Raw genomic sequence first — 57,207 nt, 5'->3', positions numbered from 1 at the left:
GCGCCCAGTTCCTGCTCCCGCCGCGCCTTGGCGGCGTCGGCGGCCACCCGCTCGGCCTCGGCCCGCCCGAGCGACACCTCGACGTGCGCGAGCAACTGCCGGGCCCCGGAGGCGACGGCCTCGGCGACGGCGGCCTCGTGTCTGAGCCGCGACCGCCGCTGCTCGGCACGCGCGCGTGCCTCGCGTTCGGCACGAGCGGCCCGGTCGAGCGAGTCGGCCCGTCCGGCCAGCCCCTTGACCCGCTCCTCGTGCGTACGGACCTGGAGCCGGGCCTCCATCTCGGTCTGCCGCGCGTTGGCACCATCGGCGGCGAGCCGATCCCGTACCCCCGTGTCGGGCTCCTCCTCGACGGGCATCTCCTCGACGACGGCGAGCCGCTCCGCAAGCTCCTCGGCATCCTGTACGGCCTTGTCGAGCGCCTCCTGCGCCCGCGCCGCAGCCGCGGTGGACCTCTCGGCCTCTCCGGCGGCGCCCCTCGCCTGCCCGGCGAGCCGCCCGAGCTGCTGGGCGACGGCCGACTTCTCCCGGTCGACGGCCCGTCGCCGCTCCCCGATCTCCTCGACGAACGCGGCACACTCCTTGCGCCGCTCCACGGCGAGCTGCTGCGCCCCGGCCAACTCCTCGCACCGCACGGCCAGTTCGTCGAGCTGGGCGGCTGCCTCGTCGACGGAGGCCTGCACCTCCAGCAGGCTCGGCGCCCCGGCGGACCCACCGTGCGCGAAGTGGGCGCCCAGCAGATCCCCTTCGGCGGTCACGGCGGTCAACTCCGGCCGGGCGTACACCAGTTCCTCGGCGTCTTCGAGCGTCTCCACGACGACGATCCCACGCAGCAACCGCCGTACGGCGGGCATGAGTTCGAGGGGGCCTCGGACTAGATCGGCGGCAAGGTGCTCCGCGGGGGGCGCCTGGATGGGACGTCGCTCGTCTGCGGGTACGCCGTGGCTGGTCGCGCCGTTCCCCGCGCCCCTTTGGGGCTCCGGCGCCCCCGCCACGCGCGGTGCCGTCTCCGACAAACCGCCCGCAGGACCCGAGCCAGCCCCCAAGCCGTCGCCCGACCGCCCACCAACATCCCCACGACCCGCCAAGCCACGTGCACCCTCACCATCCGCAGGACTCACCGAAGGACGCGCACCCGCCCCCGACGCACCACCCGCAGAACCCGAGTCGGCACCCAGCCCCTCACCAGCCCCGCGGTCGGCGCCCGCAGCAACCACCGAGCCATGCTCGCCCGGTCCCGGCTGTCCCGCCGATCCCCCGGACCGCCGCAGTCCACCGCCCCCCAGATCTTCCGCTCGCTCCGGTGCCCCCGCCAGCAGCAGCGAAGCGCGCCCCCCGTCCTGCTTGCGCAGAAGGCGGATCGCCGCTGCCGCCGAGGCCGGGGTCGTCACCGCGATCGCATCCGCCGCCGCGCCGAAGGCGGCGGCCACGGCGACCTCGTGGCCCGGGGTGACCGTCAGGAGTTCGGCCGCCGGGCCGAGCAGGCCCGTGAGGCGGTCCTGGGCGGCCAGGAGCGCGCCCGTGCCGTCCTTGCGGCGCAGGCCGAGGGCGAGGGCCTCGTGGCGGGCCTGGGTGGCGGCGCGTCGGCGTTCCGCCGCCGTGGCCGCCTCGCGGGCCGCTGAGAGGGCCGCTTCCGCGTCGGCCAGGGTCGCCTTCGCCGTGGCGTGTCGTTCCGCCAGGTCCGCGTCGCCCGCGTCGAGGCCGTCGACCTCGGCCTTCAGGATCTCGTACTCCTCCTGGGCCGCGACCGCACGTGCCTGGGCCTCGTCACGCGCTGCGGCGAGGCGGTCGATCTCGGCCTGGGCGCTGGCCGCGCGTGAACGGGCCGCGTTGACCTGGCCGTTCAGCCGGGCCAGGCCTTCGCGGCGGTCGGCGATCGCGCGGGCCACGTCCTTCAGGCGCCGTTCCTCGACCGCGAGTTCGCGCTCCAGTTCGGCGCGGTGGGCGACCGTGTCCTCCAGCGCGTGCTCGGCGGCCTCCAGGGCCGCTTCCAGCTCGGCCTCCTGCTCACGGATGCGAGCGGCCTCGCGCTCCATGTCCTCGGGCTCGCGGCCACGCCGCTCCTCGTCGGGGGCGGAGGTGGCGCTCTTCACGCGCGCGTCGGCCAGCGAGACGGTGCCGCGTACGCGTTCGGCGAGCTGGGACAGCTCGTACCAGGTCTGCTGTGCGCGCTGGAGGCGCGGGGTGAGCTGCCGTACCTCGTCCTCCAGGAGCGCCTCGCGCTGGAGCGCCTTCTTCAGGTCGGCCTCCGCCGCCTCCTTGCGTTCCTTGAGCGCGGCCTCGTCGGCGACCTCCGTCTGGAGCGCGCCCCGCAGCCGTACGAGGTCGTCGGCGAGGAGCCGGAGCCGGGAGTCGCGCAGGTCCGCCTGGATCACCGCGGCCCGGCGCGCGACCGCCGCCTGCCGCCCCAGCGGCTTCAGCTGGCGCCGCAGTTCGTCGGTGAGGTCCTGGACGCGGGCGAGGTTCGCCTGCATCGCGTCCAGCTTGCGCAGCGCCTTCTCCTTGCGCTTGCGGTGCTTCAGTACGCCGGCCGCCTCCTCGATGAAGGCCCGGCGGCCCATCGGATCGGCGTGCAGTACGGAGTCCAGCTGGCCCTGGCCGACGATGACGTGCATCTCGCGGCCGATGCCCGAGTCGGACAGCAGCTCCTGGATGTCGAGGAGCCGGCAGGTGTCGCCGTTGATCTGGTACTCGCTGCCGCCGTTGCGGAACATGATCCGCGTGATGGTGACCTCGGCGTACTCGATGGGCAGCGCGCCGTCGGAGTTGTCGATGGTGAGGGACACCTCGGCGCGGCCGAGCGGCGGGCGCCCGGTGGTGCCGGCGAAGATGACGTCCTCCATCTTGCCGCCGCGCAGCGACTTGGCGCCCTGTTCGCCCATGACCCAGCTGAGCGCGTCCACGACGTTGGACTTGCCCGAACCGTTGGGTCCGACGACACACGTGATACCCGGCTCGAACCGGAGCGTGGTCGCCGAGGCGAACGACTTGAACCCTCGGAGGGTCAGGGCCTTGAGGTGCACGCCGCTGGACTCTACCTTCCGCCGGTATGTCACACGATGAACCCCCGGATACCCCGCGGTTTCACGGATGAACGTGCAGGGCACACCAGACGTTAAAGAGAGTGCAAGCGCTTGAGGAAGCACAGCGGCACCCATACAAGCACCCAGGTACCGAAGCACCGGGGGAAATAAAGAAGGGACGCCGAAGCGTCCCTTGCAATACTCTGGCCAAAATCTGAACTCTGACGACTTAGCGGTTGATACGGGCAGCCAACCACTGCGTGTCGTGACCGATGCAGTGATCAGGTGAGCGCGGGCTCCGCCTGGCGTGCGTCGATGCTCTCGAGAAGCGAGTCGTGAGAAGCGGCAGCCGTCAGCTCGTCGTTCTCCGCCTGGATGCGTCCGAGTTCGGATTCCAGGTCCTGTACGCGCTGCTGGAGCCGTCGCATCTCGGCGAGGAGTCGCGGGTCAGAGCCGCCGACGTAACCGAGAAGCGCCTTTGCCATGATTGATGGTCCTCCACACTGAGTGACCGACCGAAGCGGTGTGGGTCGTGAGGGAATCGCACCCGCGATGCTTGGCACTCTGGAGTTCTTGCTGCCGTTCTTACATGCCAAACAGCTAAGGTGCGCGGGGCTTTCAGCGTCTCACCAAAAAGTTTGACGGTCAACACGATCACGCCCCGTATTGGCGGGCGGCACCGTGGCGCACGGCCCCTGTGGGGCGGCGCCGCGACTCCGGCGGGGCCCGCGGGCGTGGCGACAAGCGTTTTCTGCGGAGCCTGCCACGACCTGCGCTTCTTGGCAACCACCAGGCTGTTTCTGCTGTGGACAGGTGCGCGTGGCATGTCCACGGGCTGTCGCCTGGGCCCCTTTACAGAACCCGCTCAGCGGATGGCGAAGCCGTCGTAGATCCGGCGAGGTGTGTCCCAGATCTCGGTGACGCCGTCCACGCGGCCGGGCGTGTCGCTCCCCCGCAGCCAGTCGAGCAGTCCTTCGCAGCCCGGACGCGGGCCTTCCGCGACCACTTGCACACGTCCGTCGTCCAAATTGAGAGCAAAACCACTCAGGCCGCCGATCTCCAGGGCCTTCGCCCGCGTGAACCAGCGGAAACCCACACCTTGGACACGTCCGCGCACCCAGGCAACCAGCCGTACATCCTCGTTCATGGGTGCACGCTAACGGGCCAATGTCTCTCTCAGCACTTGCTCCCCTTGCGCCATGGGGTACCGTCCCCACCCAACGAATCTCATATGAAACTCACTCGATCGAGTGAGTTACCCGGACCGCAAGGACGAGGAAGGCCAAAACATGGGACGCCACCGACGCTCCGCCGCCGGCCGCGCCACCACGGGTCGCGCCACGGGGGTCACGGAAACATACGATTCGGGCACGGGTGGTTACGGATCCGATCACGGACCGTACGACCCCCAGGTCCCGCCCACTCATCACACCCCGCACACCGCCTACAGCACGCTGTGGGAGGACGCGCCCACGACCGTGGGCATCGCCCCCTATCTGAACCCCGAGGCGCACTCCGAGGCCTACGCGAGGAGCAACGCCTACCTCTTCGCCCCGGACGACACCGGCGCCCACGGGGCACTGAACGGCGACAGCCCCTTCGACGGGCCGGGTGCCGGCGGCACGCGCCGCCGCAAGAAGCGGTCGTCCAGGCCGATCCGTACGGGCCTGCTCGGCGTCTCCGCCGCGGTGGCCCTGGGCACGGTCGCGGTCGCCACGGGCGTGCTGCCCGGCGGCGACAAGTACACGGTCGGCGGCGGCAGCGGCGGCGACAAGGTGCAGGCCGCGGACTCCCCGACGAACGCCGAGACCCAGCAGGGCGGCACGTCCGGCAGCGCCGACACGGACCGTGACAGCGATACGTCGACCAGCCGCGACGCCGACCGGGACACCTCGTCCCCGTCTCCGTCTCCGTCCCCCTCGACGTCGACAGCCTCGGCGGCCCCGACAACCGAGGCTCCGCCGAAGAAGCCCGCGGTCACGCCCAGCGAGGCCCCGAAGGCGACTCCGACGCCCACGCCGACGAAGTCGAAGGAGAAGCAGCAGTCCTCCGCTCCGATCACGGTGTCCGCGGAGGCCGCCGCCGAGGCGGAGGTGCTCAAGCTCGTCAACGAGGAGCGGGCGAAGGTCGGCTGCAGCGCGGTGGCGGCGAACAGTGCGCTGCGGGAGCTGGCGGAGGCGTTCAGCGACGACATGGCCGCCCGGGACTTCTTCGACCACACCGACCCCGACGGCCTCTCGCCCTGGGACCGCGCGGACAAGGCCGGCATCACCAGCCTCGGCGGCGAGAACATCGCCCGGGGCCAGGCCGACGCGGCCGCGGTGATGGAGGCCTGGATGAACAGCCCCGGCCACAAGGCGAACATCCTGAACTGCGACTTCAAGACGCTGGGAGTGGGTGTCCACTTCGGCTCGGGCGGCCCCTGGTGGACGCAGGACTTCGGCTACTGACCGACACCCGAGGGTTGCGCTAACTAATGGTTAGCGCAATCTTCAGGTCAGCGCTGCGCTCGCGTACGCTGGGGTCATGATGAACGCCATGGAGGAGCAGAGCCTCCCCTACGACGTGTTCGCCAAGGCCTGTCCGTCGCGCGGCACGCTGGAACACGTCACGGGCCGCTGGGGCGCGCTCACACTCGGAGCCCTCCAGGAGGGCTCGCTCCGCTTCAACGAGCTGCGCCGCCGTGTCGACGGCGTGAGCGAGAAGATGCTCTCCCAGACCCTCCAGGCCCTGGAGCGCGACGGCCTGGTCCACCGCGAGGCCCAGCCGACGAACCCGCCCCGCGTGGACTACGAACTGACCCCCCTGGGCCAGGAGGTCGCCGAACGCCTGCTGTCCCTCATCCACTGCGTCGAGGGCCGCATGGACTCCGTACTGGCGGCACGCGCGAAGTACGACGAAACGCGCAGTCCGTGCCAGAAGCCCCGCTGATCAGGGCGAAAGACGCGGCGCCCGCTGGCACTTGGGGCAGAAATAGCTGGAGCGGTTCATCCAGGCGCGGCGGAGCATGGGCGTCGCGCAGCGCTTGCAGGGCAGTCCCTCACGTCCGTACGCGTCGAGCGAGCGGTCGAAGTACCCCGATTCGCCATTGACGTTGACATACAGACTGTCGAAACTCGTGCCGCCCACGGCCAGCGCCGCGTTCATCACATCCCGTATATGGCCCAGGAGTTCGGCGGTGCGCGGCCGGGTGAAGCCGGCGGTGGGACGTTCGTAGTGGACGCGGGACCGCCAAAGGGCCTCGTCCGCGTAGATGTTGCCGACGCCGCTGATCAACGACTGGTCGAGCAGGGCCCGTTTGATGGTCGTACGCTTCCGGCGCAGCGCCTGGTGAAAGGCCTCGTCGTCGAAGAGCGGGTCGAGGGGGTCGCGCGCGATGTGGGCGATGACGTCGGGCAGCCCGTCGGGGGTGTTGTCGTGCAACGACAGCCCACCGAAGGTGCGTTGATCGACGAACCGCAACTCGGTACCGAGGTCGTCGGCGAACCGCACCCGAATCCGCAGATGCTTCTCATCGACGGCATCATGCGGCTGAACCAACAACTGCCCGCTCATCCCGAGATGCGCCAACACCGACTGCCCGCTGTCCTCCAACGGCAGCCACAGATACTTCCCACGCCGACTGGGCGTACCGATGCGATGCCCTTTGAGGCGGTAAGTGAAGTCATCACCACCGGCGACATGCCGCCGCACGGCCCGAGGATGCAACACCTCGGCATCGGCAACAGTCCGCTGAGCAACCCACCGAGCAAGCCCCCGCCGCACAACCTCGACTTCAGGCAACTCAGGCATAGAAACCCCCTGGCTTTAGGCTTTTAGGCCTTTAGGGGCGCGGGGAACTGCGCGACCAGCCCCCACCGGGCCCGCAGACAACGAAAACCCGAAAAACACCAGTGCAAGTCCCGCGAGGGACAAGCACTGGTGCACACAACCTCAGGCAGAGGTAGAGGAAGACACGTCCACGTCCTCCTCAACAGGCACCGCGGCCTCAGCAACGGCAGCCTCGGCAGCCGCTTTGGCACGTTCATCCGCATCCGCGCGGATGGAACGCCAGGCCGACTCCGCGGCCTGCTGCTCCGCCTCCTTCTTGCTGCGGCCGGTGCCGGTGCCGTACGAGACGCCTCCGACGCGGGCGGCAGCAGTGAAGGTCTTCTCGTGGTCCGGACCGGTCTCCGTGACCAGGTACTCGGGAACACCGAGCCCCTCGGTCGCGGTGAGTTCCTGGAGACTGGTCTTCCAGTCCAGGCCGGCACCGAGGTTCGAGGACTTCTCGATCAGCGGGTCGAAGAGACGGTGGACGAGTTCGCCCGCCGCGTCGAGACCCTGGTCGAGATAGACAGCGCCGATCACCGCTTCGAGGGTGTCGGCGAGGATGGACGCCTTGTCCCGCCCGCCCGTGCCCTCTTCACCCCGGCCGAGCCGGATGAAGGAGCCGAGTTCGAGCCCACGGCCCACCTCCGCGAGCGCACGAGAATTGACCACCGCGGCCCGCAGCTTGGCCAACTGGCCTTCTGGGAGGTCGGGGTGGGTGCGGTACAGCGTGTCCGTGACCACCAGGCCGAGCACGGAGTCCCCGAGGAACTCCAACCGCTCGTTGGTGGGCAGACCGCCGTTCTCGTACGCGTACGAACGGTGGGTCAGCGCACGCACCAGAAGGGCGGACTCCAGCTGGTAGCCGAGCCGCCCTTCCAGAAGCGTGTGGGACGAGGCCGTGTCCGCCGTTTTTTTCTTGGCGGTCGAGTCCGCCTGGGCGTCAGACATGAAGCCTCTCACCAGCCGCTCAGACCTCGAGGACCTGGCGCTTGTTGTAAGTGCCGCAAGACGGGCACGCGATGTGCTGCAGCTTGGGCTCCTGGCAACGCTCGCACGCAACCAGAGTGGGGACCGCAGCCTTCCACTGCGACCGGCGGTGGCGCGTGTTGCTGCGCGACATCTTCCGCTTCGGAACAGCCACGGCTACTTCTCCTGCTTCTCGTCGACGCCCGCTTCCGCGTCGGCGCCGCTGATCTCGTCCTTCTCGCCGGGTTCGAGTGAACCTGCGAGTCCCTGCAGTGCCGCCCAACGGATGTCGACGGCGTCGTGGTGGTGGTCCGGGTCGTCCGCCAGCCGGGCTCCGCACTGGGAGCACAGGCCGGGGCAGTCGTCCTGGCACACCGGCTGCATCGGCAGTGCGAGCACCACCGCATCACGCAGCACGGGTTCGAGGTCGAACAAGCCGTCCTCGATGAAGAGCGTGTCCTCGTCTTCCTCGGCGTCGTCGGCCGGCTCCGCTTTCACACGGCCCCGGTCGTCGGCGTCAGGGTACGAGAACATCTCCTGGAAATCCGCTTCGAGCTGCTGCTCGAGCGGCTCCAGACACCTTACGCACTCCCCCTTGGCGCGTGCACGGGCGGTGCCTGTGACAAGCACACCTTCCATGACCGACTCCAGGCGGAGTTCGAGCTCCACCGGCGAGCCTTCCGGCACTCCGATGACTCCCGCGAGACCGAGGTCCTTGGGAGCGTCGATCTCACGGGTCAGGCGCTGCAGCGCGCCAGGACGCCGCCCCAGCTCGTGTGTGTCGAACACAAGAGGGTTGCGGTGGTCGAGGCGGGCGTTCAGAGCCATTCCTGCTTTCGATCTTCGATGCTCAGCCGCCCGTCTTCCGGGCAGCGGTGATCGCAGAGGTACACGCGACCGAAGAGCCAGGATACTGGACCTTCCGCCCACGGCCCAATCCGGTCCCCGCGCGGGCACTTACTGCCCGCCGCGCCCCTGTTCGTAGGCGCGCAGCTGCTCGGCGCTGATCATGGTCGTGTCGAAGAAGCTGGTCTCGTCGAGGGTGTGCGGCTGCTGCGGCTGCTGCGGCTGGACCTGGGCGGGGTCGTAGGCGGCCTGCTGAGCGTCGTAGCCCTGGTAGGCGTAAGGGTCGGCCGACTGGTAGCCGTACGGGTCCTGCTGCTGGGCGTACGCCTGCTGGTAGCCGCCGTACGGGTCGGCGGGCTGCTGGTAGCCGTACTGGTCCTGCTGGCCGTACTGCTGCTGGGCCGGGATCTCCGCCGCCCGGGGCTGTACCCCAAGGGAGTCCGGGGAGTCGGCGAGGTCGGCCAGGTAGTCGGCGTCGCTGGTGTGCTGCCTGGGGCTGCCGTCGTCGTCCTGGCCGAGGGCGCCGAGGTCGTCGGAGGCGATACGGCCGTGCAGGGTCTGCCGGCCACGGCCGACGGCCTCCAGGGTCTTGGCGAGGACGGCCTCGAAGGCGCCGAGCTTCACGTCGACGTATTTGTCGGCGTTGACGCGCAGGGTCTCGGGGTCGTGGCTGCGCTCGGGGGCGTCCTCGTCCTCGTAACCCTGCTCGTCGAGGCCGGGGCCGGTGCCGAGCAGCTTCTCGCGGCCACGGCCTACCGAGCCGAGGGTCTTGGTGAGGACGACCTCGAAGTTGGCGAGCTTGGAGTCGACGTAGTCGTCGGCCTCGGCGCGGACGTCCTCGGCCTCCTTGCGGGCCTCGGCGAGGATGCGGTCCGCCTCGTTCTGGGAGCGGCGGGCGACCTCCGTGTCGGAGATCAGCGAGCCGCGCTCCTCGTGGGCGGTCCGGATGATCCGGTCGGCCTCCTGGCGGGCCTGCTCGACCAGCTGTTCCCGGTCGCCGATCAGCTCCTGTGCCTGGGCGAGGGAGCCGGGCAGGGCCGCGCGCACCTCTTCCAGCATCGCGAGAAGGTCGGCGCGGTTGACCACGCACGAGGCCGACATGGGCATCGACCGGGCACTGGAGACCGAGGAGACGATCTCGTCGAGCTTCTTCTGCACGTCCACCGTGTGCTCGCCACTCTCTACAGCTGTGATGAAGACGGACGGGTCGACTGTAGCCCCATCAGTCTTTACGGAGCCGTTCGTTCAGGGCTTCGAGGACGGTGGGGGGCACGAGGTGGGCGACGTCGCCGCCCCAGGTGGCGACCTCCTTGACGAGCGAGGAGGACAGGAAGCTGTAGGTGGGGTTGGTCGGCACGAACAGGGTCTCGACACCGCTCAGACCGTTGTTCATCTGGGCCATCTGGAGTTCGTAGTCGAAGTCGCTGACGGCGCGCAGGCCCTTGACGATCGCCGGGATGTCGCGCTGCTTGCAGTAGTCGACGAGCAGGCCGTGGAAGGCCTCGACCCGGACGTTTCCGAACTCGGCGGTGACCTGGCGGATCAGGTCGATCCGCTCGTCGATCTCGAACAGGCCCTTCTTGGACTTGTTGATCATGACCGCGACATAGACCTCGTCGTACAGACGGGAGGCGCGGGAAATGATGTCGAGGTGTCCGTTGGTGATCGGGTCGAACGACCCGGGACAGACGGCGCGGCGCACTAGTGATCCCTCGCTCTCCGGTCCGGTCATCGTGCGTCTTCGCACGTAGAGGCGGCGCGACCGTACCAAAACGTTCCCTCGCCGTAGCGACGGGCCCGGAGCGCTTCGAAGCCGTCCGGCCACCCGAATTCGCCGCCTCTGGTGCTGCGCTCCACGGTGACGAGGGCTTCGGCCGCGAGCCAGCCCCCCGCCCGGAGTGTGAGCAGGATCTCGCGAAGATCGTCGTCCGGAACGGCGTACGGCGGGTCTATGAAGACGATGTCGTACGGCTGTGCGGACGGCGTCTGAACAACCTGTTCCGCCTTGCCCGCCCTGACCTCGGCGCCGGGCAGCCCGAGCGTCTTGACGTTCTCGCGGACGATGCGGGCGGCGCGGGGGTCGGCCTCGACGAGGAGGGTGTGGCCTGCGCCGCGGCTGAGCGCCTCCAGGCCTACGGCGCCCGAGCCTGCGTACAGGTCGAGGACGCGTTCGCCGTCCAGGGGGCCGCCGAGGAGGGCTTGCCAGGTGGAGAAGAGGCCCTCTCGGGCGCGGTCCGATGTGGGGCGTGTGCCGGTGCCCGGCGGGACGGCTAGGCGTCGTCCGCCGGCTGTGCCGGCGATCACGCGGGTCATCTGGGGGTCCTCTGTCCGTGGCCGTGAGGTGGTTGCGGGTTCAGTTTCGCAGGAGGGGGTGGGGGGTGCGTTGTGGTGTTGGCGACTGCGGGCCCGGTGGGGGCTGGTCGCGCAGTTCCCCGCGCCCCTAAAGGGGCACGTCCATCTCACCCCTTGTCCAGGTACTGCTCCCTCTCCTCGTCCAGCAAGGCGTCCAGCGCCGTACGGAGGCCCGGGAGACTTTCCAAGTCCGGGTCGGCGGCGACAACCGCCGCTGCCTCCTCCCTTGCCTCCGCGATGATTTCCTCGTCGTCGATGACCGTGAGCATGCGCAGGGATGTGCGGGCGCCCGACTGGGCCTGGCCCAGGACGTCGCCCTCTCTGCGTTGTTCGAGGTCGATGCGGGAGAGTTCGAAGCCGTCGAGGGTGGCCGCGACGGCGTTGAGGCGCTGGCGGGCCGCGCTCGCCTCGGGCATCTCGCTGACCAGGAGGCAGAGACCGGCCGCCGAGCCTCGGCCGACGCGGCCCCGGAGCTGGTGGAGCTGGGAGACGCCGAAGCGGTCGGCGTCCATGATCACCATCGCGGTCGCGTTGGGCACGTTGACGCCGACCTCGATGACCGTCGTGGCCACCAGGACGTCCGCCTCCCCGGCGGCGAAGCGGCGCATCACCGCGTCCTTGTCGTCGGGGTGCATCCGGCCGTGCAGGATCTCGACCTTGAGTCCCTGGAGGGGGCCCCGGGTGAGTTGTTCGGCCACCTGTACGACGGCTAGCGGCGGGCGCTTCTCCGCCTCGTCCTCCGCCGACTTCCTGGCCTTCTTGGGGTCGTCCTCCTCGTCGCCGATGCGCGGGCAGACCACGTACGCCTGGTGGCCGCCCTCGACCTCCTCGCGCACGCGCTCCCACGCGCGCGCCAGGAAGTGGGGTTTGTCCGCGGCCGGGACGACATGGCTGGCGATCGGGGAGCGGCCGGCCGGGAGCTGGTCCAGGACCGACGTCTCCAGGTCGCCGAAGACGGTCATGGCGACCGTGCGCGGGATGGGTGTGGCCGTCATGACGAGGAGGTGCGGGGGTTGTTTGCCCTTGCCGCGCAGAGCGTCGCGCTGTTCCACGCCGAAGCGGTGCTGTTCGTCGACCACCACCAGGCCGAGGTCGTGGAACTGGACCTTGTCCTCGATCAGCGCGTGCGTGCCGATCACGAGCCCCGCCTCGCCGGTGACGAGGTCGAGGAGCGCCTGGCGGCGGGCGGCCGTGCCCATGGAGCCCGTGAGCAGGACCACCTTGGTGGCCTTGTCCGCGCCGCCGAGCATCCCGCCCTCGGCCAGCTCCCCCATCATCTCGGTGATCGACCGGTGGTGCTGCTGGGCGAGCACCTCGGTGGGCGCGAGCATCGCGGCCTGGCCACCCGCGTCGACCACGGCGAGCATGGCGCGGAGGGCCACCATTGTCTTCCCCGATCCGACTTCGCCCTGAAGCAGCCGGTGCATCGGGTGTTCCGCCGCCAGGTCGTCGAAGATCTCCTTGGAGACCTTCTGCTGGCCCTCCGTGAGGGTGAAGGGCAGTTTCGCGTCGAAGGCCGTGAGGAGGCCGTCCGGGGTCGGTCTGCGCGGGACCGCCGGGAGTTGGGCGTCCGCGTGGCGGCGGCGGGCCAGGGCGATCTGGAGGACGAACGCCTCGTCCCACTTGAGGCGGGTGCGCGCGTCCTCGATGTCCGCCTTGGTGTGCGGGCGGTGGATCTTCAGGAGTGCCTCGGGGAGGGTGGCGAGGCCCCTGCCCTCCCGGAGGGAGGGGGGCAGCGGGTCGACGGCCTCCTGGGCGAGGTCCAACACCGTCTGCAGCGACTTGGCGATCTTCCAGGACTCCAGCTTCGCCGTGGCGGGGTACAGCGGGATCAGTGCACCCGCCCAGGAATCGACCGTCTCCGCTGCCTCGTCGGTGTCCCCCCGCAGCAACTCGTACGCCGGATGGGCGAGTTGGAGGCGGCGGTTGAAGACCGACGCCTTGCCCGCGAACAGTGCGCGGGTGCCGGGGAGGAGTTCCTTGTGGGGTTTGTGGACTCCATGGCCGAAGAAGACCAGTTGGAGCCGGCCGCTGCCGTCCGTGATGGTGACTTCCAGGCGCTGGCCCTTGCCGCCCCGGGCCTTCGAGGAGGCGAAGGTGTGCAGGCGTGCGTCGGCCACCTGGGCGACCACCGTCACGTGTTCGTCCATGGGGAGGTCGGCCAGGTGGGTGAGCTGGCCCCGCTCCTCGTACCTGCGCGGATAGTGGTGCAGGAGGTCGCCGACGGTGTGCAGGCCGAGGTGCTCGGCCATCACCTTCGCGGTGGCGGGGCCGAGCACTGATTTCAGTGGTTGCTTCAGTGGTTCTTCCAGTGCGGGCACGAGATCCATTGCACACCACACCACTGACATTCCCGTATACGTATAGCGAATCCGCTGGTCAGGCGGCTCGTTCGGGGCCTAGGATGGCGCGCCCGGCCATCCCCCGCGGTCACCGCCTCACCGGGACCGCCCGACCCCGCGCCGTCGCCAGAACCTGGTCCCCCCTCCGGCGCTGCGACGATGGACTCCCAGACCTCACAGTCATCCCAGGCATCCCAGTCACCGCATACGTTCCAGGTCGACCTGCGCGGCCTCGTGGACCTGCTCTCCCATCACCTCTACTCCAGCCCCAAGGTCTATCTGCGCGAGCTGCTGCAGAACGCCGTGGACGCGATCACCGCCCGGCGCGCGGAGCAGCCCGACGCCCCGGCGCGGGTGCGGCTGTACGCGGAGGGCGGCACCCTGCGGGTCGAGGACTCCGGGGTCGGTCTCACCGAGGCGGACGTGCACAACCTGCTGGCGACCATCGGCCGCAGTTCCAAGCGGGCGGACCCCGGCGACATCCAGGAGGCGCGTTCGGAGTTCCTCGGCCAGTTCGGGATCGGGCTGCTGGCCTGTTTCGTCGTGGCCGAGCGGATCAGGGTCGTCAGCCGCAGTGCCCGTACGCCGGACGCACCGCCCGTGGAGTGGACGGCCGCGGACGACGGTTCGTACACCGTGCGTACGCTGCCCGACGACGCCAGGACCGAACCGGGCACCACCGTGCACCTGGTGGCGCGACCCGGGGCCGGCGAATGGCTCACCGAGGAGCGGGTCCTGGCGCTGGCGCGGGACTTCGGCTCGCTGCTGCCGTACGACGTGCGGGTGGGCGACGAGGCGGTCACCGATCTGCCCGCGCCCTGGAACCGCCCGTACCCGTCGCCCGCCACCCGGAGGGTGGCTCTTCAGCGGCACTGTCACGACCTGTTCGGGTTCTCGCCGTTGGACTCGATCGACCTGGACGTGCCGCTCGCGGGGATCCGCGGGGTGGCGTACGTCCTGCCGTCCTCGGTGAGTCCGGCGCAGCGCGCGAGTCACCGGGTGCACCTGAAGGGCATGCTGCTCACCGAGCGGGCCGAACAGCTGTTGCCCGACTGGGCGTTCTTCGTGCGGTGCGTGCTGGACACCGACAGTCTGCGGCCGACGGCTTCGCGCGAGGCGCTGTACGAGGACGAGACGCTGGCCGCCGTACGGGAGGCCCTGGGCGAAAGGATTCGCTCCTGGCTGACCGGGCTCGCCGCCGGTGATCCGGAGCGGCTGTCCGCGTTCCTGTCGGTGCACCACCTGGGCGTCAAGTCCCTGGCCAGGCACGACAAGGAGATGCTGCGCACGATGCTGCCGTGGCTCCCCTTCGAGACGACCGACGGGCAGCTGTCCCTGGAGGAGTTCGCGCAACGGCACCCGGTGGTGCACTTCACCCGGAGCGTCGAGGAGTACCGGCAGGTCGCGCCGATCGCGTCCGCGCAGGGCGTCGGTGTCGTCAACGGCGGCTACACGTACGACAGCGAGCTGATCGAGGCGCTGCCTTCGGTGCGCCCGGGGACCGTGGTCGCCGAGCTGGACGCCGACACCGTGACCGCCCATCTGGACGCGGTCGCTCCGGCCGAGGAGCTGGCCCTGGCGGCGTTCCTGGGGGCCGCGCGGGCCAAACTCGACCCCCTGGGGTGCGATGTCGTGCTGCGTGCCTTCCATCCGCTGTCGGTGCCCGCGCTGCATCTGGACGACCGGGCGGCCCGGCACGAGCAGGCCCGCGCGGAGGCCGAGGAGCGGGCCGACGACCTGTGGGCCGGCATCCTCGGCTCGCTGCGGGGCAGCGCCCCGCGCGCGCGGCTGGTGCTCAACCATCTCAACCCGCTGATCCGGAGGATCAGTTCCCTGGACGACCCGGAACTGATCGGCACCGCCACGGAGTCCCTGTACGGGCAGGCGCTGCTCATGGCGCAGCGCCCGCTGCGGCCCGCGGACTCCGCGCTGCTGAACCGTGCGTTCATCGGCCTCCTGGAGTGGGCCACCCACAGCGATCCCACGGAGCCCACGGAGGACGGCCGGCGATGAATGAGATCAAGGACTTCGACGCGCTCCGCGAGGCCATGGCACTCAACGCCGAGCAGCCCGAGGGACCGGCCCGCAACGCGCGCGCGGAGCAACTGCTGGCCGAGGCGGAGAAGCTGAACATCCCGCTCGCCGTGATCGAGGCGCTCGGGCACCAGCTGAAGGCCTACAACTACAGCTCCGAGAAGGACCGGATGTTCGTCCCCTTCGCGCGTCTGCTGCGCATGTGGGACGAGCGGCCCGAGGACTTCGACGAGTACGAGGCCCACACGCTGCACTGGGTCTTCAAATGGATGACCGCGGGCATGCTGGACCAGCCGCACATCCCGCTGGCCTCCATCGAGAAGTGGCTCGGCGAGATGGAGCACCGCTACCGGCTCGCCGGGCACTCCGAACGGGCCGTGCGCGGCGCCGAGTTCAGTGTGGCCGCGCATGTCGGCGACCTGGCGCGGGCCGAACGTGCGTACGCCGCCTGGCTGGCCGCCGACCGCGACAGCATGGCCGACTGCCACGCGTGCGAACTGCACAGCCAGGGCTGGTGGCAGGCCGAGCGGGGCGCGGACGCGGAGGCGCTCGACCTGTGGCGGCCGGTCCTGGAGGGCGAGTTCACCTGCGCCCACGAGCCGCACACCGTCCTGGCGTCCTCCCTGGGCCCCCTGCTGCGCCTGGGCCGCCTGGACGAGGCCCGCGCACACCATCTGCGGGGTTTCCGGCTGGTGCGGCCCATGGAGAGCATGCGGGGCGCGTACGCGGACCACGTCGAGTTCTGCGCGCTGACCGGGAACGAGGCGCGGGGCCTGGAGCTGCTCGCGGAGCGTCCCGCGTACTTCACGGACTCCGGTCAGCCGCGCAGCCAGATGGACTTCATGGCCGCCGTGGCACTCCTGATGGACCGGCTGACCGGCCTGGGCATGGGCGCCCAGTCGGTGCCGGGCCCGGCCGGACGCGACTGGACCGCCCGCGAACTCGCCGTCCACGCGCGCGAGGAGGCCCTTTCGCTCGCCGCGCGCTTCGACGCCCGCAACGGCACGTCGTACGTCGGTGAGGACGTCCGCGCGCGCATGGCGCAGGTTCCCCTGGTGGACCGGCTGCCGCTGGGTGTGCGGGCGTCCGGCATCCCCGCGCCCCGCAGGGCGCCCGTGGAGTCCGTGTACACCCCGGACACCGCCGAGCAGCGGACCGACGCCCCCGGCGACCTGCCCGCGCTGCTCGCCGAGGCGCGCCGGATGTCGAACGGGCTGCTCCCGCACGCGATGGAGGCGTGGGCGGCCGTCTCCCGGGCCGCCGAGGGCGTCGAGCTATCGGTGGCCGACCAGGCGGAGATCGTCGACCACAAGGCCATGGAGGGCGGTCCTGAGGGCATCGCGCTCTTCGAGCGGGCCGCCGAGCTGTACGCCGAGGCGGGCGACCCCGGCGAGGCCCTGGCCGCCCGCGCCCGCGCCGCGTACGCCCGCGCCCTGGAGGGCGACATCGACGCGGCCCTGGACGCCGTCTCCGAGCCGTACGAGGAGGTCCTCGCCCTCTACTCCGACGAGGGCACCGGAGTACGGCAGGCCGCGGCCGTCCTGATGGGGCGCGCCCGCATCCTCATGCGCCAGGTCGAGGAGACCGGCACCGACCGGGCCCTGGCCGCCGCCGAGAACGCCGTACGGGAGCTGCTCGCGCTCGTCGACGGCCACGCCGGGGACGACGTACGCCTCGCCTCGCGCGGCGCGGAGGCCCAGGCCATGCTCGGCGAACTGGCGACGCGCACCGGGGACCTCGAAGGCGCCGCGGAGCTGTTCACCTGGGCCACGGACGCGTTCGTCGCGGCGGGGCTGCCGTGGTTCGCGGTGGAGTACGAGGCCCGGCTGGCCGGACTCGCCCACCATCTCGGCGACATCGCCGGGGCCGAGCGGGCGCTGCGGGGAGCCCTGGAGCACGGCGGGGCGTATCTGGAGGCGGCGGGGCAGGCCCAGCTGAACCTCCAGCTCGCCGAGATCCTCGGGGCGCGTGACGAGGTCGGCGAGGCCGCGGACCACGCCCTGGAGGCCGCGCACTGGGCCGACGAGGCGGGCGAGGGCCCGACCCTGGGCGCCTGGGCCCGGCATCTGCTCGGCGGTTTCCTGCTGCGGCAGGGCCGGTGGGCGGAGGCGGCCGAGGTGCTGGAGTCGGCGCTGCCCGACCTGAGCGCCGAATCGCACGGCGACGGGGCGGTCGTCCAGACACTGTGGTGGCTCGCCGACTGCCTGGCCGAGCTGGGCGAGCACCGAGAGTCGGCGGAACGCCGCCTCAAGGCCGCGGAGATCGCCCGCCACTGGCCCGAGCAGCAGGACCACGCGACCCTCGCCCACCTCGCCGCCGAGTCCCTCGGCCAGGCCGGGCTGCCCGCCGAGGCCGACCAGGCCTACGAACGCGCCGGCGACCTGTGGCGCTCGCTCGGCAATGTGCACGGGCTGGTGCGTGCCCTGCGCGCCCGCGCGTGGCTCGCGCTGCGCACGGAGGCGGGCCTGACGGGGGCACGCCTCCGGATGCAGGACGCGGTCCGTGAGTGCGGGCAGGCCCTGTCGGAGGCGGACGACCTGGAGTCCCGCGAGCAACTCGGCGCCGAACTCGCCCACACGCACCGCCAGTTCGGCGACCTGCTGGCTCGCTCGGCCACGGAGGACGCGGAGGACGGCGCGATCGAGGCGGCGTTCGAGGAGGCGCTGGCGCAGATGAGAAAGGCGATCGCGGTGTTCTCTTCCCTGGGCGAGGAGGGCCTGCACGGGCGCACCGGCGCGGAGCTGGCCGCGGGGTGGTTGGAGGCGGATCTGAGCCGGCCGGGGGAGGCGGCGGCACGCGCGCGGGGGGTGTTGCGGGCGTACGGGGGCTCGACCGAGGAGTCGGACGCGGAGACGGTACGGGCGCGGCGGGCCGAGGCGGAACAGATGCTGCAGCTGATGGAGGAACAGGAGGCGGAGTAGCTGCTCCGGAGTTTCCTCGCCCCCGCCGCCCCTACCCGTCCCATCCCTGGGGGCTGCGCCCCCAGACCCCCCTACGGCCCTGAACGGGCCTTGTCCTCAAACGCCGGACGGGCTGAAATGCCCCGGCTGGCGCTCAAAGATCAAGTCCCGGCCCGCATCTCCAGCCCGTCCGGCGTTTGAGGACGAGCGCGTTCAGCGCGACAAGGGGGGTCTGGGGGCGCAGCCCCCAGGGATGGGAACGGGTAGGGGCGGCGGGGGCGATTCACTCCACCCCGATGAGCAGCAGCGCACCCTGTCGGCCGCCCCGGTACACCACCGTGTCCACAGCCAGGTATCCCTCCCGGACCCGTGTCTCAAGGTGAGTCGCGATCGTCTCCGGGGCCTCGTCCCCCAGGACGAGGGTCACCATCTCGCCGCCCGCCTGGAGCATCCGGTCGATGACCGCCACCGCCGTCGCCGTGACGTCCGAGCCGATCACGGCGACGTCGCCGTCGATCAGGCCGAGGACGTCACCGGCCTGGCAGATCCCGGCCATCGTCCAGGACTGCCGTTCCGCGACGGCGAGTTCGGCGTACCGGGTCGCCCCGGCCGCCGAGGTCATCGCGACGACATCCTCGTCGAACCGCCGCTCCGGTTCGTGCACGGCGAGCGCGGCGATGCCCTGGACCGCCGAGCGGGTCGGGATCAGGGCCACGCGGATGCCCTCCGAGCGGGCCTGTTCGGCGGCCGCGGCGGCGGTGTGGCGCAGGTCGGCGTCATTGGGCAGCAGCACGACCTCGCGCGCGTGGGCCCGCCGTACGGCCTCGACCAGCTCCCCGCTCGCGGGAGGTTCGCCCGGCCGCGCGAGCACGGTGGTCGCGCCGGCCTCGCCGTACAGCCCCGCCAGCCCCTCCCCCGGCACGACGGCCACGACGGCCCGCTGCACCCGCTCCCGGGGCGGCCGTCCGGCACCCCCGGTGTGCACGTCGCCGACCCCGAAGTGCGTGATCCGGATCCGGTAGGGCCGCCCCGCCTCGACGCCCGCCTCCACCGCGGCACCGGCGTCGTCGACATGGACGTGCACGTTCCACAGCCCGTCGCCGCCGACCACCACGAGCGAGTCCCCGAGCCCGTCGAGCCGCTCCCGGAGCCGATCGACGGCCGCGTCCTCAGCCTCCAGCAGGTAGATCACCTCAAAGGCGGGACCGGAGACACCGTCGTCGTCAACACAGTCGACCTGCTCGTCAAGAGCATCAGCATCAAAGAACCTGCCAGGTACGCGCACGCGTACCGCCCCAGCACCCCCCGGCGCCTCCCCCCTGAACGTCTCCACCAGCGCCCCGAGCACCGTCACCAGCCCCCGCCCACCGGCATCGACGACCCCCGCGCGCCCCAGGACGGCCAGTTGCCCCGGGGTCGCGGCCAGCGCGGCCGAGGCACCCTCGTACGCGGCTCTGGCGACCGTCCCGCAGTCGCCCTCCGCCTCCGTCGCGGCGTCGGCGGCGGCCGAGGCGACCGTGAGGACCGTGCCCTCGACCGGGTGGGCCACGGCCTCCCGGGCGGCGTCGGCCGCGTGCCGCAGAGCCAGGCACAGACCGGGGCCGTCGATGTGAGCGCTCTCACCGCCCGGCTCACCGTCCACGTCGGCGGCCAGCACCTGGGCCATGCCGCGCAGCAGCTGCGCCAGGATCGTGCCGGAGTTGCCGCGCGCGCCTATCAGCGCGCCGTGGGCCATCGCCCGGGCCGCGTCGGCCAGCGTGGGAGCCCCGGAGGCACCACTCGCGCCTACCCCCGCCCCTGCCCCCGCCTCGTGCCCTGCGAACGCCGCCTCGACCGCCGCGCACGCCGACTCCAGCGTCAGATACAGGTTGGTGCCGGTGTCGCCGTCGGCCACCGGGTAGACATTGATCGCGTCGATCTCCTCGCGCGCCCGCCCCAGCGCGGCCAGCGCGAGTCCGCACCAGGTGCGGACCGCGAGAGCATCGAAGAATGTCTGCGGCACCTGCGGCACCTGTGCCTCCTTGAGCTGCTGGACGTGGCACGCAGCGTAGACCCCGGGTGAATGCCGGGTGGCCCGGGGCGGGAGCGAGGCTCTGATCAGCCATGGTAGTTTCGTTGTACTGGCGCAGTCGTTGTATGCTGCTCCGGTTGCCCGATAGAGACGACCGTCCCAGACGGTCTTCGCACATCGGGCCTTCTCCCTGGCACCGCCACTCAGATCCTACGATCCTGATCCGGGCATGCCGGGATCAACCCGTAAGAGCATCTGAAGTCTTTGGAGTGACCCGTGGCTGCCAACTGCGACGTCTGCGGCAAGGGGCCGGGCTTCGGCAACAACATCTCCCACTCGCACCGCCGTACGCCCCGTCGCTGGAACCCGAACATCCAGCGCGTACGTACCGTGGTCGGTGGGACGCCGAAGCGCGTGAACGCTTGCACCTCGTGCATCAAGGCCGGCAAGGTCTCGCGCTGACGCTCAGCTAGCGCGCGGCCACTGCTGGTTCGCTGCACAGAGCCGGTCCACCTCGGTGGACCGGCTTTTTGCCGTACCCCCGCGCAACTACGCCCGGAACCGCCAGCCGTGATCCACCGGCCCGATCCCGCCCCCCAGCGCGAACCCGGCCGCGATCGCCCCGGTGACGTACTCCTTCGCCGCCGCCACCGCCTCCGGCACCGAGAGCCCCCGCGCCAGTCCCGACGCGATCGCCGACGCCAGCGTGCAGCCCGTGCCGTGCGTATGCCGGTTGTCGTGGCGCGGGGCGCGCAGCCAGTGCTCCTCGGAGCCGTCCGTGAGCAGGTCCACGGCCTCACCGGGCAGATGCCCGCCCTTGATCAGCGCCCACTTCGGCCCGTACGACAGGACAGCCGCCGCGGCTTCCCGCAACTGTCCCTCCGACTCGACCCGTACGCCCGTGAGCTGGGCCACCTCGTCGAGGTTCGGCGTCGCCACGGTCGCCACCGGGAGCAGTTTCGTCCGTACGGAGTCCAGTGCCGAGGCGGCCAGCAGCGGGTCCCCGTGCTTCGAGACGCCCACCGGATCGACGACCGTCGGCACGTCCGTCGCCGCGATCAACTCGGCGACCGCCTCGACCAGTTCGGCCGAGGCGAGCATCCCGGTCTTGACCGCCTGTACGCCGATGTCGTCCACGACACTGCGGTACTGGGCCCGTACCGCCTCCACCGGCAGTTCCCAAGCGCCCTGTACGCCGAGGGAGTTCTGCGCGGTGACCGCCGTGAGCACGCTCATGCCGTGCACGCCGAGCGCCAGCATCGTCTTCAGGTCGGCCTGGATTCCCGCGCCACCGCCGGAGTCGGAGCCGGCGACAGTCAGCACGCGCGGAGGCACGCTCCTGGCTCCGCTCACGACTCGATGTCCGCGAAGTGGTCCCAGCCGCCCTTGCTGGTCCAGGGGGCCCCGTCGACCGTCACCTGCGGCAGCGCCGACGGGTTGAGGACCTCGCCGATCACCTTCCAGCGGGCGGGCAGCTTCACGTCCGGCGGGAAGGTCGCCACGATCGCGTGGTCCTCGCCGCCGGTGAGCACCCACTGCATGGGGTCGACGCCGACGGCCTGCCCGATGTCGTTCATCTGGGACGGGATGTCGATCGCGCCCGAACGGATGTCGATCCGGACCTTGCTGGCCTCCGCGATGTGCCCGAGGTCGGCGATCAGCCCGTCGCTCACGTCGCACATCGCGGTCGCGCCGAGACCGGCCGCCGCCGGGCCCGCGTGATACGGCGGTTCCGGGCGCCGATGGGCCTCGACGAAGGCGCGCGGCGAGCGGAAGCCGCGCGAGAGCACCGCGTGCCCGGCCGCCGACCAGCCCAGCCAGCCGGTCACGGCGACGACGTCACCGGGCCGGGCACCGCCCCGGACGACCGGCTCGTGGTTGCGCAGATCACCGAGCGCGGTGATGGACACCATGATCGTGTCCCCTCGTACGACATCACCGCCCACCACGGCCGCGCCCGCGACCTGGCACTCGTCACGCAGACCGTCCATCAGTTCGACGGGCCAGGTGACCGGAAGATCGGCGGGGACGACCAGGCCGAGCAGCAGTGCGGTCGGTACGGCGCCCATGGCGGCGATGTCCGCGAGGTTCTGAGCGGCCGCTTTACGGCCCACGTCGTACGCGGTGGACCAGTCACGGCGGAAGTGCCGCCCCTCCAGGAGGATGTCGGTGCTCGCCACGACCCTGCGGTCGGGCGCGGCGACCACGGCGGCGTCGTCGCCGGGGCCGACCCGGACCGCCGGGGTGGTGGTGAGCCGGGAGGTCAGCTCCCTGATGAGCCCGAACTCCCCCAGCTCTCCCACAGTGCCCTTCATAGACGTACGTCCCCTTCTGGTGCTGTCCCCGTTGCTGTCCGTGCCCGGTCGCGAGGCCCCGTCGGCCTCGGTACGGTCGAGGTGGCCGTCAACCTGTGCTTCGTGCGCACCCCGGCGCGGGTGCCCCGGCCGCCGCGGGTCTCCCCCTGGCGCGCGGCGACGCGATACCGTGGCGTTCCTTTTCCCCACATGATCCTCGTGGCCGCCCTGGAGGTTCCGTGGTACAGGCGTACATCCTGATCCAGACGGAGGTCGGCAAAGCGTCGACCGTCGCCGAGACGATCAGCAAGATCCCGGGGGTGATCCAGGCCGAGGACGTGACAGGACCGTACGACGTGATTGTGCGCGCCCAGGCCGACACAGTGGACGACCTCGGCCGCATGGTGGTCGCGAAGGTCCAGCAAGTGGACGGCATCACCCGCACCCTGACCTGCCCGGTGGTGCACTTGTAGCCCCCGTCTACCCTGTGCCGGTGCACTTCTTCTTCCGTCACCGGCCGCTCGCTCTGCCCGTGCTCGCCCTGATGATCGTCGTCACGGGCTGCTCCTCAGCAGACGACAGTGCCTCGGTCACGGTTCCCGAGCCGGACGGGAAGGCGATGAAGCTGTGCCGGAACCTGGACAAGGCGCTGCCGGCGAAGGTGGACGGTCTTGACCGGGACGACCCCGAGCCCCGGTCCGCACTGACCGCGGGCTGGGGCAGCCCGGCGATCATACTGCGCTGCGGTGTCGTGAGGCCGCCCAAGATGACGGACCCCAAGGTCGCCCTGGGGTCCGATCCGGAGGCGGTCGGTGGTGAGGTGAACGGGGTCGGGTGGCTGATGGAGAAGCGGGACGACGGGTCGTCCCGGTTCACCACTTCCTCGCGGCTTGCCTATGTCGAGGTGACTGTTCCGTCGGGGCGGGACACGTCGGGGGTGTTGGTCGATCTGGCTGCCGCCATTAAGAAGACGGTTCCTGTGGGGATTGCCAACTAGGCGCCGTCTTTGACCTGTTGCGTTGTTGAGTGCCGGTTCGTTGTGGCTGGTCGCGCCCACGCGGCGGAGCCGCAAATCAGATACAGCCCCGCGCCCCTTTGGGGCGCTCCTCTACCTCAGGCCTGTTGAGCGGCGCAGGGCTGCCTGCACTAGCCGGTCCACGAGCTCCGGGTAGTCCACGCCCGTCTCCTGCCACATCCTCGGGTACATGGAGATCGGGGTGAAGCCCGGCATCGTGTTGATCTCGTTGATGACGAACTCGCCGTCCTCCGTGAGGAAGAAGTCCGCGCGGACCAGGCCCTCGCAGGAGGCCGCGTCGAAGGCCTCCACCGCCAGGCGGCGGACCTCCGCGGTCTGGTCCTCGGTGAGGGGGGCGGGGACGATTCCGTCGGCCGAGTCGATGTACTTGGCCTCGAAGTCGTAGAAGGCGTGCGACTGGACGGGCGGGATCTCGGCGGGTACGGAGGCACGCGGGCCGTCCTCGAACTCCAGCACCCCGCACTCGATCTCGCGCCCGACCAGCGCGGCCTCCACGATGATCTTCGGGTCGTGGCGCTGGGCCTCCGCGATCGCCTCGTCGAGGCCGCCCAGTTCGTCGACCTTGGTGATGCCGAACGACGATCCCGCGCGCGCGGGCTTCACGAACAGCGGCCAGCCGTGCTCGCCGGCGAAGTCGATGATCTTCTTGCGGGCGGCCGACTCGTCGCGCTCCCACTCACGCGGCCGGATCACCACGTACGGGCCGACCTTGAGGCCGAACGACGTGAACACCCGCTTCATGTACTCCTTGTCCTGGCCGACGGCCGAGGCGAGCACGCCCGCGCCGACGTACGGGACACCGGAGAGTTCCAGCAGGCCCTGGAGGGTGCCGTCCTCGCCGTACGGGCCGTGCAGCACCGGGAAGACGACGTCCACCTCGCCGAGGGCCTTGGGCACCGATCCCGGTTCGCTGTAGACGACTTCGCGGTTCGAGGGATCGACGGGGAGGACTACTCCGCCCTCCCTCGACTCGGCCAGCTGGTCGACGTTCGGCGCCTTGCGGTCGACGATCGCCATGCGCTCCGGTTCGTCCGCGGTGAGCGCCCAGCGACCGTCCTGGGTGATGCCGATCGGCAGGACGTCGTACTTCGTCCGGTCGATGGCACGCAGCACGGCGCCGGCGGTGACCACGGAGATCCCGTGTTCGGAGCTGCGACCGCCGAAGACGACGGCCACGCGCGGCTTGCGGGACGGCTGCCCGGGGCTCTGGGGGAGGTTCTCGGTGCTCATATCGGGTTGAGGGTACCCGGTGGCAGTGCGCTGAGTCAGCGCCCGCAGACCCCTGTTGCTCAGCGTCGTTCCGGCTTGGCGCTGCGCGACATCAGTTCCTTGAGGGCCACCACGGGCGGCTTGCCCTCGTGCACGATGCCGACGACCGTCTCCGTGATCGGCATGTCGACACCGTGCCTGCGGGCCAGATCCAGCACGCTCTCACAGGACTTGACGCCCTCGGCGGTCTGCTTGGTGACCGCGATGGTCTCCTGCAGGGTCATCCCCTTGCCGAGGTTGGTGCCGAAGGTGTGGTTGCGGGAGAGCGGCGAGGAGCAGGTCGCCACCAGGTCGCCCAGGCCCGCGAGTCCGGCGAAGGTCATCGGGTCGGCGCCCATCGCGAGGCCGAGGCGCGCCGTCTCGGCGAGGCCGCGCGTGATGAGCGAGCCCTTCGTGTTGTCGCCGAGGCCCATGCCGTCGGCGATGCCGACGGCAAGACCGATCACGTTCTTGACCGCGCCACCCAGTTCGCAGCCGACGACGTCGGTGTTGGTGTACGGGCGGAAGTACGGGGTGTGGCAGACGGTCTGGAGGCGCTGGGCCACGGCGTCGTCCGTACAGGCGACCACGGCGGCGGCCGGCATCCGGGCGGCGATCTCCCGCGCGAGGTTGGGTCCTGTGACGACCGCGATGCGGTCCTGGCCCACCTTCGCCACGTCCTCGATGACCTCGCTCATCCGCATCGCGGAGCCGAGTTCGATGCCCTTCATGAGGGAGACGAGGACCGTGTCGGGGGCGAGCAGGGGCGTCCACTCGGCGAGGTTCCCGCGCAGGGTCTGCGAGGGGATGCTGAGTATCGTGAAGTCGGCGTCACGGGCGGCTTCCGCGGGGTCCGTGGTGGCCCTCAGGTTCTCCGGCAGTTCGACGCCCGGGAAGTAGTCCGGGTTCGTCCGCGTGGAGTTGATCGCCTCGGCGAGTTCCGGGCGGCGGGCCCACAGGGTCACCTCGCAGCCGGCGTCGGCGAGCACCATGCCGAAGGCGGTCCCCCACGATCCCGCGCTGAACACCGCCGCCTTGACCGGCTCGCTCACTTGCCCTGCCCCTCTTCCTGAACTTCCCGTGCCTGTGCTGCTTCTCGTACCGCGTTCAAGGCGTCCCGTGCCTCCTGCGCGTCCCGTGCCTCTTCCGCGGCTGTGCGGCGGCGCTGCTCGATCCGCTCCTGGCGCGGGTCGTACGGCGTCTTCGGCGCCTTCTCGCCGCGGATGTCCTCCAGCTGGCGGGTGATGGCGGCCATGATGACCTCCGTCGCCTCCTTCAGGAGGTCGGGGCTCATCTCCCGGTCGTAGAACCGCGTGAGGTCCACGGGCGGGCCCGCGAGGACGTGGTGGGTCTTGCGCGGAAGGACGTTGAGCTTTCCGGCGTACGGCGGCAGCAGTTCGTTCGCGCCCCACTGGGCCACCGGGATCACCGGGCACTTGGTCTGCAGGGCGACCCTGGCGGCGCCGGTCTTGCCGGTCATGGGCCACTGGTCCGGGTCGCGGGTGATGGTGCCCTCGGGATAGAAGACGACGCACTCACCGCGCTCCACGGCGTCGATCGCGGCGCGGAAGGCGCTCAGCGCGTCGGTGGTCTCGCGGTAGACGGGGATCTGTCCGGTGCCACGCATCATGGTGCCGACGAATCCCTTCTTGAAAAGCGCGCTCTTCGCCAGAAAACGCGGAACACGGCCGCTGTTGTACTGGTAGTGCGCGTAGGCGAAGGGATCGGCATGGGAATTGTGGTTCACCGCGGTGATAAATCCACCAGCCGCCGGAATGTTCTCCGATCCGCGCCAGTCCCGCTTGATCAGAACCACCAGCGGCGGTTTGCAGATGACCGCTGCAAGGCGGTACCAGAAGCCGATTCTGCGGCGGGGCACGCGGACACCTTCCTCTAGGGCCTGGGCCAGGACCTCCGGCCGGTTGACCTGGGGGCCGCACAAGTGTCGCCCCAGGCTTCCGGTCTGTCGAGAACACCGTACGCCCCGGCACCGACACCGCCGGATGGGCTTTGATGACAGCCAGGTGACAATGGTTGCGACCGGGAGAGCGCCGGGTGAGCAGCCGGGGTGGCCGAGGGAGGTACGGAACGCTCGTGCAGTGGACAGTGGTCATACCCCTCAAGCCCCTGGCGCGGGCCAAGAGCAGGCTCGCGGACACCGCCCACGACGGGCTCCGCCCCGGTCTCGCCCTGGCCTTCGCCCAGGACACGGTGGCAGCGGTGCTCGCCTGCGCGGCGGTCCGCGATGTGGCGGTCGTCACGGACGACGCCCTCGCCGCCCGCGAGCTGGCCGCGCTGGGCGCCGCGATCGTCCCCGACGAGCCCCTGGGCGGCCTGAACGCCGCTCTGGCGCACGGAGCGGCCACCGTACGGACAATCCGCCCCGACAGCCCCGTAGCGGCCCTGAACGCCGATCTGCCGGCCCTGCGCCCCCTGGAACTGGCCCGGGTCCTGGATGCCGCCGCCGAATTCCCGCGAGCTTTCCTCGCGGACGCGGCCACCGTCGGCACCACTCTGCTGACCGCCGGAACCGGTCAGGAATTGTCTCCGCATTTCGGCCCGCATTCCCGGCTCCGCCATCGCGACTCGGGCGCCATGGAAATCGGACTCACAACAGTGAATTCCGTACGCCAGGACGTGGACACCGGCGACGACCTGCGGGCGGCGCTCGCCCTGGGAGTCGGGCCACGGACGGCGGCCGTGGTCGAGGGACTGCTGATCGCGGGCCAGTAGGCTGCCGCCATGCAGGCGACCGCGTACACGTACGACGCCGAGACGCGCAGCGGCAGTGTGCTGCTCGACGACGGCACCCCCGTCCCCTTCGACGCACCGGCGTTCGACGCGGGCGGACTGAGGCTGCTGCGCCCCGGACAGCGGGTGCGCATCGAGACCGAGGGAGCGACAGGGGCCGCGGGCGGCCTCCGGATCACGCTGGTCACCCTGCAGACCTTCTGACGGACCTGGCCGAAGTCGGGCGCGCGCAGCGCCCCGACAGGGGCGCGGGGAACTGCGCGACCAGCCCCCACCGGGCCCGCAGCAAGAAATGAACCGAACACGCCGCGGGCCGGACTCCCTGGGGGAGTCCGGCCCGTCGCGTGAGTGCCCTCGCGCCCCGATTTACTTGCGGGCGGTGGCCTTCTTGGCGGTGGTGGTGCGAGCCGCCGTCTTACGGGCGGGGGCCTTCTTGGCCGTCGCCTTCTTGGCCGGGGCCTTCTTCGCGGCGGTCTTCTTCGCCGTGGCCGTCGTCTTCTTGGCCGCCGCGGACTTCGCGGTGGTCTTCTTGGCCGTGGTCTTCTTCGCCGTGGCCGTCGTCTTCTTGGCCGGCGCGGCCTTCTTGGCGACGGTCTTCCTGGCCGCCGTCGCGCGCTTGGCGGTCGCGGTCTTCTTCGCCGCGGCCTTCTTGACCGTTGCGGCAGCACCGCCGGTCAGGCTGCCCTTGGGCGCCTTCTTGACCGCGACCTCGCCACCGCGCGGGAGCTTCTTCGAGCCGCTCACCAGGTCCTTGAAGCCCTGGCCCGCACGGAAGCGGGGGACGGAGGTCTTCTTGACCCGAACCCGCTCACCCGTCTGCGGGTTGCGGGCGTAACGGGCCGGACGGTCGACCTTCTCGAAGGAACCGAAGCCGGTGACCGACACCCGGTCCCCGCTGACCGTCGCGCGGACGATGGCGTCCAGGACCGCGTCGACCGCCTCGGCGGCCTGCTGACGGCCACCGACCTTGTCCGCAATGGCTTCTACGAGCTGCGCCTTGTTCACGTCTTCCCCTTCGGAGACATTGCCAGAACGAAAGTGTTCAAGCTTTTTCGCACGTTAGGCAGATATATACCGCAAATCAAACACGAAACGGGCTAATCACCCTTGTGCCGCAACGAACTCGGGCTGTCACGGAGTTCCTCAGCGGTCCTCGTCGGGGAATCGACCCTCGTCGAGGTCCGCCGTGAAGCGTTCCAGCCGCCTTGTCGCGTCGGCGAGATCGTGCTTGGCCGCGGCCGTAATGACCAGCAGCTTCCGGGTCAGCGCCATCCGTACGCCCTCCGGGACTTGCAGTGCGCGCACTCTTGTGTGCGCTTCCTTGAGTTGGGCCGCGACCGCCGTGTAGAGCTCGAGTTGGCCGTCGTGTTCCATGCACAGATTGTGCCATCTGGGGCGAGTTGTCGCCTGCTCAGGGGGCAACTGCCGCCTCAAACGGCCTTCCGCGCCGGCTTCGGAACCGCGGTGTCAAGAGCCGGGTACCCAATCAACACCCTTTCTAACATGGGGAGTTGAGGGGACACAGGAGGGCACGCGAGGGGGTCCGGGGGCAGAAACAGCTGTACCCCCAATCGTGGCGATCGGGGGTACAGACGGGGTGTTGCGGTGGCCGAAACCCTACTTGCGAAGGGCCGTCCGGCTCAGACCTTGAGCGTCCACGGCTTGTGCGAGGGCCGCTTCGCCTCGTACGAGACGATCTGGTCCTCGTTCTGCAGGGTGATGGAGATGTCGTCCAGCCCGTTCAGCAGCCGCCAACGGGCGTTCTCGTCGAGTTCGAAGGCGGCGGTGATGCCCTCGGCGCGCACCTCGCGGGCCTCCAGGTCGACCGTGATCTCGGCCTGCGGGTCGTTCTCCGTCAGCTCCTGGAGCGCGTCCACGATCTTCTGCTCCAGAACCACCGTGAGCAGGCCGTTCTTGAGCGAGTTGCCACGGAAGATGTCGGCGAAGCGCGACGAGATGACGGTCTTGAAGCCGTAGTTCTGCAGCGCCCAGACCGCGTGCTCGCGCGAGGAGCCCGTACCGAAGTCGGGACCGGCGACCAGGACCGTCGCGCCCTTGCGCTCGGGCCGGTTGAGGATGAAGTTCTCGTCCTTGCGCCAGGCCTCGAACAGCCCGTCCTCGAACCCGTCCCGCGTGACCTTCTTGAGCCAGTGAGCAGGGATGATCTGGTCGGTGTCGACGTTGCTGCGGCGCAGCGGGACGGCCCGGCCGGTGTGCGTGGTGAATGCTTCCATGGCTGATCAGACTCCAGCGGGCGTACGGGTGTCGGCGTCGGACAGGTCGGCCGGGGAGGCCAGGTGGCCCAGTACGGCCGTCGCGGCGGCGACCTGCGGCGACACCAGGTGCGTACGGCCGCCCTTGCCCTGCCTGCCCTCGAAGTTGCGGTTGGAGGTGGACGCGGAGCGCTCACCGGGGGCCAGCTGGTCGGGGTTCATGCCCAGACACATCGAGCAGCCCGCGTGCCGCCATTCGGCGCCGGCCTCCTTGAAGACCAGGTCCAGGCCCTCGGAGACGGCCTGCAGACCGACCCGCACCGAACCGGGGACGACCAGCATCCGTACGCCGTCGGCGACTTTGCGGCCCTCGACGATCTCGGCGGCGGCGCGCAGGTCCTCGATGCGGCCGTTGGTGCACGAACCTACGAAGACGGTGTCCACCTTGATGGAGCGCAGCGACTGTCCGGCCTCCAACCCCATGTATTCCAGGGCCTTTTCGGCGGCGAGGCGCTCCGAAGCGTCTTCGTACGAAGCGGGGTCGGGGACGGACGCCGAAAGCGGCGCACCCTGGCCGGGGTTGGTGCCCCAGGTGACGAACGGCGCGAGCGAGGCACCGTCGATGACGACCTCGGCGTCGAATTCCGCGTCGTCGTCGGTGCGCAGCGTCTTCCAGTACTCGACGGCCGCGTCCCAGTCGGCACCCTCGGGCGCGTGCGGGCGTCCCTTGAGGTACTCGAAGGTGGTCTCGTCCGGAGCGATCATTCCGGCCCGGGCCCCGGCCTCGATCGACATGTTGCAGATGGTCATCCGGGCCTCCATCGAGAGCTTCTCGATGGCGGAGCCGCGGTACTCCAGGATGTAGCCCTGGCCGCCGCCCGTGCCGATCTTCGCGATGATGGCGAGGATCAGGTCCTTGGCGGTGACGCCGTCGGGCAGTTCGCCGTCGACCGTGATGGCCATGGTCCTGGGGCGGGCCAGCGGCAGCGTCTGGGTGGCCAGCACATGCTCGACCTGCGAGGTGCCGATGCCGAACGCCAGCGCGCCGAAGGCGCCGTGCGTGGAGGTGTGGGAGTCGCCGCAGACGACGGTGGTGCCCGGCTGGGTCAGTCCCAGCTGCGGTCCCACCACGTGGACGACGCCCTGCTCGACGTCGCCCAGCGGGTGCAGCCGCACACCGAAGTCGGCGCAGTTCTTGCGCAGCGTCTCCAGCTGGACCCGGGAGACCGGGTCGGCGATGGGCTTGTCGATGTCGAGGGTCGGGGTGTTGTGGTCCTCGGTCGCGATGGTGAGGTCGAGGCGCCGCACCTTACGGCCGTTCTGGCGCAGACCGTCGAAGGCCTGCGGGCTGGTCACCTCGTGCAGCAGGTGCAGATCAATGAAAAGGAGGTCGGGCTCGCCCTCGGCGCGCCGGACGACATGGTCGTCCCAGACCTTCTCCGCGAGTGTCCTACCCATCGCTTTCCCTCCAGGCCGGTCCGTACGGGCGCCGGCCCAACTAGATAGAGATCTTGTGGAGGCGACCGCCCATACCCCTCGTCCGGACATCCGCCACCGGGCCCGTTGGTCGGCGGGCCGCTGTGTCTTCCAGAGTGGCGCGTTCCACCGGAAAATGAACTTGCGTTTCACAGAGTGAGACGCGAGTATCGTTTCATGGACAACAGTAGCGGCGTCGGCGTTCTGGACAAGGCAGCCCTTGTCCTGAGCGCTCTGGAGTCCGGTCCGGCCACCCTCGCGGGTCTGGTCGCGGCGACCGGACTCGCACGACCCACGGCACATCGCCTCGCCGTGGCCTTGGAACACCACCGTATGGTGGCGCGCGACATGCAGGGCCGTTTCATTCTCGGCCCCCGCCTGGCAGAACTGGCGGCGGCGGCGGGCGAGGACCGCCTGCTGGCCACGGCCGGCCCCGTGCTCACCCACCTCCGCGATCTCACGGGCGAGAGCGCGCAGCTCTACCGCCGCCAGGGCGACATGCGCATCTGCGTCGCCGCGGCCGAGCGCCTCTCGGGCCTGAGGGACACGGTCCCGGTCGGCTCGACGCTCACGATGAAGGCGGGCTCGTCGGCCCAGATCCTGATGGCGTGGGAGGAGCCGGAGCGCCTGCACCGCGGCCTCCAGGGCGCCCGCTTCACGGCGACAGCGCTGTCGGGCGTACGACGCCGGGGCTGGGCCCAGTCCATCGGCGAACGCGAACCGGGCGTCGCCTCGGTCTCGGCCCCCGTCCGCGGCCCGTCGAACCGCGTGGTGGCCGCCGTCTCGGTCTCGGGCCCCATCGAACGCCTGACCCGCCACCCCGGCCGCATGCACGCCCAGGCGGTAATCGACGCGGCAGCCCGCTTGTCGGAGGCCCTGCGCCGCACGGGCTGAGCGAGGGTACGACCGTCAGAGAGGGTCGGCCTCAACGCCGCGGCAGACCTTCGCTGACAATCACCCTGAGGCGCACCCACCTGCTTTTAGGGGCGCGGGGAACTGCGCGACCAGCCACAACGCACCCGCACCCGCCCCACAACAGAACCCCCTACGGCGCCGACCGATAAGCGAACCGCTCCTTACCGGACCGCCCCCGCCGCTCCACCGGCAACACCCCATGCGCCGCACTCAGCCCAAACGCCGGCATGTCCGAGTAGATCGACTCGTAAGCCCCCTCAGGCACGACATACGTCTCGTGCCACAACCCCACATGCTGCCGAACCTTCCCCTCCCGCTCCTTGCGGTTGAGGGCGCCCCACGCCTTGCGATGGAACATGTCGGCCGCCGAGGCGTACGCGTACAGCTTCTCCTTGGACTCCCAGTACTGGACGACGTAGTACGTCCGCGGCGACGCCGTCAGCAGGACATGCCCCAGCAGCCCGCGCGACGGATCCCTCGCCAGCTCCCGCAGCATCCGCGGCATCGCCGAGAGCACCGGGAACCAGTGGTGCACGGCCCAGAAGTGGTTGATGCGCATCCCGATGAGCAGAACGACGACATCCCCTTCGGCAGCCGCAGTCGTACGGCCCGCGTTGGGCTTCGCGAACATGACGCCTCCCCCTGAGGGACGGTGAGCCCCATTGGCTAGCGGCGCTATCCGACCACCGCGTGCTTGGATCGTGCCGTTGTCCGAGGAAAGGCGCAAGGGATGCGGCTGGCGGAGTTGAGCGAGCGCAGCGGTGTGTCCACCGCGACCATCAAGTACTACCTGCGCGAAGGCCTGTTGGCGCCCGGACGGCAGATCAACACGACGACCGCGGAGTACGACGAGGACCATCTGCGCCGGCTGCGTCTGGTGCGTGCGCTGATCCAGGTGGGCCGCATCCCCGTCGCCACCGCTCGTGAGGTGCTCGGCCATGTGGACGACGAGTCCCTGGGCCGTACGATCCGTCTGGGCGCGGCCCTGTGGGCGTTGCCGCAGGGCACCGAGCCGGACGAGGCGGACCCGGCCGTGGTCGCCGCCCGCCGGGAGGTCGACCGGCTGCTGACGAACCTCGGCTGGGAGACCGCGCGTGAGCTGAGCGCCCTCTCCCCCGTGCACCGCTCGCTGGTGGTGGCGGTGGCCGCGCTGATCCGGCTGGGCTATCCCTGGGACGCCGAACTGATGGCGCCGTACGCGGAGTTGATGCACCAGGTGGCGGGACGGGACCTGGACTATCTGGAGACGCACGCGTCGGACGCGGAGCGGGTGGAGACGGCGGTCGCGTCGGCCGTGCTCTTCGAGCCGGTGCTCCAGGCGCTGCACCGGCTGGCCCAGGAGGAGGAGTCGGCGCGGCGGTACGGGCTGTAGGCAGGGGAAATGCGGAGTGGCCCCCCGCCGAAGCGGGGGGCCACTCTGCACTGACGTACCCCCGACCGGATTCGAACCGGCGCTACTGCCGTGAGAGGGCAGCGTGCTAGGCCGCTACACAACGGGGGCGAGGATCTTACGAGCGGTTGAAACTGCACCGCCGTAGATCCGAGCTGGTCTACCTGGACTCGAACCAAGAATGACGGTACCAGAAACCGTAGTGTTGCCAATTACACCATAGACCAAGGCAATTCAAGGTAAAGCGTACCCCCGACCGGATTCGAACCGGCGCTACTGCCGTGAGAGGGCAGCGTGCTAGGCCGCTACACAACGGGGGCCCTAGCGATCCTGCATGAGAGTCAGCGGGTGCGACCCTGACTGACCCTCCGGGAAGGATCTGTACCCCCGACCGGATTCGAACCGGCGCTACTGCCGTGAGAGGGCAGCGTGCTAGGCCGCTACACAACGGGGGCCTCTGTGGAAATGATCTCCACGGGTGCAGATTTGAAGCAATCTGCGAGCTGGCCTACCTGGACTCGAACCAAGACTAACTGAACCAGAATCAGTCGTGCTGCCAATTACACCATAGGCCACTGGAACGCAAGTCCCTGCGGAACTTTTGTTCTAGCTTGCGCCTCCGGTTCCCGACCTTTCGGCCCGCTGTCCGGCGGCGCAGGAAGAACATTACCCGAAGGTGGACGGCGCTCCAAAACGGGTATCGACGCCGAGGAGCGCGGGGAGTTCGGCGAGCGAGGCGATCCGGTGCGGGCCCTCGGGGGCCTGCTCCGCGCCGACGAGGCCGTCGCGGTCGATCCACACGGACAGCATTCCGGCGTCGACGGCACCCCGTCCGTCGATCTCCGGGTGGTCGCCGACATACGCCACCTGTTCCGGAGGCAGGTCCAGGGCGGCGCAGGCCGCGTGGAAGGCCTGGGCGTCCGGTTTGTGGACGCCCAGCTCGGCCGCGCACAGGACGGACTCGAACCGGTCACGGACGCCGAGCGCGCGCAGCTTGCGGTCCTGTACGCGGATGCTGGAGTTGGAGAGCACCCCGTGCCGGTGGCTGGCGGCGAGGAGGTCGAGGACGGGCAGCACGTCCGGGAAGAGCGCCCAGGCGGCTTCGTAATGCCCGATGTAGCGGTCGAACCAGGCATCGGCCTCGGGGTCGGTCAGCTCCTCACCCAGGAACATCCGCACCCGCTCCCGGCGCTGCCCCCGGAAGTCGGTCTCCCCCGCCGCGAACCGAGCCCACTGCCGGTCGGTGACCTCCCGCCAGCGCACAAGTGCCTGCTCGACGGTCGCGTAGGCGTCGAGCAGCCCCTCGGCCACGAGCTGCTCCCGCATACCGGCGCGATCCGCGGTGGTGTAGTCAAAGATCGTGTCGTCGATGTCCCAGACCACAGCACGGATCGTCATGCCACCGACGGTATCGCGGGCTGGCGCAGTGAGTGCATGAGCGAGCACCGAGTCCAGTTCACTGTCGCGCGACCCGTTCCGCAAGGCTGCGACAGCGCCACTCGGCCCCGACGAACATCTGCGGAAGACCTACGTGACCCCCGGCATGATGCTGGAGTACATGGTCGCGGGGGCCATCATGGTCATCGTCGTACTGGAGATCTTCGACGAGTTCACGTACCTGATCGACGAGAACGACGCGGTGTGAACCGCACGTTCGAGGGGCGGCACCCGGAAGTTCCGGGTGCCGCCCCTCACGTATGCGTGGGTGTTACGCCGCCAGCCTCGCCAGTGCCGCGTCGATCCGGGCCAGCGTCTTCTCCTTGCCCAGGACTTCCAGGGACTCGAAGAGCGGCAGGCCGATCGTGCGGCCGGTGACGGCCACCCGGACCGGGGCCTGGGCCTTGCCGAGCTTGAGGCCGTGGGCCTCGCCGGCGGCCAGGACGGCCTCCTTGAGGGACTCCGCCGACGTCCAGTCGGCCGACTCCAGCTTCCCGCGAGCCGTGCGGAGCAGCGCGTCGCTGCCCTCCTTCATCGACTTCGTCCAGGACGCCTCGTCCGACGCCGGCTCCGGCAGGAACAGGAAGTCGACGTTGTCCGTGATCTCCGAGAGAACCTTGAGGCGGGTCTGGGCGTGCGGGGCGATCGCCTGCCACTTCGCCTCGTCGAAGTCCTCCGGCGACCAGGGCGCGAAGGGCGCCTGGAGCCAGGGTGCGCAGCGCTCGGTGAAGTCCTTCACGTCCAGCAGCCGGATGTGGTCGGCGTTGATCGCCTCGCACTTCTTCAGGTCGAAGCGGGCCGGGTTGGGGTTCACGTCCGACACGTCGAAGGCGGCGACCATCTCGTCGATCGAGAAGACGTCCTGGTCGGCCGAGAGCGACCAGCCAAGGAGGGAGAGGTAGTTGAGCAGGCCCTCGGGGAGGAAGCCGCGCTCCCGGTATAGGTTCAGGCTCGACTCCGGGTCGCGCTTCGAGAGCTTCTTGTTGCCCTCGCCCATCACGTACGGCAGGTGGCCGAAGGAGGGGATCTGCTTCGCGATGCCCAGCTCGATCAGCGCCTTGTACAGGGCGACCTGGCGTGGGGTCGACGACAGCAGGTCCTCGCCTCGCAGGACGTGCGTGATCTCCATCAGCGCGTCGTCGACCGGGTTCACGAGGGTGTAGAGCGGGGCGCCGTTGGCTCGTACGATCCCGTAGTCCGGGACGTTCTCCGGCGTGAACGTCAGTTCGCCGCGGACCAGGTCCGTGAAGGTGATCGTCTCGTCGGGCATCCGGAAGCGGACGATGGGCGTGCGGCCCTCGGCGGTGTACGCCGACACCTGCTCGTCGGTCAGGGCGCGGCAGTGGCCGTCGTACCCGGAAGGCCTGCCTGCCGCGCGGGCGGCGTCGCGGCGGGTGTCCAGCTCCTCCGTGGAGCAGTAGCAGTAGTACGCGTGGCCCGCTTCGAGGAGCCTGGCCGCCACGTCCTTGTAGGTGTCCATGCGCTGCGACTGGCGGTACGGCGCGTGCGGGCCGCCGATCTCGGGGCCCTCGTCCCAGTCGAAGCCCAGCCAGCGCAGCGAGGACAGCAGCTGCTCGTACGACTCCTCGGAGTCGCGGGCCGCGTCGGTGTCCTCGATGCGGAAGACGAAGGTGCCGCCGGTGTGGCGGGCGTACGCCCAGTTGAACAGGGCCGTACGGACCAGGCCCACGTGGGGGTTACCGGTGGGCGACGGGCAGAACCGTACTCGGACGGCGGGGGCGGGTGCGCTAGCCACGCTTGACAACCTTGTTGGTGAGAGTGCCGATGCCTTCGATGGTGACGGCGACCTCGTCGCCGACGGTGAGCGGTCCGACGCCTGCCGGGGTGCCCGTGAGGATCACGTCGCCGGGGAGCAGCGTCATGGCCTCGGTGATGTTGACGATCAGGTCCTCGATCGAGTGGATCATCTCGCTGGTGCGGCCGAGTTGGCGCTGCTGGCCGTTGACCGTGAGCTGGATCGTGAGGTCGGAGGGGTCGAGGTCCGTCTCGATCCAGGGGCCGAGGGGGCAGCTGGTGTCGAAGCCCTTCGCCCGTGCCCACTGCTTCTCGCGCTTCTGGACGTCCCGCGCGGTGATGTCGTTGGCGCAGGTGTAGCCGAGGATGACGTCCTTGACGCGCTCACGCGGGACCTCGCGGCACATCCGGCCGATGACCACGGCGAGTTCGGCCTCGTGGTGCAGTTCCTCGGAGAAGGAGGGGTACTGGATGTCGTCGCCGGAGCCGATCACCGAGGTGGACGGCTTGAAGAAGGCGAAGGGGGCGTCGGGGACCTCGTTGCCCAGTTCCCGCGCGTGCTCCGCGTAGTTGCGGCCGTAGGCGACGACCTTGTTGGGGAGCACCGGCGGGAGCAGCCGGACCTTGTCGAGGGGGACCTTCGTGCCGGAGAGTTCGAATTCGGCGAACGGGATGCCCTTGATGATGTCCAGGACTAGTTCGTCCGGCTTGTCGCCCTCGACCGCGCCGAAGGCGACGTTCCCGTCGATGGAGAATCTGGCGATGCGCACGGGATTCCTGCGCCCCTCTGCTGGTCCGGCTGGAGTCTGACGCTCCAGGCTAACGCGCCGCGAGCAGGCGCCTGGCGCAATATGCCGAGGGCGCCCGTGGCCCTCGTACGACCGGAAGCGGCTACGAGGGGCAGAGGCGCCCTTGACACACAGGCATTCACAGGTGCCGCCCTGAACAACGGGGCGGCGCTCGCACGTACTACTCAGGGACGGAGGCCGCGACCGGGGCCTCCATGAGGATGGTGCGGCGGGGGTTGGCGGTCTGGGTGGGGAGGTCTACGGAGTGTTCCGGCTGCTCGACGGGCGTCAGTTCGTCGGCGTCCGTGAGGTGGGCCAGCGTCGTGCGCCGCGGGTTTGCGATGTTGTGGAACATCGTCGTCGTCTTCACTGTTGTAGTCCTCGACCCTGTCGTGTCCGGGCGCTCGGTGGGGCGGAGAGCCGCAGTCCGTGCGCGGGTTGTCGGATTTGCCATCCCTGTAAAGCGTCAGGCTAAACATCCGATTCCCTGGGGAAGTCACGGAGACCCCTTGAACGGCATGTGAGTTTGCTCACGACCCTACGGGCAAACCGGTCAATTCCGGCCTTCAAGTGCCCTCTACGAAACGGACATTGCTTCACTGAAGCCCTCATTCCGCTCCTGATCATGGCGACCTGGACACCCTGACTATCCATGCGACTCGTGGAATTCCATCCGGTATGCGCCGATTCGCTCTGTACGCCTCGTGACGTTGCGCTCACAAGGCGTCATCGTCGTCACACCGTGACCCATTGGCCTTGTTGGAGATCCGGCACTGTGCTGGAATCTCACGGACCGCCGCGGGATACGAGCCGGCGCACAGGGGGCGCGAAGCAGCGCCGAGCGGCGGCACGTAAGGGGGAACCAGCGCCGGGTTACTCAACGACCACCATGGGGGGCGTATTTCAGGGCGCCCCCTATACGCCGACACCGTCCGTCCGTTCACGCGGAGGGGCGCCTGGTCCAGAGGTTGCGACGCTAGTGCAGGGACGTTTCAAGAGGGATGGCAGCGCTTCGGCGGAGCCGGAGCCACACAACGGAGCCGGTAACGGTTCCTCCCCCCAGCACGCCCAGAACCCGGGCCAGGCAGCTCTGACCGGCGACAACGGCGAGCGGTCGACGCGCCTCGGCAGTGGTGCGCCCGGCGGTCCTGGCGGACCCGGCGGCAAGGGCGCGGTCACCGGCGCCCCCGCGGCCGCCCCACCGCCGGTGAAGCCCGCCAAGGGCCCGAGCGGTCCCGGTACGCGAATAGCTCTGCGCAACTGGCGGATCTCGACCCGTCTGGTGTCGCTGCTCGCGCTCCCCGTGGTCGCCGCGACCTCGCTCGGTGCGCTGCGCATCAGCGACAACATGGACGACATCCAGCAGCTCGACAACATGCGGCTGCTGACGGACATCACCAAGCAGGCGACCGAGCTGTCCGCCGCGCTCCAGGAGGAGCGCGACCAGTCGGCCGGTCCCCTGGCGCACGGCGCGCCCGCCACCGACTACAGCGTCAAGGGCGTCCGCGAGAAGACCGACCGGGCCCGCGCCAACTTCATCGACGGCTCCGAAGAGATCGACACCGCCAGCAAGAACGGCAATCTCGAGGGTGTCCGCGACAGCCTGGTGGGTCTCGTCGGCGAGCTGGCCAACCTGGACGAGATCCGCAGGAACGCCTACGAGGACCCGAACAACTCGACGCAGACCGTCGAGTCCTACCACCGGCTGATCACCCAGCTGCTCGACCTCTCCCAGGACATGGCCGAGGCGACCAGCAACCCCGAGATGATCACCCGCACCCGCTCGCTGGCCGCGTTCTCCTCGGCCAAGGAGTACGCGTCCATCCAGCGCGCGGTCATCTCGGCGGCGCTGCCCGAGGACAACAAGGCGGTCGGCAAGCTCTCGGAGAACGACCGGCTCTACGCCGACTCCGCGCTGAGCAGCCAGGAATCCGAGCTGGACAGCTTCAAGAGCATCTACGGCGACGGCGCCGAGGAGCTTCTCCAGCCGATCGACGAGGGCAACCCGACGATCACCGCGGCCGACCTCTACGCCAAGCGCATCCTGCAGAGCAGGGACGGCATCCAGGGGCTGCAGAAGCGCTCCTACAAGGACTGGATCGACGACGACTCGGCCAAGATCCAGCAGATGAAGACCATCGAGCTGACACTCCTCAACGAGATGGAGCAGAAGGCTCGTGAGCTGCGCAACGAAGCCGAGCAGGAAGCGATCGTCTCCGGTGCGCTGATCCTGCTCGTCCTCGGTGTCTCGCTGGTCGGCGCCTTCGTCGTCGCCCGGTCGATGATCCGCTCGCTGCGCCGCCTCCAGGACACCGCGACCAAGGTCGCCCAGGACCGGCTGCCCGAGCTGGTCAAGCAGCTCTCGGAGTCGGACCCGCAGGACGTCGACACCTCCGTCGAGTCGGTCGGTGTGCACTCCCGGGACGAGATCGGCCAGGTGGCCGCGGCCTTCGACGACGTGCACCGCGAGGCCGTCCGCCTCGCCGCCGAGCAGGCCCTCCTCCGGGGCAACGTCAACGCGATGTTCACCAACCTCTCGCGCCGCTCCCAGGGCCTCATCCAGCGTCAGCTCTCGCTCATCTCCGAACTGGAGTCCCGCGAGGCCGACCCGGACCAGCTGTCCTCCCTCTTCAAGCTCGACCACCTCGCGACCCGTATGCGCCGGAACGGCGAGAACCTTCTCGTCCTCGCCGGTGAGGAGCCCGGCCGCCGCTGGACCCGTCCGGTCCCGCTGGTCGACGTGCTCCGCGCCGCCGCCTCCGAGGTGGAGCAGTACGAGCGCATCGAACTGTCGTCCGTGCCGACCACCGAGGTCGCCGGCCGAGTGGTCAACGACCTCGTGCACCTGCTCGCCGAGCTGCTGGAGAACGCCACGTCGTTCTCCTCCCCGCAGACCAAGGTCAAGGTCACCGGTCACGCGCTGCCCGACGGCCGCGTCCTGATCGAGATCCACGACACCGGCATCGGCCTCTCGCCCGAGGACCTCGCCGCGATCAACGAGCGGCTCGCCGCACCGCCCACCGTGGACGTGTCGGTCTCCCGCCGCATGGGTCTGTTCGTGGTCGGCCGCCTCTCGCAGCGCCACGGCATCCGGATCCAGCTGCGGCCCTCCGACTCCGGTGGTACGACCGCGCTGGTCATGCTCCCCGTCGATGTCGCCCAGGGCGGCAAGAAGCCCGCTCCGGGCAAGCCCGGCCAGGGTGCCCCCGCGGGCGGTCCCGCCGCCGCGCAGGCCGCCGCCGGTGTGGCCGCGGCCCGCCGGAACGGTGGCCAGGGTGCTCCCGCCGGTGGCGGACTCCTCGGCGCCGGTGCCGCTCCGCGCGGCCAGGTCGGCTCCGGTCAGGGACCGCGGGCCGCGCTGCCCGGCCGGGACTCGGGCGGTCGCCCGGGCGGCCAGGGCGGAGCGCCGCGTGGACCGCAGGGTCCGGGCGCCCCGCAGCAGGGCGGCAGGCCGGCTCCCGCCGGTGCGGGTGCCGGCGGCTTCGGTCAGGCGCCGGGTGCTCCGCAGGGCATGCAGCCCGCCGGCGGCTTCGGTGACGGTCCGGGCGCACGCCAGGGCCAGGACGCCTTCGGCAACAGCACCTCACGTCAGGACGGCTTCGGCGGCTCGCGCGGCCCCGTACCCCCGCAGCGTCCGGAGGGTCAGGGCGGCGGGCGCCGTCCGCAGCTTCCGCCGCGGGCCGGCGGTGCGGCCCGTCCCGAGCTGCCCGGCGGCAACGGCAACACGCCGTCGCGGCCGAGCTGGAGCGACGAGAACGCGCAGCCCCCGGTGCCGCGTGCCTCGCTGGACACCCCGCGCGGTCACGAGGAGCCGGACTCCACCTCGCGGATGCCGCGCGTCGACAGCCGCCAGGACCCGGCCGCGACCTCGGAGATGCCGGTGCTTCCGCGCATCGACGATCTCCAGAACCCGGCCGTCACCTCCGAGTTCGCCCGCCCCGACTACAACGCCCCGCGCCCGGGCGGCCCTTCGGACACCGGCCAGTTCGCCGTCCCCGGTGTCACCGGGTTCGGCCCCGCCGACACCAACGGCCAGCAGAACACCGGGTCGTTCGTCCGCTCGGACGTCTTCGGCACCCCGGCCGGCGGAACGCAGAGCCCGCAGAACAACGGGCAGTTCGGGCCGCCGTCGTACGACAACGGTTCGACGGGCCAGTTCCCGGCGCCGACCGGGTACGACAACGGCTCGACCGGCCAGTTCCCCGCACCGCCGGCCCCCTTCGACAACCGGGGCCCGGTGCCGCGCCGCCAGCAGGACCCGTCGTCCACCGGCCAGTTCGAGCGCCCGCAGCCGGGCGCCGGGCGTGGCCCGGGCGACTTCGGCGGCTCGCGTCCGCCGGTCCCGCCGCGCCCGCCGCAGCCGGAGGCACTGCCGCCGGCCAGCAGCCCCGGTGACGGACGGACGCCGCTGTACGACACCCTGGAGACCAACTGGTTCCACGGGCAGGGACAGCAGGGCGGCCGGCCGCAGACCAACGGCACCAGCACCAACGGCGTCAGCAACGGGAACGGTTCGGCTCCGCCGCAGCCGTCCTCCGCGCCGACTCCCCCGCGTCCGGCGACCGCGCCGGCCGCGACCAGCTCCTGGCGCAGCTCGCCCAACGACGAGCTGGTCCGGCAGGCCGAGCGTGTCCGCCAGCCGGCCGCCGGTGGCGTCACGACTTCCGGCCTTCCGCGCCGGGTCCCGCGTGCGAACCTCGTACCGGGTACGGCTCAGCAGCAACAGCACCAAAGCGGTCCTGCGGTCTCACGTGCGCCCGATGACGTGCGCGGCCGGCTGACCAATCTCCGTAGGGGCATAGCCCAGGGTCGGCAGGCCGGTACCGGCTCCGACCAGACCGGCAGCTTCCCTAGCCCCACTCACCAGCAGGAGCGTTAGTTGAGCCAGATGAGCCAGGCGGCACAAAACCTCAACTGGTTGATAACCAACTTCGTGGACAACACCCCGGGTGTGTCCCACACCGTCGTCGTGTCCGCCGACGGTCTCCTTCTGGCGATGTCGGAAGGTTTCCCGCGTGACCGCGCCGACCAGCTCGCCGCCGTCGCCTCCGGGCTCACCTCGCTCACCGCGGGTGCCTCGCGCATCTTCGAGGGCGGCACGGTGGCCCAGACGGTGGTCGAGATGGAACGCGGTTTCCTCTTTCTCATGTCCGTCTCGGACGGATCGTCGCTGGCGGTCCTCTCCCACCCCGAGTGCGACATCGGCCTTGTCGGCTACGAGATGGCGCTCCTGGTCGACCGGGCGGGCGCAGTGCTCACCCCGGACCTGCGCGCCGAACTACAGGGCAGTCTGCTCCACTGACCGCTCCGGATCCACCCGTCTCACCAAAACACCGTCCGGCCGACACAATCCCCCCACCGGCCATGTCAGACGGCACGACTGACCGACGCTGTCCCGCCCGGAGGATTCATGACCCCGCCCACCGCCTCTCACGATCCGTACGCCGAGCCGTACGGGGACGAGGGCGACCAGCCGCTGGTTCGGCCCTACGCCATGACCGGCGGCCGGACCCGGCCGCGCTACCAGCTCGCCATCGAGGCCCTGATCAGCACCACGGCCGACCCGGCGGCGCTGATGGGACTGCTCCCCGAGCACCAGCGCATCTGCCACCTGTGCCGTGAGGTCAAGTCGGTGGCAGAGGTGTCGGCGCTCCTCGCCATGCCGCTCGGTGTGGCCCGCATCCTGGTCGCGGACCTCGCCGAGGCCGGACTGGTCGCCATCCACCAGCCGGGCGGCGACGAGAACAACGGCGGTGCACCAGCGGTGACACTGCTCGAAAGGGTGCTCAGTGGACTTCGCAAGCTCTGACGGGGGCCGGGCCACCACCTCCGCGAAGATCGTGGTCGCGGGTGGGTTCGGCGTGGGCAAGACCACGTTCGTGGGCGCCGTCTCGGAGATCAACCCGCTGCGCACCGAGGCCGTCATGACGTCGGCCTCGGCGGGTATCGACGACCTGACCCACACCGGGGACAAGACCACCACCACGGTGGCCATGGACTTCGGCCGTATCACCCTGGATCAGGACCTGATCCTGTACCTCTTCGGTACGCCGGGTCAGGACCGTTTCTGGTTCATGTGGGACGACCTGGTGCGCGGCGCGATCGGCGCCGTGGTCCTGGTCGACACCCGTCGGCTCGCGGACTGTTTCCCCGCGGTCGACTACTTCGAGAACAGCGGCCTGCCGTTCGTCATCGCCCTCAACGGCTTCGACGGACACCAGCCGTACAACCCCGAAGAAGTGCGCGAGGCGCTCCAGATCGGCCCGGACGCGCCGATCATCACGACGGACGCCCGGCACCGCTCGGATGCCAAGAGTGCGCTGATCACGCTGGTCGAGCACGCGCTCATGGCGCGCCTGCGGTAACCAAGTCAACGATGCCGTACGGCAGTTGTCGTAGATACACCGGAGCCGACTGTGGCCTTTGACACGGTCGGCCCCGGTGTTCATAACGTTTCGACAGAGATATCTGGTGGTACGGCCACGCGTCGCGGTCACCTGGTCTCGCTGCGCTCACATCGGCCCCGCCTTTTGGCGGGGCTCGTTCTTTATGACCGTTTTATCTGGGGCTTACATCACTACGGATCTTCGCATTCCACTGTTTGGAAGAGCGAAGGCTGACGTGCTGGAATGCCTGAACTGCCTAATAGTCAAAGACGTACACCCACCGGGGGTCTTTGACTTACCGGCTCTGAGAGACTGCGGCACAACGTTGGTGCCTTCCGCCGAGAGGTTGTTGGTCGAGTGAGGCGAAGCAAGAACGGTCCCGAGCCGTCGGCCCGGGGCAACTTCACCCCGCCGCCGCGCGGAGCGGCGTCCGCCCCTGTGCCCGGCTCGGAGCCGACGGCCCCACCCGCTCCGAGCGGCGGCCGTTTCTCCCCGCGCAACTGGCGCGTGCCGACCAGGCTGAACGCGATCCTGCTCATACCCGTGGTGGTCGGCCTTGTCATGGGCGGCTTCCAGGTGAAGAGTTCGATCGACACCTGGCAGGAGGCCGAGGACGCGGAGAGCACCGCACGCGTCGTGCAGGCCGCCCTGAACTACGGCGACGCGCTCTTCCAGGAGCGTGACATCACCGCGGCACCCCTGCTCCAGGGCAAGGGCCAGGACGACGCGACGGTCGTGAAGGCCCGTGCGGCCACCGACAAGGCCGCCGACGCCTTCGACGCCGCCGTGCAGAACATGCCGGACAAGCCGAGTGTCGAGCGCCGGCTGAAGCTGTTCCGCGAGGTCGAGCCCCAGCTGGAGACGGTCCGTGCGGCCGCCTACACCTCGAAGCTCACCGGCGTGCAGTCCGAGGAGAGCTACACCGCCATCACGCACACGCTGATGGAGTTCTCCAACGAGCTGGGCCTGGGCACGGGCAACATCACCGCCTACGGCCGGACCGTGTACGCGATCTCGCTCACCAAGGCGTCCGTCTCGCTGGAGCGTGCCATCGGCATGCACCTGCTGATCAAGCCGGGCCCGAGCGCGAGCAGCTTCCAGGCCCAGCGCATCGCGCTCTCCTCGTACGCGTACCTGGAGCGGATCGCCATCGCGGAGTACATCGCGGGCGGTACCGCCGAGGACGCCAAGAAGCTGGAGGACGCGACCGCCCAGGTCACCGCGACGGGCAAGGAGATGGCCGAGCAGGCCGCCCAGGCCGCCGCGGCCAAGGGCGAGACGTATGTCGCGCCGCCGTCCGACCCCACCAAGATGATCTCGGCCCTGGCCGCGCTCTCCTCGACCGACGCCAGTGCCCGCGCCCAGCTCGCGGCGAGCGGCATCACGCCCCAGAACTGGTGGGCGGTCAACACGCTGAAGTACAACGCGTACCTCAAGCTGGAGTCGGACCTCTCCAAGTCCGCGGTGGCCGAGGCGTCCAGCATCTCCGACGACGCCAAGCAGGACGCGATCATCGTGGGTGCGGCCGTCGTGGTCGCCCTGCTCGCCGCGTTCATCCTGGCCGGCATGGTGGCCCGCCAGATGAGCCGCGCGATGCGCCAGCTGCGCAACGCCGCCTTCGGTATCGCCGAGCAGCGCCTGCCGATGCTGGTCGACCAGCTCTCGCGCACCGACCCCGGCCGGGTCGACACCCGGGTCGCCGCCATCCCCATCAACACCACGGACGAGATCGGCGAGGTCGCCCGCGCCTTCGACCAGGTCCACCGCGAGGCGGTCCGACTGGCCGCCGAGCAGGCCCTGCTCCGAGGCAACATCAACGCGATCTTCACCAACCTGTCGCGCCGCAACCAGTCCCTGATCGAGGGCCAGCTGACCCTCATCACCGACCTGGAGAACAACGAGGCCGACCCGGACCAGCTGGAGAACCTCTTCCGGCTGGACCACCTCGCGACCCGTATGCGCCGCAACGGCGAGAACCTCCTGGTCCTCGCCGGCGAGGAGCCGGGCCGCCGCTGGGACCAGCCGGTCCCGCTGGTCGACGTCCTGCGCGCCGCCTCCTCCGAGGTGGAGCAGTACGAGCGCATCGAGCTGTCGGGCGTACCGGAGGCCGAGATCCACGGCCGCGCGGTCACCGACCTCGTGCACCTGCTGGCGGAGCTGCTGGAGAACGCCACGACGTTCTCGTCCCCCCAGACGAAGGTCCGCGTCACGGCGACCCGTCTCCCGGACGGCCGCATCATGGTCGAGATCCACGACAAGGGCATCGGCCTCACCGCCGAGGACTTCGCGGACATCAACCACAAGCTGGCCAACCCGCCGACCGTGGACGCCGCGATCTCGCAGCGCATGGGCCTGTTCGTGGTCGGCCGGCTGTCCGACCGGCACGGCATCCGCGTCCAGCTCCGCCCCTCGGGCGAGCAGGCCGGTACGACCTCGCTGGTCATGCTCCCGGACGCCATCACCCACGGTGGCGGTGGCGAGCAGCAGCTGCAGCGCGACGAGTTCACCGTCTCGCAGATCATCCCGGAGCAGCAGCCGCAGCAGCAGTACGTCGGCGAGAGCTTCGGCGCCGTCCAGCAGCAGCCGATGCGTACGGCGGCCGAGCTGGGCTTCGACGACAGCCGCTACACCGAGGTCCCGGACGACATACGCGAGCTGGACCCCGTCGGCCGTTCCCTGATGCGCGAGGAGCGCCGGGCGCAGCTGGAGGCCCAGACGCACCCCGAGCCGGGCCAGCACGAGGCCGGCGAGGTCCCCGCGTACGGCGACGACTTCACGGCGGCGCCGAACGGCCAGACCCCGGCTCTGGAGGAGCCCTTCGCGGGCTACGACCAGCAGACGGCGTACGAGGACCGGCAGCAGACGTCGTACGAGGAGCCGTACTACAACGGGAGCAACGGCTTCCCGCAGACGGACGACTTCACCTCGGCCGGCAGCGACTACCCGTCGACGAACGGCTACTCGTCCACGAACGGCACCGGCGGTTACCCGGAGCCCTCGTACGCGGAGCCCGCCCAGGACGAGCCCGCGCCGGCGCACGCCTCCGCCCCGGAGTCCTTCTCGGCCTTCGAGGAGCGGCGCTACCAGGACGACTGGCCGCAGCCGGACGGTTTCCAGAACGGGCACCGCTCCGAGTACGCTCCGGAAACGGAGTCCGCGCAGGCCGGTGACGTGAGTGAGCGAAATCACGTAGGCTTCGAGCGTCCGGGACCGGCCCCCTCCGCCCCGCACACGCTGACCGATGCCGGGCTCCCCCGCCGTGGATCCACCGCGAGCGGCACCAGCAACGGCACCTCCCGGCAGCACGTGGGCCAGGAGACTCCGGCGCCGGCCCCCGCGGAGCAGAACGGCAACGCGAACGGCAACGGAAACGGAACCGGTCCCGACGACTGGCGCTCGGCCAACGACGAGCGCTGGCAGCAGGCGTCGGCGCTCCGCAAGCCCAAGGCGGGCGGGGTAACCTCCTCCGGCCTGCCGCGCCGGGTGCCGAAGGCCAATCTGATCGAGGGCGCCGCGGAAGCGACTCCCCAGGGCGGTCCGTCGGTCTCCCGCGCTCCCGAGGACATCCGGGGCAGGTTGAGCAACCTGCGCCAGGGCGTCCAGCGGGGACGCACCGCAGGTAGTGACACGAACGGCCAGGCCACCAGAAATCACCACGGTGGGCCTGACAGCACCTACAACCAGGAGCGTTAGTGTGAGCCCGATGAGCCAGGCGGCGCAGAACCTGAACTGGTTGATCACCAACTTCGTGGACAACACCCCTGGGGTGTCCCACACGGTGGTGGTCTCCGCCGACGGACTCCTTCTGGCGATGTCCGAAGGTTTTCCGCGAGACCGTGCGGACCAGCTCGCCGCTGTCGCCTCCGGTCTGACCTCCCTCACCGCGGGTGCCTCGCGCATCTTCGAGGGCGGCAGCGTGAACCAGACAGTTGTGGAGATGGAGCGGGGATTCCTCTTCATCATGTCCGTCTCCGACGGTTCTTCGCTCGCGGTACTCGCACATCCGGAGGCTGATATCGGTCTCATTGGGTACGAGATGGCGCTTCTGGTCGACCGTGCCGGTACGGTCCTGACACCCGATCTGCGTGCGGAGCTCCAAGGGAGCCTTCTCAACTAGCAGTCAGACGGTGCGTTTTGGCGTCCCGGGACGGTAGGTTTCGGACGCGGCTCCACAGTGATGCGGTGCCCGGCACAGTCGGAGGAGGAGAAGAAAGTGGCAACACCCCCAGGCGGTTCGTCCTCGGGCAACTGGTCGTACGGCCCTGGCCAGGGTCAGGGCCAAGGCGACCAGAACCGGTACAACTTCCCCTCCGCACCGAGCCACCGTCGGCAGCAGCCGTACGCACCCCAGAACCCGCAGGGTCCCGGGCCGTCGCCGTACGACCAGCCGCCGGCGCCGCGCATCCAGCCTGTACAGCCGCAGCGGCGCTCTCCCGAACCGGGGCCCGCGGGGGGTGCCAGCAATCCGCTGGTACGCCCCTACGCGATGACCGGCGGCCGTACGCGGCCGCGGTACCAGCTCGCCATCGAGGCGCTGGTGCACACCACTGCGCAGCCGCACCAGATGCAGGGCCAGTTGCCCGAGCATCAGCGGATCTGCAACCTCTGCCGAGAGATCAAGTCGGTGGCCGAAATCTCGGCGTTGCTGACCATCCCCCTCGGCGTGGCCAGGATCCTCGTCGCCGACTTGGCGGAGGCAGGCCTGGTCGCCATTCATCAGCCCGGCGGCGACGAGAACGCCGGCGGCCAGCCAGACGTGACTTTGCTCGAAAGGGTGCTCAGTGGACTTCGCAAGCTCTAGCGGAGGGCCTTCCCGCTCCACCACGTCCGCGAAAATCGTGGTGGCGGGCGGCTTCGGCGTGGGCAAGACCACGTTCGTCGGGGCCGTCTCGGAGATCAATCCGCTGCGTACCGAGGCCGTGATGACGTCCGCGTCCGCGGGCATCGACGACCTCACGCACACCGGGGACAAGACGACGACGACCGTCGCCATGGACTTCGGCCGTATCACCCTGGACCAGGACCTGATCCTGTACCTCTTCGGTACGCCCGGCCAGGACCGCTTCTGGTTCATGTGGGACGACCTGGTGCGGGGCGCGATCGGCGCGATCGTCCTCGTCGACACGAGGCGCCTCGCGGACTGCTTCCCGGCGGTCGACTACTTCGAGAACTCCGGGCTGCCCTTCGTGATCGCCCTGAACGGCTTCGACGGAAACCAGCCGTACAACCCGGACGAGGTCCGGGAGGCGCTCCAGATCGGCCCGGACACGCCGATCATCACGACCGATGCCCGTCACCGTGCGGACGCGAAGAGCGCGCTCATCACGCTCGTGGAGCACGCGCTGATGGCTCGCCTGCGGTAGGTACGTGGTTTTGCGGCTCCTGGGCTGCCTCGGACGGTGCTTTGCCGTCTGCGGCAGCCCTTCGGCTTGTCGCGCAGTTCCCCGCGCCCCTAAAGAAGGCGGGGCTGGTGCTTTTAGGGGCGCGGGGAACTGCGCGAACGGCCCCCACCGGCCCGCGGCCGACGCACATACGAAAGGGCCTCCTCCCGCACCGCGGAAGGAGGCCCTTTCAAAACCCAGGCTCAGAACGCTCAGTGCCAGCTGTGAGGCGCACGGAAGCCACCCTCGCGCTCCAGCCGACGCCAGCCGGCCTTGGGGCGTCGGTGGGCCGCAGGGGCCACCGGAGCAGCCGCCGCACGGGCCAGCAGGATCGCCGTGATAGCGGCGACCTCTTCGGGCTCGGCATGGCCCTTCTCGACGCGAATGTCAGAGGTGTTCATAGGTCACAGTCTCCGTGAGAGAGGTTTCCGCGGGTGTACCGCGAAGGATCCGCCGGGTTACCACGCGGGGATCACTGCGGGGGATTGCCGTGCTTTCGCGAGGGCAGATCGGCGTGCTTGGTGTGCAGCATCGCGAGCGACCTGATGAGCACCGAACGGGTCTCGGCCGGGTCGATGACGTCGTCGACCAGTCCGCGCTCGGCGGCGTAGTAGGGGTGCATCAGCTCGGACTTGTACTCCTTGACCATCCGAGCCCTCATCGCCTCGGAGTCCTCGGCGTCCGCGATCTGACGGCGGAAGATGACGTTGGCGGCACCTTCGGCGCCCATCACGGCGATCTCGTTCGTCGGCCAGGCGTAGGTGAGGTCGGCGCCGATGGACTGGCTGTCCATGACGATGTACGCGCCTCCGTACGCCTTGCGCAGGATCAGCGAGATCCTCGGAACGGTCGCGTTGCAGTAGGCGTAGAGGAGCTTCGCGCCGTGCCGGATGATTCCGCCGTGCTCCTGGTCGACGCCCGGCAGGAAGCCGGGGACATCCAGCAGCGTGACGATCGGGATGTTAAAAGCGTCGCACATCTGGACAAACCGTGCAGCTTTTTCCGACGCCTCGATGTCCAGGACCCCGGCGAGGCTCTGCGGCTGGTTGGCGACGATGCCGACGACCTGGCCGTCCAGGCGGCCGAGCGCGCAGATGATGTTGCGGGCCCAACGCTCGTGGATCTCCAGGTAGTCGCCGTCGTCGACGATCTCCTCGATGACCTTGGCCATGTCGTACGGCCGGTTGCCGTCGGCCGGGACGAGGTCCAGCAGGATCTCGCTGCGCCGGTCGGCGGGGTCCTCGGACTCGGCGCGCGGCGGGTTCTCGCGGTTGTTCTGCGGGAGCATCGCGAGGAGGTAGCGCACCTCGGCGATGCAGGTCTCCTCGTCGTCGTACGCGAAGTGCGCGACGCCGCTCGTCTCGGCGTGCACGTCGGCACCGCCGAGGCCGTTCTGGGTGATCTCCTCGCCGGTGACCGCCTTGACGACGTCCGGGCCGGTGATGAACATCTGCGAGGTCTCGCGGACCATGAAGACGAAGTCGGTGAGGGCGGGGCTGTAGGCCGCGCCACCCGCACACGGGCCGAGCATCACGGAGATCTGCGGGATGACCCCCGAGGCCCTGGTGTTGCGCTGGAAGATGCCGCCGTACCCGGCGAGGGCGCTCACACCCTCCTGGATACGGGCACCGGCGCCGTCGTTGAGGGAGACGAGCGGGGCCCCGGCCGCGATGGCCATGTCCATGATCTTGTGGATCTTCGTGGCGTGGGCCTCACCGAGCGCGCCGCCGAAGATGCGGAAGTCATGGGCGTACACGAAGACCGTACGGCCCTCCACCGTGCCCCAGCCGGTGATGACGCCGTCGGTGAACGGCCGCTTGGCCTCCAGGCCGAAGCCGGTCGCGCGGTGCCGGCGCAGCTGCTCGACCTCGTTGAAGGAGTCCGGGTCGAGGAGCAGTTCGATGCGCTCCCGGGCGGTCAGCTTGCCCTTGGCGTGCTGCGCCTCGGTGGCCTTCTCGCTGGGGCCGGCCAGAGCCCGCGCACGGATCTCGTGCAGCTCGGCCACGCGCCCGCGTGCGTCCGTCGGCTCTCCTGTCGGCTCGCCCGCGGACCCACCCTGCGCCTCGTCGATAAAGGTCATGTAGTGACCATACGAAGTCGAGCAAGAAAACCGGGCCGTCGACTCCGTACAGTCTCCGGCGCGTTTTCCTGGTACCCCTGAACAGAACAACGTCGGCATGCAGCCGACCCGACTGCTCAGGGGGCGTTCGGGTTGTAGGGGTCACACAAAGGGGCGAAGGCAACACCCCTGTCTCACCCCTACCCCACCGGGCGGGACTACGACACTCGGAGTAATCTCATGGACACTCCGTGGATAATGTTGAACATTGAACGGAATAGGACTACGGTTCCTCTCGTTGGTCTGATTCAAGCTTCAACAACACGTCCCCCAAGGAGCACACCATGGGCATCTTCGGCCGCAAGACCACCGACGACGACGCAGCCACGGCCACCGCGGTCGCGAGCCCGGACCTCGCCGCGCTGACCGGCGACTACACGATCGACGCCTCGCACACGACCATCGGCTTCGTGGCCCGGCACGCCATGGTGACGAACGTGAAGGGCAGCTTCCAGGAGTTCGAGGGCACCCTGCACCTCGACGGCAGCGACCCGGCCAACTCGACGGCGTCCCTCGACATCAAGATGGACAGCATCGAGACCGGCTCCGCCGACCGCGACGGCCACCTGAAAAGCGCGGACTTCTTCCGTACGGACGAGTTCCCGACGATGACGTTCCGCTCGTCCAAGGCGGAGTCCCTGGGCGGCGACGACTACCGCATCACCGGCGACCTGGAGATCCTCGGCACCACCAAGGAGATCTCCATCGACCTGGAGTTCAACGGCGCGGCGAAGGACCCGTTCGGCAACGAGCGCGTGGGCTTCGAGGGCAAGGCGGAGATCCTGCGCTCGGAGTGGGGCCTGACGTGGAACGCGGCTCTGGAGACGGGTGGCGTCCTGGTGTCGGACAAGATCAAGCTGAACTTCGACATCTCGGCGATCAGGAACGCGTGAAGTACCGGGTGCCGTGGTGTCGGCGCCCGCGGAGTGAACGTGAACCGCCCGCCCGGTCGACCTACGACCAGGCGGGCGGACCTGTCGGCGCCTCCCTCTCTCCCCCGCTCATGACCGGGAAGGCGGCGCCACCCCCTCCGCCAGCCTGGCGACGGCCGCCGCGAGACGCGCGGCCCGGGTCTCCGGCGTACGAGCGGTCAGCAGCGGCAGCAGGACCGCCTGGTACTGCCCCGACCGGCCGAGCGCCTCGAAGGCCGCCTTGGCGCGCGGCTCGCGCTCCAGCGCGGCGACGAGGTCGTCCGGGACGGAGGCCTCCCGCTGGGACTCGTACGCCGCCTCCCACCGCCCGTCCGCCTTGGCGGCGTCGACCTCCGCGAGCCCACCGGCCCGCATCAGCCCGGCCGCGACCAGCTCCGGCACGCGCCGCACGTTGACCATCGACCACGTGCTGCCCCGCCGGCGCGGGGTGATCTTCTGCAGAAAGTGCGAGCCGTCGAGGCTCCTGCGCTGCCCGGTGATCCACCCATGACAGAGGGCCACGTCATTGACCTCGGCAAAGCCGACGGAAACCAACCCTGACCCCTTCTTGGCCACCTTCACCCAGAGGGCGGCGGGGTGCGGGGAGGGGTGGGCGGTGAGCCAGGCGTCGAGGGCGGGGGCGTCGGTGAAGGGCTTGATCGGGATGCCGTCGAGGTCGAGTACGTCGTCCGGCTCGTCGGGGGTGGTCATGGGGACACGGTAGGAAGGAATTAGGCCAGATACTGTCCTAGTACTGTCCTGGAAGGCCTCGCGACTCACTCACCCGAGTACAACCGCGCCAGATCCACCAGAACGACCTCGCCCCGCGCCTCCGCAGCCCGCAGATCGCCGGTGAACCCGGCCCCGCTGTAGCAGGCGAGGCGTACGGCGGACGTGTCGACCCCGCGATCCGCCAGCAGCCGTTCGGCCTGCCGCAGGCGTTCAAGGTGCCCAGTCCCCATCACCTGGTCCCACTTGGCCTCGCCCAGGGAGAGCAGTACGCCGTTGTCCTGGCCCACCGCGCCCCGAACGACCACGTCGATCTCGTGGCTGGTCCGGGCCGCCCGGTCGGGGACCGTCCCGTACGAGACGTCGATCGGCATGCCTCCGAAGGTGTCCGGCGCCGCGAAGTGGGCCACCCACTCACGGCAGACCTGTTCGAAGTGCGGGCCGACGACGGCGGAGAGGAAGCGGGGCCTGGCGGTCTCCCAGACGTGCTCGGCCATCCCCCGGTCCAGCAGGGCGAGCTTCGGCCGGGAGATGGCGTGGTCGAAGGCGATGAGCGGCTCGCCCACCCGGTAGACGCTGCGGTTCCCGCGGAACGCGTCCGTCTCCCTCCGTACGAGTCCACAGTCCTGGAGGACGGTCAGAGGGTGTGTGATGTCGCTGATCGGCCGCTCCAGGCAGCCGGCGATCCGGCCCGCCGTACCGTTTCCAGAGGCCAGGGCGGCGAGGACGGAGTGGTAGAGGGCGCGGTCCCGTAGGTCCGACTCGTCGGCGAGGAGATAACGGGCCTCGCGGTAGAGCGGGGAGCGCGGGGACAGCGCCGTACGGCAGACCCAGGCGTCGAAGTCGGCCAGGTCGACGGGGACATCGTCGCGGACGAACTCCCTTCGGTAGGCGGGGGTTCCGCCGACGACGCTGTGCACGAGGAGCGCGAGGCGGTGGTCCTCGATGCCCCAGAAGGCGGCGGCCTGCCGGAAGTCGAGGGGATGGACGACGAGTTCGAGCCCGGCCCGGCCACGCAGGGGTGACGTACCGCTGGGCAGCTTGCCCATGAACGAGAGCGAACTGCCGCAGAGGAGCAGGCGGGTACGGGAGTTCAGACGCTCGGGTCGGCGTGGTCCGTAGGCGACTTGAATGATGGAGGGGAGGGCGGGGGTGGCCCGGGCCAGGTACGGGAACTCGTCGATGACGACGGGGAGGGGTCGTTCCGCGCCGAGTGCGAGCAGGGCGTCGATCGCCTGTTCCCAGCGGTCGAAGCGCATGGGGGCGACGGTGCCGGTGTACTGGCCCAGCTCCTCGCCGAAGCGACGGAGCGACTCGGCCTCGGTCGCCTCGTACGCACAGAAGTAGAAACCGCCAGCGGCACGGGCGAGCGAGTCCAGGAGGAAGGACTTGCCCTGGCGGCGGCGCCCGGAGACCACGGCCAGGGTGGCTTCCGGGCCGGTGTCGGACGCGAAGGCCGTCAGTTCGCTCCACTCCGAGTCGCGGTCGAACATGTCGGCAGGTTTGGGGAGTTGTTCGCGGGTCGGGCGGGGCATGGTTGGCCTCCAGCCGGACCACTTGGGGAAATACGTTTCCCGGAAGTACGTTTCCCTTAACTGCCTGGGCGCGGGATCGGTCACGGCAGACGACGAGAGAGCAACTGGTCCGGCCTCCCCCGATCTCCCTCCCCCTTGTGCGACGGCAGGCCATGATGAGGACGAGTGCGAGTGCGAAGGAGTCGGGGGGTTGTAGTGGGACGGGCGGAATCGGTGGGAGACGGAGACCGCTACGACTTTCGGGGCAGCACCTTCCACGGCCCCGTCATCGGACGGGCCGAGCACGGTCGCGGCCCGGGCTTCACCGCCATGTCCGCGCTCCCTGCTCCTCCGACGGCCTTCACCGGTCGTGAGCAGCACGTCAGGGCTCTGTTGGACGTACTCGATCCTGACAACACGGAAACCCGTACAGACACCGTGTTGATCTCGGCGGTGGGTGGGCTCGGCGGTGTGGGCAAGACCGCGCTGGCGCTGCACGTTGCGCACGCCGCGCGTGCTCGCTTCCCCGGAGGAACGCTCTTCGTCGACATGCGGGGCTACGACGACGCTCCTACGGCGCCCGAGCAGGCGGTGGAGTCCTTCCTGACCGCTCTCGGCATCGGACGCGAGAATCTCCCCTCCGCACCCGAGGAGCTGTACGCGCTGTACCGGTCGGCTCTGGACAGCCGGGGTTCTGTGCTGATCATGCTGGACAACGTCTCGGATGCCGCACAGGTCGTACCGCTGCTCCCCGGGAGCACACGGCATCGCGTACTGGTGACCTCCAGGGAGTCCCTGGACTCGCTCACCGCCCGGTCGATCTCCCTCGATTCGCTGTCACAGGACGAGGCAGTCGCTCTGGTCGAGCGGGCCCTGCGCATCAGTGATCCGGACGACTCCCGAGCGTCCGCGGAGCCTGATGCCGTTCGGCAACTCGTCGACCTGTGCGGTCGCCTTCCGCTGGCGCTTCAGATCGCGGCGGCTCAGCTCCGCCGGCGTAAACCGCGCGCGGTCTCCACGCTCGTCACGGACCTTGAAGCAGCAATCGACCGTGTACGCGCGTTGCGAGCACCGGGCAAGGACCAGTACGACAGAGATCTGGTGCTGCGCCCGGTGTTCGACGTCACGTACGAACGGCTCGACGCGGACCAGGCCAGACTGTTCCGACTCCTGGCCCAGGCTCCGACCTCGGACTTCGGGCAACTCACCGCAGCCGCGCTCTCCCGGATCCCTCAGGCCGACGTCGTTGAGCGACTCGAAGATCTGGCGGCTGTCTTCCTCATCAACCCCTCGCCCGGCGGGGACCGTTGGGTGATGCACGACTTGCTGCGCGTGTACGCCGCCACACTGAGCGGCGCCGAGACCGCCCTCGCGGAGGAGGCCACGGATGCCAGGAACAGTTTGCTTCAGGAATTCTTTCTGCGGGCAGTCTCCGCCGACCAATATCTTCACGCCAAACGGCCCGGCACCTTTCCCGTCTTGTTCCCGGATCGAGACTCTGCCCTGGCATGGCTGGACTCCGAACACGCCTCCCTCGTAAAGGCAGTGCTATGGACAGAGAAGGCCGAGCACAGCAAATTCGCCACCGCACTGGGCATGTGCATCAATCAATATCTACAGCTTCAACGGCATTTCATCGATGGGGTACTCGTGGCCGAAGCCATGCTTAGGGCAGCGCGGCGTGACGGCGACCGGGAAACACAGATGCTGTCCCTGACTTCCTTGGGAGATGCACAGCACCAGCTAGGGCATGATTACGAGGCTGCCATCGCCCACACCCAGTCACTCCGTCTCGCCTACTCGCTCGGCGATCTCAGCGGTCAGGCAACCAGCTGGAGCAACCTGGGTATATGCATGTACAAGTGGGAACAGTACGAAATCGCAGCTCAGATGCTGGAGCGCGCACAGGGTATGTTCTCGCACTTAGGTGACCAGTACCGAGAAGCACTTGCCTGGAACAGTCTCGGGGCGCCTCTGCAGGCACTTCAGAGGTTCGACGAAGCTGCGGACGCTCACAAGAATGCCCAGAAAACATTCCACCGACTGGGAGCCCGGCAGCGCGAGGCCATGGCGTGGCTCAATCTGGGAACAGCCTTGGTAGAGGTATCCAGATTCGAAGAGGCCGCAAACGCATACCAGGAAGCCGTCGACCTCTTCACTGAGGAACATGATCGGCATGGTGAAGCCACGGCCTGGAAAAATATCGGCTTTCTCCGAACCACTCTCCGAGAGCCCGAAACGGCATTGGAAGCGTTCCGCAGATCCGAAAGCATATTTACCGAACTCGGCGAATGGCATGACGTTGGAGTGGTTCGTTGGAGCATCGCCCTTCTTCATGAAGAGCGAGGTGGCCTTCTCGACGCCAGGACCGCCTGGGCATCCGCCGCCGACGCCTATGACCTCGCCGGGGACGAGGAGTTGGCCACCGAAGCACGCCAGCACGCCGAATGACTCACCCGCGCAACCCGAACTCGCACCACACCGACTTACAACGGCTAACACAAAGAGGTGGATCGGCGCTGACGGCCGCGTCCAGGGCGGGAGTTGAGCGTTCCGTCTGGTGTGGGGATGTCGCCGTGG

At 69.6% G+C, this 57,207-nt stretch carries 51 protein-coding genes and 5 tRNA genes (1 of these 56 only partly in view); 21 read left to right on the top strand and 35 right to left on the bottom strand.

The window, feature by feature from the left end; genetic code table 11:
• The 3 genes from ACFYXF_RS32880 to ACFYXF_RS32870 all read right to left on the bottom strand — a co-directional run.
• On the bottom strand, positions 1–3,020 hold the 5' portion of the coding sequence (locus ACFYXF_RS32880; RefSeq protein WP_389355173.1) for an AAA family ATPase. It extends 907 nt beyond the left edge of the window; 3,020 of the gene's 3,927 nt are visible here — the first part of the coding sequence; the start codon lies at positions 3,018–3,020; its stop codon lies beyond the left edge, outside the window.
• A 281-nt stretch (positions 3,021–3,301) separates the two neighbouring features.
• Complete coding sequence (locus ACFYXF_RS32875) at positions 3,302–3,505, bottom strand: hypothetical protein (RefSeq protein ID WP_006375438.1); 204 nt, start codon at positions 3,503–3,505, stop codon at positions 3,302–3,304.
• A gap of 380 nt (positions 3,506–3,885) precedes the next feature.
• Entirely contained in the window at positions 3,886–4,167 is a 282-nt protein-coding gene (locus ACFYXF_RS32870) for an acylphosphatase (RefSeq protein WP_235474576.1), read from the bottom strand.
• A gap of 142 nt (positions 4,168–4,309) precedes the next feature.
• Between ACFYXF_RS32870 and ACFYXF_RS32865 the strand changes: the two genes are divergently transcribed.
• Both ACFYXF_RS32865 and ACFYXF_RS32860 read left to right on the top strand, forming a co-directional pair.
• The gene (locus ACFYXF_RS32865) at positions 4,310–5,470 is read left to right on the top strand and encodes a CAP domain-containing protein (RefSeq protein WP_389355170.1); all 1,161 of its coding nucleotides are present in this window, start codon (positions 4,310–4,312) and stop codon (positions 5,468–5,470) included.
• Between the two features lie 76 nt (positions 5,471–5,546).
• A complete protein-coding gene (locus ACFYXF_RS32860) occupies positions 5,547–5,951 on the top strand; it encodes a winged helix-turn-helix transcriptional regulator (RefSeq protein ID WP_389355168.1) in 405 nt (134 codons plus the stop codon).
• Here ACFYXF_RS32860 and mutM read toward each other — a convergent pair whose 3' ends face one another.
• The 8 genes from mutM to recG all read right to left on the bottom strand — a co-directional run bounded on the left by mutM (position 5,952) and on the right by recG (position 13,327).
• The gene (mutM, locus tag ACFYXF_RS32855; RefSeq protein WP_389355166.1) at positions 5,952–6,812 is read right to left on the bottom strand and encodes a bifunctional DNA-formamidopyrimidine glycosylase/DNA-(apurinic or apyrimidinic site) lyase; all 861 of its coding nucleotides are present in this window, start codon (positions 6,810–6,812) and stop codon (positions 5,952–5,954) included.
• Positions 6,813–6,953: 141 nt separating this feature from the next.
• The gene (gene rnc, locus ACFYXF_RS32850) at positions 6,954–7,781 is read right to left on the bottom strand and encodes a ribonuclease III (protein WP_389355164.1); all 828 of its coding nucleotides are present in this window, start codon (positions 7,779–7,781) and stop codon (positions 6,954–6,956) included.
• Positions 7,782–7,800: 19 nt separating this feature from the next.
• Positions 7,801–7,974 carry a 50S ribosomal protein L32 gene (rpmF, locus tag ACFYXF_RS32845; RefSeq protein ID WP_030753522.1) on the bottom strand — a complete coding sequence of 58 codons (174 nt, stop codon included), beginning with the start codon at positions 7,972–7,974 and terminating at the stop codon, positions 7,801–7,803.
• Between the two features lie 2 nt (positions 7,975–7,976).
• Entirely contained in the window at positions 7,977–8,627 is a 651-nt protein-coding gene (locus ACFYXF_RS32840; protein ID WP_389355162.1) for a YceD family protein, read from the bottom strand.
• A 129-nt stretch (positions 8,628–8,756) separates the two neighbouring features.
• Entirely contained in the window at positions 8,757–9,809 is a 1,053-nt protein-coding gene (locus tag ACFYXF_RS32835; RefSeq protein WP_389355160.1) for an ATP synthase F0 subunit B, read from the bottom strand.
• 58 nt (positions 9,810–9,867) lie between these two features.
• Entirely contained in the window at positions 9,868–10,347 is a 480-nt protein-coding gene (gene coaD, locus ACFYXF_RS32830; protein WP_389355488.1) for a pantetheine-phosphate adenylyltransferase, read from the bottom strand.
• 26 nt (positions 10,348–10,373) lie between these two features.
• The gene (gene rsmD / locus ACFYXF_RS32825) at positions 10,374–11,108 is read right to left on the bottom strand and encodes a 16S rRNA (guanine(966)-N(2))-methyltransferase RsmD (RefSeq protein WP_389355158.1); all 735 of its coding nucleotides are present in this window, start codon (positions 11,106–11,108) and stop codon (positions 10,374–10,376) included.
• Positions 11,105–13,327 (bottom strand): ATP-dependent DNA helicase RecG, encoded by a 2,223-nt coding sequence (recG, locus tag ACFYXF_RS32820; RefSeq protein ID WP_389355156.1) that lies wholly within the window; start codon positions 13,325–13,327, stop codon positions 11,105–11,107. Before recG ends, rsmD begins: the two co-directional genes overlap by 4 nt.
• Positions 13,328–13,498: 171 nt before the next feature.
• Between recG and ACFYXF_RS32815 the strand changes: the two genes are divergently transcribed.
• Together ACFYXF_RS32815 and ACFYXF_RS32810 are read left to right on the top strand one after the other, a co-directional pair.
• Positions 13,499–15,352: an HSP90 family protein gene (locus tag ACFYXF_RS32815; protein ID WP_389355154.1), complete on the top strand. Its 1,854-nt coding sequence runs from the start codon at positions 13,499–13,501 to the stop codon at positions 15,350–15,352.
• Positions 15,349–18,294: a tetratricopeptide repeat protein gene (locus tag ACFYXF_RS32810; protein WP_389355153.1), complete on the top strand. Its 2,946-nt coding sequence runs from the start codon at positions 15,349–15,351 to the stop codon at positions 18,292–18,294. Before ACFYXF_RS32815 ends, ACFYXF_RS32810 begins: the two co-directional genes overlap by 4 nt.
• Positions 18,295–18,556: 262 nt before the next feature.
• Here ACFYXF_RS32810 and ACFYXF_RS32805 read toward each other — a convergent pair whose 3' ends face one another.
• Positions 18,557–20,284: a DAK2 domain-containing protein gene (locus ACFYXF_RS32805; RefSeq protein WP_389355152.1), complete on the bottom strand. Its 1,728-nt coding sequence runs from the start codon at positions 20,282–20,284 to the stop codon at positions 18,557–18,559.
• A gap of 276 nt (positions 20,285–20,560) precedes the next feature.
• On the opposite strand from ACFYXF_RS32805, the gene rpmB reads away from it, so the two are divergent.
• Positions 20,561–20,746, top strand: a complete 186-nt coding sequence (gene rpmB, locus ACFYXF_RS32800; protein ID WP_004924906.1) for a 50S ribosomal protein L28 — start codon at positions 20,561–20,563, stop codon at positions 20,744–20,746.
• A gap of 87 nt (positions 20,747–20,833) precedes the next feature.
• On the opposite strand, the gene thiD is transcribed toward rpmB, so the two are convergent.
• Complete coding sequence (gene thiD / locus ACFYXF_RS32795; protein WP_389355151.1) at positions 20,834–21,619, bottom strand: bifunctional hydroxymethylpyrimidine kinase/phosphomethylpyrimidine kinase; 786 nt, start codon at positions 21,617–21,619, stop codon at positions 20,834–20,836.
• Positions 21,620–21,633: 14 nt separating this feature from the next.
• Positions 21,634–22,599, bottom strand: coding sequence for a thiamine-phosphate kinase (locus tag ACFYXF_RS32790; RefSeq protein ID WP_235474587.1), 966 nt, complete (start codon positions 22,597–22,599; stop codon positions 21,634–21,636).
• Positions 22,600–22,817: 218 nt separating this feature from the next.
• Between ACFYXF_RS32790 and ACFYXF_RS32785 the strand changes: the two genes are divergently transcribed.
• A complete protein-coding gene (locus ACFYXF_RS32785) occupies positions 22,818–23,051 on the top strand; it encodes an Lrp/AsnC family transcriptional regulator (RefSeq protein WP_003997603.1) in 234 nt (77 codons plus the stop codon).
• 14 nt (positions 23,052–23,065) lie between these two features.
• Positions 23,066–23,575 (top strand): DUF3515 domain-containing protein, encoded by a 510-nt coding sequence (locus ACFYXF_RS32780; protein ID WP_389355148.1) that lies wholly within the window; start codon positions 23,066–23,068, stop codon positions 23,573–23,575.
• A gap of 111 nt (positions 23,576–23,686) precedes the next feature.
• Here the strand turns inward: ACFYXF_RS32780 and ACFYXF_RS32775 are convergent, their stop codons facing one another.
• From ACFYXF_RS32775 to ACFYXF_RS32765, 3 genes are read right to left on the bottom strand one after another with little or no spacing between them, the layout of a single operon-like run.
• Entirely contained in the window at positions 23,687–24,844 is a 1,158-nt protein-coding gene (locus tag ACFYXF_RS32775) for a D-alanine--D-alanine ligase family protein (protein WP_389355146.1), read from the bottom strand.
• Positions 24,845–24,903: 59 nt separating this feature from the next.
• A complete protein-coding gene (locus ACFYXF_RS32770) occupies positions 24,904–25,914 on the bottom strand; it encodes an NAD(P)H-dependent glycerol-3-phosphate dehydrogenase (protein WP_389355145.1) in 1,011 nt (336 codons plus the stop codon).
• The gene (locus tag ACFYXF_RS32765; protein ID WP_389355143.1) at positions 25,911–26,741 is read right to left on the bottom strand and encodes a lysophospholipid acyltransferase family protein; all 831 of its coding nucleotides are present in this window, start codon (positions 26,739–26,741) and stop codon (positions 25,911–25,913) included. Before ACFYXF_RS32765 ends, ACFYXF_RS32770 begins: the two co-directional genes overlap by 4 nt.
• 215 nt (positions 26,742–26,956) lie before the next feature.
• On the opposite strand from ACFYXF_RS32765, the gene cofC reads away from it, so the two are divergent.
• A complete protein-coding gene (gene cofC / locus ACFYXF_RS32760) occupies positions 26,957–27,595 on the top strand; it encodes a 2-phospho-L-lactate guanylyltransferase (RefSeq protein WP_389355141.1) in 639 nt (212 codons plus the stop codon).
• Positions 27,596–27,604: 9 nt separating this feature from the next.
• Positions 27,605–27,817, top strand: coding sequence for a hypothetical protein (locus ACFYXF_RS32755; RefSeq protein ID WP_389355140.1), 213 nt, complete (start codon positions 27,605–27,607; stop codon positions 27,815–27,817).
• A gap of 162 nt (positions 27,818–27,979) precedes the next feature.
• On the opposite strand, the gene ACFYXF_RS32750 is transcribed toward ACFYXF_RS32755, so the two are convergent.
• From ACFYXF_RS32750 to leuC, 4 genes are all read right to left on the bottom strand, one after another.
• Positions 27,980–28,618 carry an HU family DNA-binding protein gene (locus tag ACFYXF_RS32750; RefSeq protein WP_389355139.1) on the bottom strand — a complete coding sequence of 213 codons (639 nt, stop codon included), beginning with the start codon at positions 28,616–28,618 and terminating at the stop codon, positions 27,980–27,982.
• Positions 28,619–28,756: 138 nt separating this feature from the next.
• The gene (locus ACFYXF_RS32745) at positions 28,757–28,987 is read right to left on the bottom strand and encodes a hypothetical protein (protein WP_369037144.1); all 231 of its coding nucleotides are present in this window, start codon (positions 28,985–28,987) and stop codon (positions 28,757–28,759) included.
• Between the two features lie 266 nt (positions 28,988–29,253).
• Positions 29,254–29,847 carry a 3-isopropylmalate dehydratase small subunit gene (leuD, locus tag ACFYXF_RS32740; protein ID WP_235474596.1) on the bottom strand — a complete coding sequence of 198 codons (594 nt, stop codon included), beginning with the start codon at positions 29,845–29,847 and terminating at the stop codon, positions 29,254–29,256.
• A 6-nt stretch (positions 29,848–29,853) separates the two neighbouring features.
• Positions 29,854–31,284, bottom strand: a complete 1,431-nt coding sequence (gene leuC, locus ACFYXF_RS32735; RefSeq protein ID WP_369037142.1) for a 3-isopropylmalate dehydratase large subunit — start codon at positions 31,282–31,284, stop codon at positions 29,854–29,856.
• Between the two features lie 195 nt (positions 31,285–31,479).
• Here leuC and ndgR point away from each other — a divergent pair, with 195 nt between their 5' ends.
• Complete coding sequence (ndgR, locus tag ACFYXF_RS32730; RefSeq protein WP_210588063.1) at positions 31,480–32,196, top strand: IclR family transcriptional regulator NdgR; 717 nt, start codon at positions 31,480–31,482, stop codon at positions 32,194–32,196.
• Positions 32,197–32,347: 151 nt separating this feature from the next.
• On the opposite strand, the gene ACFYXF_RS32725 is transcribed toward ndgR, so the two are convergent.
• The gene (locus ACFYXF_RS32725) at positions 32,348–32,848 is read right to left on the bottom strand and encodes a DUF4188 domain-containing protein (RefSeq protein ID WP_389355136.1); all 501 of its coding nucleotides are present in this window, start codon (positions 32,846–32,848) and stop codon (positions 32,348–32,350) included.
• A gap of 99 nt (positions 32,849–32,947) precedes the next feature.
• On the opposite strand from ACFYXF_RS32725, the gene ACFYXF_RS32720 reads away from it, so the two are divergent.
• On the top strand, positions 32,948–33,589 hold the full coding sequence (locus tag ACFYXF_RS32720) for a MerR family transcriptional regulator (protein WP_389355135.1): 642 nt from the start codon (positions 32,948–32,950) through the stop codon (positions 33,587–33,589).
• A 56-nt stretch (positions 33,590–33,645) separates the two neighbouring features.
• Here the strand turns inward: ACFYXF_RS32720 and ACFYXF_RS32715 are convergent.
• From ACFYXF_RS32715 to ACFYXF_RS32675, 9 genes are all read right to left on the bottom strand, one after another.
• Positions 33,646–33,718: transfer RNA gene (locus ACFYXF_RS32715), tRNA-Glu, on the bottom strand.
• A 44-nt stretch (positions 33,719–33,762) separates the two neighbouring features.
• Positions 33,763–33,834 (bottom strand) — tRNA-Gln (locus ACFYXF_RS32710).
• A gap of 20 nt (positions 33,835–33,854) precedes the next feature.
• Positions 33,855–33,927 (bottom strand) — tRNA-Glu (locus tag ACFYXF_RS32705).
• Positions 33,928–33,989: 62 nt separating this feature from the next.
• A tRNA-Glu gene (locus ACFYXF_RS32700) sits at positions 33,990–34,062 on the bottom strand.
• A gap of 48 nt (positions 34,063–34,110) precedes the next feature.
• Positions 34,111–34,182 (bottom strand) — tRNA-Gln (locus ACFYXF_RS32695).
• A gap of 91 nt (positions 34,183–34,273) precedes the next feature.
• Positions 34,274–35,005 carry an HAD family hydrolase gene (locus ACFYXF_RS32690; RefSeq protein WP_389355133.1) on the bottom strand — a complete coding sequence of 244 codons (732 nt, stop codon included), beginning with the start codon at positions 35,003–35,005 and terminating at the stop codon, positions 34,274–34,276.
• 310 nt (positions 35,006–35,315) lie between these two features.
• Complete coding sequence (gene gltX, locus ACFYXF_RS32685; RefSeq protein WP_389355132.1) at positions 35,316–36,800, bottom strand: glutamate--tRNA ligase; 1,485 nt, start codon at positions 36,798–36,800, stop codon at positions 35,316–35,318.
• A complete protein-coding gene (locus ACFYXF_RS32680; protein WP_389355130.1) occupies positions 36,793–37,569 on the bottom strand; it encodes a fumarylacetoacetate hydrolase family protein in 777 nt (258 codons plus the stop codon). The genes gltX and ACFYXF_RS32680 overlap by 8 nt, the downstream gene beginning before the upstream one ends.
• A 199-nt stretch (positions 37,570–37,768) precedes the next feature.
• Positions 37,769–37,957: a hypothetical protein gene (locus ACFYXF_RS32675; protein ID WP_389355128.1), complete on the bottom strand. Its 189-nt coding sequence runs from the start codon at positions 37,955–37,957 to the stop codon at positions 37,769–37,771.
• Between the two features lie 609 nt (positions 37,958–38,566).
• Here ACFYXF_RS32675 and ACFYXF_RS32670 point away from each other — a divergent pair.
• The 8 genes from ACFYXF_RS32670 (at position 38,567) to ACFYXF_RS32635 (ending at position 49,336) form a co-directional block, all read left to right on the top strand.
• Positions 38,567–42,466, top strand: coding sequence for a nitrate- and nitrite sensing domain-containing protein (locus ACFYXF_RS32670; RefSeq protein ID WP_389355126.1), 3,900 nt, complete (start codon positions 38,567–38,569; stop codon positions 42,464–42,466).
• Positions 42,467–42,475: 9 nt separating this feature from the next.
• Positions 42,476–42,889 (top strand): roadblock/LC7 domain-containing protein, encoded by a 414-nt coding sequence (locus ACFYXF_RS32665; RefSeq protein WP_010984127.1) that lies wholly within the window; start codon positions 42,476–42,478, stop codon positions 42,887–42,889.
• 108 nt (positions 42,890–42,997) lie between these two features.
• The gene (locus tag ACFYXF_RS32660) at positions 42,998–43,396 is read left to right on the top strand and encodes a DUF742 domain-containing protein (protein ID WP_369037137.1); all 399 of its coding nucleotides are present in this window, start codon (positions 42,998–43,000) and stop codon (positions 43,394–43,396) included.
• Complete coding sequence (locus ACFYXF_RS32655) at positions 43,377–43,952, top strand: ATP/GTP-binding protein (protein WP_006375318.1); 576 nt, start codon at positions 43,377–43,379, stop codon at positions 43,950–43,952. Before ACFYXF_RS32660 ends, ACFYXF_RS32655 begins: the two co-directional genes overlap by 20 nt.
• Positions 43,953–44,330: 378 nt before the next feature.
• Positions 44,331–47,666, top strand: a complete 3,336-nt coding sequence (locus ACFYXF_RS32650; RefSeq protein WP_389355123.1) for a nitrate- and nitrite sensing domain-containing protein — start codon at positions 44,331–44,333, stop codon at positions 47,664–47,666.
• 10 nt (positions 47,667–47,676) lie between these two features.
• Positions 47,677–48,090 carry a roadblock/LC7 domain-containing protein gene (locus tag ACFYXF_RS32645; protein ID WP_005479603.1) on the top strand — a complete coding sequence of 138 codons (414 nt, stop codon included), beginning with the start codon at positions 47,677–47,679 and terminating at the stop codon, positions 48,088–48,090.
• Positions 48,091–48,186: 96 nt separating this feature from the next.
• Positions 48,187–48,774 carry a DUF742 domain-containing protein gene (locus ACFYXF_RS32640; protein WP_389355121.1) on the top strand — a complete coding sequence of 196 codons (588 nt, stop codon included), beginning with the start codon at positions 48,187–48,189 and terminating at the stop codon, positions 48,772–48,774.
• The gene (locus ACFYXF_RS32635) at positions 48,755–49,336 is read left to right on the top strand and encodes an ATP/GTP-binding protein (RefSeq protein WP_026248371.1); all 582 of its coding nucleotides are present in this window, start codon (positions 48,755–48,757) and stop codon (positions 49,334–49,336) included. The genes ACFYXF_RS32640 and ACFYXF_RS32635 overlap by 20 nt, the downstream gene beginning before the upstream one ends.
• Before the next feature lie 230 nt (positions 49,337–49,566).
• On the opposite strand, the gene ACFYXF_RS32630 is transcribed toward ACFYXF_RS32635, so the two are convergent.
• Together ACFYXF_RS32630 and ACFYXF_RS32625 are read right to left on the bottom strand one after the other, a co-directional pair.
• Complete coding sequence (locus ACFYXF_RS32630; RefSeq protein ID WP_389355119.1) at positions 49,567–49,755, bottom strand: acyl-CoA carboxylase subunit epsilon; 189 nt, start codon at positions 49,753–49,755, stop codon at positions 49,567–49,569.
• Between the two features lie 71 nt (positions 49,756–49,826).
• A complete protein-coding gene (locus ACFYXF_RS32625) occupies positions 49,827–51,359 on the bottom strand; it encodes an acyl-CoA carboxylase subunit beta (protein ID WP_389355485.1) in 1,533 nt (510 codons plus the stop codon).
• A gap of 398 nt (positions 51,360–51,757) precedes the next feature.
• On the opposite strand from ACFYXF_RS32625, the gene ACFYXF_RS32620 reads away from it, so the two are divergent.
• Positions 51,758–52,366 (top strand): YceI family protein, encoded by a 609-nt coding sequence (locus ACFYXF_RS32620; RefSeq protein ID WP_389355117.1) that lies wholly within the window; start codon positions 51,758–51,760, stop codon positions 52,364–52,366.
• A gap of 108 nt (positions 52,367–52,474) precedes the next feature.
• Here the strand turns inward: ACFYXF_RS32620 and ACFYXF_RS32615 are convergent, their stop codons facing one another.
• Positions 52,475–53,095 carry a YdeI family protein gene (locus tag ACFYXF_RS32615; RefSeq protein WP_389355115.1) on the bottom strand — a complete coding sequence of 207 codons (621 nt, stop codon included), beginning with the start codon at positions 53,093–53,095 and terminating at the stop codon, positions 52,475–52,477.
• 65 nt (positions 53,096–53,160) lie between these two features.
• A complete protein-coding gene (locus tag ACFYXF_RS32610; protein ID WP_389355113.1) occupies positions 53,161–54,648 on the bottom strand; it encodes an ATP-binding protein in 1,488 nt (495 codons plus the stop codon).
• A 213-nt stretch (positions 54,649–54,861) separates the two neighbouring features.
• Here ACFYXF_RS32610 and ACFYXF_RS32605 point away from each other — a divergent pair, with 213 nt between their 5' ends.
• Positions 54,862–57,078 carry an ATP-binding protein gene (locus tag ACFYXF_RS32605; protein WP_389355111.1) on the top strand — a complete coding sequence of 739 codons (2,217 nt, stop codon included), beginning with the start codon at positions 54,862–54,864 and terminating at the stop codon, positions 57,076–57,078.
• Positions 57,079–57,207: the final 129 nt, after the last annotated feature.

It is taken from the genome of Streptomyces sp. NPDC002680 (assembly GCF_042889145.1).
Taxonomy (GTDB): domain Bacteria; phylum Actinomycetota; class Actinomycetes; order Streptomycetales; family Streptomycetaceae; genus Streptomyces; species Streptomyces adonidis.
This window is presented reverse-complemented; position numbering and strand designations above follow the sequence as displayed.

Excerpts from the sequence above, each read along its gene's own strand:
- ACFYXF_RS32610 (WP_389355113.1), bottom strand. The coding sequence starts at position 54,648 with ATGCCCCGCCCGACCCGCGAACAACTCCCCAAACCTGCCGACATGTTC.
- ACFYXF_RS32775 (WP_389355146.1), bottom strand. The coding sequence starts at position 24,844 with ATGAGCACCGAGAACCTCCCCCAGAGCCCCGGGCAGCCGTCCCGCAAG.
- ACFYXF_RS32790 (WP_235474587.1), bottom strand. The coding sequence starts at position 22,599 with ATGAAGGGCACTGTGGGAGAGCTGGGGGAGTTCGGGCTCATCAGGGAG.
- ACFYXF_RS32615 (WP_389355115.1), bottom strand. The coding sequence starts at position 53,095 with ATGACCACCCCCGACGAGCCGGACGACGTACTCGACCTCGACGGCATC.
- recG (WP_389355156.1), bottom strand. The coding sequence starts at position 13,327 with ATGGATCTCGTGCCCGCACTGGAAGAACCACTGAAGCAACCACTGAAA.
- ACFYXF_RS32745 (WP_369037144.1), bottom strand. The coding sequence starts at position 28,987 with ATGGAACACGACGGCCAACTCGAGCTCTACACGGCGGTCGCGGCCCAA.
- ACFYXF_RS32860 (WP_389355168.1), top strand. The coding sequence starts at position 5,547 with ATGATGAACGCCATGGAGGAGCAGAGCCTCCCCTACGACGTGTTCGCC.
- leuC (WP_369037142.1), bottom strand. The coding sequence starts at position 31,284 with ATGGGTAGGACACTCGCGGAGAAGGTCTGGGACGACCATGTCGTCCGG.
- rnc (WP_389355164.1), bottom strand. The coding sequence starts at position 7,781 with ATGTCTGACGCCCAGGCGGACTCGACCGCCAAGAAAAAAACGGCGGAC.
- ACFYXF_RS32690 (WP_389355133.1), bottom strand. The coding sequence starts at position 35,005 with ATGACGATCCGTGCTGTGGTCTGGGACATCGACGACACGATCTTTGAC.
- ACFYXF_RS32725 (WP_389355136.1), bottom strand. The coding sequence starts at position 32,848 with ATGTTCGCGAAGCCCAACGCGGGCCGTACGACTGCGGCTGCCGAAGGG.
- ACFYXF_RS32645 (WP_005479603.1), top strand. The coding sequence starts at position 47,677 with ATGAGCCAGGCGGCGCAGAACCTGAACTGGTTGATCACCAACTTCGTG.
- ACFYXF_RS32875 (WP_006375438.1), bottom strand. The coding sequence starts at position 3,505 with ATGGCAAAGGCGCTTCTCGGTTACGTCGGCGGCTCTGACCCGCGACTC.
- ACFYXF_RS32865 (WP_389355170.1), top strand. The coding sequence starts at position 4,310 with ATGGGACGCCACCGACGCTCCGCCGCCGGCCGCGCCACCACGGGTCGC.
- ACFYXF_RS32810 (WP_389355153.1), top strand. The coding sequence starts at position 15,349 with ATGAATGAGATCAAGGACTTCGACGCGCTCCGCGAGGCCATGGCACTC.
- ACFYXF_RS32755 (WP_389355140.1), top strand. The coding sequence starts at position 27,605 with ATGCAGGCGACCGCGTACACGTACGACGCCGAGACGCGCAGCGGCAGT.
- ACFYXF_RS32815 (WP_389355154.1), top strand. The coding sequence starts at position 13,499 with ATGGACTCCCAGACCTCACAGTCATCCCAGGCATCCCAGTCACCGCAT.
- mutM (WP_389355166.1), bottom strand. The coding sequence starts at position 6,812 with ATGCCTGAGTTGCCTGAAGTCGAGGTTGTGCGGCGGGGGCTTGCTCGG.
- ACFYXF_RS32840 (WP_389355162.1), bottom strand. The coding sequence starts at position 8,627 with ATGGCTCTGAACGCCCGCCTCGACCACCGCAACCCTCTTGTGTTCGAC.
- leuD (WP_235474596.1), bottom strand. The coding sequence starts at position 29,847 with ATGGAAGCATTCACCACGCACACCGGCCGGGCCGTCCCGCTGCGCCGC.
- ACFYXF_RS32870 (WP_235474576.1), bottom strand. The coding sequence starts at position 4,167 with ATGAACGAGGATGTACGGCTGGTTGCCTGGGTGCGCGGACGTGTCCAA.
- ACFYXF_RS32720 (WP_389355135.1), top strand. The coding sequence starts at position 32,948 with ATGCGGCTGGCGGAGTTGAGCGAGCGCAGCGGTGTGTCCACCGCGACC.
- ACFYXF_RS32630 (WP_389355119.1), bottom strand. The coding sequence starts at position 49,755 with ATGAACACCTCTGACATTCGCGTCGAGAAGGGCCATGCCGAGCCCGAA.
- ndgR (WP_210588063.1), top strand. The coding sequence starts at position 31,480 with ATGGACAACAGTAGCGGCGTCGGCGTTCTGGACAAGGCAGCCCTTGTC.
- ACFYXF_RS32660 (WP_369037137.1), top strand. The coding sequence starts at position 42,998 with ATGACCCCGCCCACCGCCTCTCACGATCCGTACGCCGAGCCGTACGGG.
- ACFYXF_RS32620 (WP_389355117.1), top strand. The coding sequence starts at position 51,758 with ATGGGCATCTTCGGCCGCAAGACCACCGACGACGACGCAGCCACGGCC.
- ACFYXF_RS32665 (WP_010984127.1), top strand. The coding sequence starts at position 42,476 with ATGAGCCAGGCGGCACAAAACCTCAACTGGTTGATAACCAACTTCGTG.